Origin of the sequence: Streptomyces amritsarensis (genome assembly GCF_001953875.1) — a bacterium.
Taxonomy (GTDB): domain Bacteria; phylum Actinomycetota; class Actinomycetes; order Streptomycetales; family Streptomycetaceae; genus Streptomyces; species Streptomyces amritsarensis.
On record NZ_MQUR01000001.1, the window covers coordinates 56,662 to 114,332 of the forward strand.

Sequence of the window (57,671 nt, forward strand, 5' to 3'; positions counted from 1 at the left end):
CGACGCGCTGACGCGAAGAGCGGCCCGGTCCCCTGATCTTTCAGGGGACCGGGCCGCGCGTGTATGGGGGCGGGGGAGAACGCCGGGAGATGCGCACAGCACTTCCCGGCGACTCCCTACCGCTCGGATCAACCGGTCAGTCGAACTCGTTGAGGTGCTTGGAGGTAGCCACCCACCTGAACTGCTCGTCGTCGTCGCGCGACTCCAGCAGTCCGCCCTCTACGAGGGCCAGGAGCGCCGCGTGGAGCCCGCGCCCCGCCGGGTTGTCCTCCCAGAAGATCCGCTTGCTCCTCGAGAAGGGGACCTCAGGAGTGATGGCTCCGAGACTCAGCCCGAGCAGGTAGGCCGCCTGATCCCAGTCGACCCAGTCCGCCATCGATTCGGAAAGCACCATTCAGCCCTCACATCCTTCTCTTCACGAGGGCTCGATCCGGCGCCACAGGTGCCGCGTCGAGGCCAACAGATCCTCGAATTCTTCCAGAGGCATGTCATAGGCCGGCCCGATGGTCACGTGGGTCTTGCCGTCCTTGACTGCCTTGAGGCCCTTCGGCAGGTCTCGGGAGTCGATGGACCACATGTGCAGGGTCTGTCTCCGTCGACACGGATGCCGAGCTTCTTCGGCGAGCGCCCCAGAACGGGGAGTCCGTCCTCGTCCATCTCCATGCCACGGTAGGTTGTCCGGTCTCCGCCGCCGGAACCGCCGCCACCGCCACCGGGGCTGTCGCCGCTACCTCCGCTGTCGGCCTGTTTCGCCGCCGGAGCCTCGACGTCGTCGGCCTTCTTCGGCGCCTTCGCCGCATCGGCCTGTTTCTGCCACGCACGCATGTCCTCCTCGTACTTGGCGAAGGCCTTGGCGTCGTTGTCCGAGCGCTTGAGGGGTCCGGTGGCCCAAACGACCTCGTCCTCCCACTTGTTGTACATGGTCCAGGCGCGGTCGAGCGCCTTGACGACGCGCTTGCCCTTCCCGAGGACACCCAGGAACTGCTCACCGATCAGCATGGCGCAGGTCGTCTGTTCCCGCCCAGGCAGTCGGCGACGTCCTCCCAGCCGATGAGGCCCGATCTTGGTGGCCTTCTCGACATCACGCGCCGAAACCGTCGGTGTCGGCCTCGCCGGCGCCCGAGGGGTCGGAGAAGGGCGACCAGCAGCGGTACCCCGGTCTCCGGGGACACCGACGGCGACGGCCGGGCCGACATCGTCATGATGTACAACTACGCGGCCGGCGACAGCAGGGCCTTCACCCTGACCAGCCGCCCCGACGGCGGCTTCGACGGCGTCCGCGCGTCCTGGTACGCCGCACCCGGCATGTGGTAGCCGACAGCGGCTGCTGAGAGAAGGAGGGCCCCGGCCCCGTCCTGGGCGCGGGGCGGAACCGGGGGGTCCGGCATGGCGTCCTAGCAGGTGCCATCAGTCCCCGTCTCTCGAGAATCGAGGGGACATCATGATCCACACACGTCTCCGGCGGTTCGTGGCTCTGGCCTCCGGCGCACTGCTCGTCGCCGGACTCGCGTTCGCCTCACCCGCCTCCGCCTCCTCCCTCGCCTCCACCCAGGCGCCGACCCCGCTCGTCGTGAACGCCCGCTGGGGCGGGCACGCCACGTTCGACCGGATCGTCATCGACCTCCAGGGGTACGCCCCCACCGTGACCGTCACGCCTGTCGCACAGCTCAGGTACGACGGGTCCGGGCAGCCCGTGCCGCTGGCCGGGAAGCACTTCCTGGAGATCCGCCTCAACCCCGCCGCCGCGCACGACGACGCGGGCGAGAGCGTCTACCGCGGCCCGAGGCTCCGGAAGATCTACCTCGGCAAGCTCAAGGGCCTCGCCATGACCGGCGACTACGAGGGGTACGTGACCTTCGGCGCCGCCTTCGACACCCTTCCCTACTACCGCGCCTACAGCCTGCACTCGCCGGAGCGGTTCGTCGTGGACATCGCGCACTGAACCACCGGCATCTGCGGTCATCCGCGGTCATCTGCGCCAGAACAGGTGGTGCGTGACGCCGCTCGGGCTGGGCACGACGTCCAGGTGGAAGCGGTCGAGCAGTTCCTCGGGCGATTCCCACAGCCGTACCCCGGAGCCGATCTCCACGGGCGCGACCGCCACGTGCAGGGTGTCGACGAGGCCGGCGTCGAGGAACTCGCGGATGGTCGTGGCACCGCCGCCGAGCCGGACGTCCTTGCCCGGCGCCGCTTCCCTGGCCGCGGCGAGGACGGCGGCCGGCTCACCGTCGACGAAGTGGAAGGTGGTGTCGGAGAGCGTGAACGAGGGGCGTGGGTGGTGGGTCAGGACGAAGACCGGCGTGTGGAACGGCGGCTCGTCCCCCCACCAGCCGCGCCACTCGTGGTCGGCCCAGGGCCCCCGCTGGGGTCCGAACTTGTTGCGGCCCATGATCTCCGCACCGATGTTGTGCGTGAAGTCCCGGGTGAAGTAGTCGTCCAGGCCCCGGGTGCCGCCCGGCTCGGTGCGGTTCGGCCAGCTCGCGGTGGCCCCGGCCCACGCGAACAGGGCACCGGGATCGGCGTGCCCGAAGGGCCGCTCCAGGCTCTGGTGCTCACCGGTGCCGAATCCGTCGCGCGAGACGCAGAAGTTCTGGACTCTCAGCAGTTGCTCCACGGGCTTCCTCTTCCTCCGGTCGTGTCGTCCACCGTTGGACCGCCCCGGAGCGCGGAACTCATCGGTGCTCGGGGTTGGGGAAGTCGAAGCGGCAGCCGGCGTCCCACTCCGAGCGCTGGTTGCCGTGGGCCGGGATGCCGCCGGAGCGCTTGAGCAGGGCGGCCAGGTGCATGAGGTTCCAGGACATGAAGGCGGTGTTGCGGTTGGTGAAGTCGTTCTCGGGGCCGCCCGAGCCGGGGTCCAGGTAGGACGGGCCCGGGCCGGCCTCGCCGATCCAGCCCGCGTCGGCCTGCGGCGGGATCGCGTAGCCGAGGTGTTGGAGGCTGTAGAGGACGTTCATGGCGCAGTGCTTGACGCCGTCCTCGTTGCCGGTGATCAGCGCGCCGCCGACCCGGCCGTAGTAGGCGTACTGGCCGTGCTCGTTGAGCAGCGAGGAGCAGGCGTAGAGCCGCTCGATCACCTTCTTCATCACGGAGCTGTTGTCGCCGAGCCAGATGGGGCCGCACAGGACGAGGATGTCGGCGTCCATGATCTGGCTGTAAAGGACCGGCCACTGGTCGCTCTCCCAGCCGTGGTCGGTCATGTCCGGCCACACGCCCGTCGCGATGTCGTGGTCGACGGCGCGGATGAGCGAGGTGCGGGCGCCTGCGGACTCCATGACCGCCCGGCTCTTGTCGATCAGGCCCTCGGTGTTGCTGGTCTCGGGCGAGCGCTTGAGCGTGCAGTTCACGTACAGCGCGGTGAGGTCGGCGTAGTTCGCATGGTGCGCGGTGTTGTCGTCGGCTGCCACGCATCCCAGCCTGCGCAGCGTGCGGGGTGGCCGCCACCGGGCCTGGCCCGTACGGGGGCAGCGGGCGGGGACGGCGGCCAAGGGGCGGGGGCCGGGGCCGGGAGCCGGGGGCCGGGGCCGGGGGCCGGGCGCGGGGGCCGGGGGCGGCGGGCGGGGGGCAAGGGCCGCGCGGCGGTGAGCGGACGGCGGTGAGGGCGGTGGCCGGACCGCCGCGTACCTAGGATGGCCGCATGTCCCTGCCGCACGCCATCCTCACCGCCCTGCTCGAGAAGCCCTCGTCCGGGCTGGAGCTGACCCGGCGGTTCGACAAGTCGATCGGGTACTTCTGGTCGGCGACCCACCAGCAGATCTACCGCGAGCTCGGGCGGCTGGAGGAGGCCGGGCTGATCCGGGCGCTGCCCAGCGAGGTGCCCGTGCGGGGCCAGAAGAAGGAGTACGAGGTGCTGCCCGCGGGCGGCACGGAGCTGGCCCGGTGGGTCGCGGAGAGCCAGGACCCCAAGCCGATGCGCGATCCGCTGCTGCTGCGGATCCGGGCGGCGGGCGTGGTGGGGCCGCAGGGCCTCGGACCCGAGCTGCGTCGCCATCTGGAGCTGCACCGGCGCCAGCTGGCGCAGTACGAGGCCATCGAGGAGAAGGACTTCCCGCCGGGGCGCGACGCCGTGGAGGACCGGCTGCGCCGGCTCGTCCTGCACGGCGGGATCGCCCTGGAGACGTTCTGGCTGACCTGGCTGGAGGAGGCCCTCGCCGAGGTCGGTGACATGGCGGACGGGTCCGGGCCGGCGGCCTGACGCAAGCTGCCGCCCGGGCCCGCGGGCCCGGGCGGCAGACGCGGGGGCTACTTGTTCAGGGAGGCCCAGAACTCGTCGAAGCTGAGCAGCTTGTCGCCGTTGGCGTCCTTGGAGGCGACGACGGAGTCCGCGACGGCCGGGGTCACGTGGGCGTCGCCCATGGCGCGCATCGCGGCGCTGTACTCGTCGGCCGTGATGAAGCCGTCACCGTTCACGTCGAACCTGTCGAACGTAGCCCGTGCGCTCTCGATGTCCGCCACTGGGTCCACCCCTTCTTGGTGCTTGTTGACCGGCTCAGGGTAGCGGCACCCTCGGCGGGCGGGACCCCCGGGTCCCGGGGGTTCCCTAGCGGAAGATGCCGGTGTGCCCGAGCGAGTAGCGGCCGGGCTGCGGGTAGACGGCGAGGCCGTGGGGGCCGCCGCCCACCGGGATCCGGGCGAGCTGCTTGCCGGTCGTGGTGTCGATCGCGTACACCTCGGAGTTGTAGCGGCCGGACAGCCACAGCACCTTGCCGTCGGCCGACACGCCGCCCATGTCGGGGCTGCCGCCGTCCGGCAGGGTCCACTTCTTGGTGAGCTTCCTCTGCGCGAAGTCGTAGACGGAGACGCTGCCCTCGCCGCGGTTGGAGACGTACATCTCCTTGGAGTCGCGGCTCACGTAGAGGCCGTGGCAGCCCTTGCCGGTGGGCAGCAGCTTGGGGGTCTCGAAGGTGTCGCCGCTGAGCACCCACATGCCGTGCGCCATCATGTCCGCGACGTAGAAGGTCTTGCCGTCCGGGGAGACCTTGACGTCCTGCGGCATGGCGCCCTCGAACGGGAGCTTCTGCTGGCCGACGACCTCCATCCTCTCGGTGTCGACCTTGAGGAGTTCGCCGGAGAACTCGCAGCTGACGATGAAGTAGCGGCCGTCGGCGGAGAAGTCGGCGTGGTTGACGCCGTAGCAGGTCACCGGGACGGTCTTCACGCGGTCCATGGTGTGCGGGTCGCGGAAGACAAGCTCCTTGTCCATGGAGGCCATCACGATGGCGTACCTGCCGTTGGGCGTGAAGTACAGGTTGTAGGGGTCGTGCACCTCGACGGGCTTTCCGGCCTCGCCGGTCGCGGGGTTGATCGGGGTGAGCGTGTGGCCCCGGTTGTTGTTGACCCACAGGGTCTTCAGGTCCCAGGAGGGGACGACGTGCTGGGGCTGGACCCCGACCGGGATGGTGTCGATGACCCGGTAGGTCTCCGGGTCGATGACGGAGACGGTGTTGGAGTTGGTGTTCGGTACGTAGACGCGGGACGGGAAGTCCTTGACCACCGGGGAGAGTTTGCCCGGCCGGTCCGCCGCGTAGACGTCGTTCGGATCCAGCAGCGGCGGCATGCCGGGCAGTCCGGGCGGGGCGGCCGGTACGGCCTTGACGGGCTTGGCCGGGCCCTTGGTGCCGAGCGCCTCGGCGCGCTCCTTTCCGGCTGTTCCGCAGCCGGCCAGGGCGGCGAGGACCAGACCGGCCAGCAGCACGCCGGCATTCCGGGGAAGGCGGGTGGTCTTCATGGCGTCAGCAGCTCCGTGGTGGTCACCGCGCGCAGCTTGCGGCGCGCGAGTTCTTCGAGGAGGGGAGGCATCGCGTCGACCGTGTCCGCGTAGCCGAAGTGCAGGCTCACCACGGATCCGGGCCGGATCGTCCCGGTGACGTTGCGGATGACGGCCGCGGCGCCGGGCGAGGTGAAGTCGAGGGAGTCGACGTCGTACGAGAGGACGTGCGGGTAGCCGGCCCGCTGGGCCAGCTTCTGGACGAGCGGGGTGGCGTACTGCGTCCGGGAGGGCCGGAACCAGGTGCCGATGGAGCCGGTGAGCCGCTTGAGGCGCTGGGCGCAGCCGGTGATCTCGGCGTAGGCCTCCGCCTCTCCCATGTCGTTGATCGCGAGGTGGCGCTGGGTGTGGTTGCCGAGTTCGTGACCGCCGTCGAGGATCCGGCGGGCCAGGTCCGGGTGGGCGTCGAGCCAGGAGCCGATCGCCAGTACGGTGACCCGCGCGCCCCCCTTCTCGGCCGCGGCCAGCGCCGCGCGCGCGAGGGCGGGCTCCCCGTTGCCGTGGAAGGTGAGGGCGACCCGGCCGCGGTCGCGCGGGCCGTGGCCGATCTCCACGGGCTGCCCGGCGAACCGGCGGGGGGCGGCCGGGGCCGCGGCCTGTGCGGGCCTCGCCGGACGGGCCGGGCCGGGGGGCGGGGAGGAGGGCGGGCCGGGCGGCGGGGAGGAGAGGTCGGCGGCCGGGCGGCCGGGGCCGCAGCCGGCGGTGAGAGCGGCCGCGGCGGCGCCGGCCCCGCCGATACCGGCCGCGCGCAGAGCCGCACGCAGGGCCGCGCGGCGGCCTGGATGTGAGAGCACTTGCCCATTTAAGAGGCGGATAGCCCGGAAGGTAATGATTGACCCATTTCGGGACGTCCACCAAAGGGGCGGATCGGGCACCCCATCCGCCATGTGATCAACGATTTACTCAGAGCAGTCGATAGTTATTCATCGAATGTGAGGTGCGTGGCCCACCTCACCTAGGATTTAGCTAGAAAGTCTTGCGATTTGCACACTTATGTCCAAGTAGGGACTTTTGGCGTTCGAGCCCTCGTCTGCCATAGTCGAAACCACGACTTCCCCATTGACCCGAGCGAAGTCGCCACGCCGAGGATCACACCCCTTCGATCCTCGGCGCACCCATGAAGCCCCCACAGCGCCCACACGGCGAGCCGGGGGCTTCAGGCGTTCTGGCGGTCGGCGACCCGCATCTCGAACCAGGTGATCTTGCCGCGGGGCAGCAGGTCGGCGCCCCAGCGGTCGGACAGCTTGTCGACGAGGAAGAGGCCGCGACCGGTGGTGTCCAGTTCGTGGACCGGCATCAGGCAGGGCAGCCCGCGCGAGGGGTCGCGCACCTCCATCCGGATCCAGCCGCGCCGCCGCAGCATGCGTAAGCCGAAGGAGCGGGCTCCGGTGTGGCGGACCGCGTTGCCGACGAGTTCCGAGACCAGCAGGACGGCGTGCTCGGAGATCTGCGGCGAGAGGCCCCAGAGGCGGATCACCACGCACTGCGTGAGCCGGCGCGCGGTACTGGCCGACTCGGGCATGGACGGCAGCGTCACTTCCGCCTCGGCCGGGTTCCCGTACAACTCCAGCGCCCTGAGGCCCTGTTCCTCCTCGACGGCCGCCGTGAGCCGTACCGCCGAAGCACCGCCGCGCTGCCGCGGCTGTTCCACACTCTCCAGGCCCGCCATGGACCCATCATGGACGGCCGGCCTGCCGCTCCGGGCCGTTCCACCGGAAACACCCCCCGGATTCAACAAATCCAAGGGGGTGTCCTGTCATATGCGGGAGGCAAACAGGTGGCCCGAGAACCGGCCCGACCTGGCATGACGCACCGCACGGAAGCGATCACAGCGAGTGGATCACCGATTCGGCTTAAGGCTGCCTTAAGGCCTGGCTAATCCACCCACAGGGAGGACCGGCCGGCCGGGCTCAGACGAACTTCGCCTTGCCCGGGCCCTCTTCGACGAAGCTGCGCATGCCGCGTTCGCGGTCCTCGGTGGCGAACAGGCCCGCGAACCAGTTGCGTTCGATGGTGAGACCGGTGTCGATGTCGGCCTCCAGGCCCGCGTCCACGCACTCCTTCGCGGCGCGCAGCGCGATCGCCGGCCCCTGCGCGAGCTTGGCGGCCCAGGCGTGCGCCTGCTCGTACACCTCGCCGGCGGGCACCACCCGGTCGACCAGGCCCAGGGTGAACGCCTCGTCGGCCTTGACCATGCGGCCCGTGAAGATCAGGTCCTTGGCCCGGGAGGGGCCGACCAGCCGGGAGAGCCGCTGGGTGCCGCCCGCGCCCGGGATCAGGCCGAGCAGGATCTCGGGCTGGCCGAGCTTGGCGTTGTCGGCGGCGATCCGGTAGTCGGCGCACAGCGCGAGCTCGCAACCGCCGCCCAGCGCATAGCCGGTGATCGCCGCGACGACGGGCTTGGGGATGCGGGCGACGGCGGTGAAGGCGTCCTGCAGCGCACGGGACCGGACGACCATCGCCGCGTGGTCCATCGTCTGCATCTCCTTGATGTCCGCGCCGGCCGCGAACACCTTCTCGCCGCCGTAGATGACGACCGCGCGGACGTCGGCCCGGTCGGTCGCCTCCACCGCGAGCTCGCGCAGCCGGTCCTGGGTGGCGATGTCCAGGGCGTTCATGGGCGGCCGGTCCAGGCGGATGGTGCCGACGCCTTCGGAGACTTCGAGAGAGATGGTCATACGGGCCAGGTTAGCGTCGGTTAACGTGAAGTGGCCCGGTGCTGTGGGTCACAGCACCGGGCCACCCGGATCACGTGCGCGGCGTGCGCGCGGCGGTTACTTGATCCACTCCGCCCACGGCATGTTCCAGCCGTTGAGGCCGTTGTCGGGGGCGATCTGCTTGTCCTTCGAGTTCTTCACCACGATCACGTCACCGATCAGGGACTCCTCGAAGAACCAGGCCGCGGGCTGCTTGGAGTCACCCGCGCCGCGGACGTCCTTGAGTCCGATGCAGCCGTGGCTGACGTTCGCCGAGCCGAAGGTGCTGGAGGGGGCCCAGTAGTTGCCGTGCACGAACGTGCCCGACTGCGACAGGCGCATGGCGTGCGGGACGTCGGAGATGTCGTACTCGCCGCCGAAGCCGACGGTCGCGCCGTTCATCCGCGTGACCTTGTACTTCTCGCTGATGACCATCTGGCCGTTGTAGGTCGTGGTCGACGGGGCGCCCGCGGTGATCGGGACGTCCTTGAGGACCTGGCCGTCACGGACGACCTGCATCGTGTGCGCGGCCGCGTCGACCGTCGAGACCTGGGAGCGGCCGATGGTGAAGGTGACCGTGCGGGTCTGCTTGCCGTAGACCCCCGGGCGGCCCTCGACGCCGTCGAGGGCGAGCTTGACGGTGACCTTGGTGCCCGCGGCCCAGTAGTTCTCGGGGCGGAAGTCGAGGCGGTCGTTGCCGAACCAGTGGCCCTCGATCGGCACGGCCGGCTCGGACGTCACGGTGATGGCCTTCTCGACGGCCTCGGGGTTGGTGATGCCACGGGTGAAGTTGATCGAGACCGGCATGCCCACGCCGACGGTCGAGCCGTCCTCGGGGGTGTAGTGGCCCACGAAGGTGTTGGTCGGGGTCAGGGTCGTGAAGGTGGTGTCCTTGGCGGACTCCCGGCCGGCCTCGTCCTTGGCGACCGCGTGCACCTTGTACTCGGTGGCCGAGGCCAGGTGGCGGGCCGGCTCCCAGCTCGCGCCGTCGGCGGAGAGCTTGCCCTCGACCGCGTTGCCCTTGGTGTCGGCGACGGTCACCGTGCTGAGCTTGCCGCCGGTGCTCGTGATCTTCAGGACGCCGCTCGTCGCGACCTCCTTGGCCCCGTCGTCGGGCTTGACGTTGACGACGGCCTTCGAAGCCTCGGTACCGGTCTTGGCGCCGCCCCCGGCGTTGTCGCCGCCGCTGCCGCTGCTGTCGCCACCGCCCCCGCCGCTGCAGGCGGTGGTGAACAGCAGGGCCGCTCCCAGCAGCAGGGCCGGCAGGCGCGTCCGGGCGCGGCCGCGTATCGGCTGCAGGTTCACTCGTGTTCTCCCCATGTCCCCCGCGCGCGGACTGTCGCGCGCATGTCGAAAGGAAAGCACACGGGAGGATCACGATGAGCCACGGTCTTGTCACTGTTCCGTCCCAAGTGCCGCGAAACGGCGGGAACGGCTTGCGGTCAGTCCTCGGTGCCCGGCTTGACGCCCCAGACGTAGACGGCGTCGCCCTCGGCGAGCAGGCCCCAGAGGCGCTCCGCGTCCGGTTCGGTGAGGTTGACGCAGCCTGCGGAACCACCGGTTCCGTAGAGGGAGCCGGGGGACCCGTGCAACGCCTGGCCCCCGTCGAAGAACTGGGCGTGCGGCATGGGCGTGCCGTAGAGCGTGGAGACGTGGTTCTTGTTGCGCCAGTACACCTCGTGCCAGCCGGTCCGGGTCTCCTGGTAGTCGCGCCCGGTCCGGATGGGCACGGGCGGGAAGACGACCCTGGACCCCCTCTGCACCCACAGCAGCTGGCGCTCCAGGTCCACGCAGGTGACGCGGTGGTCGCGTACGGGGCAGTCTCCCGCGGCGTTGGGGTCGGGACGGGCCGTCACGACGAGCATCGTGCGGTAGGTGGCCACACCCGGGTAGCCGTCGGCGGGACTGACGCCGTTCGTGCGCTGGAAGGCGCGGACCGCCTGGCAGTCCGCGGTGGACTGCACCCCGTCGACCGGCCGCCCCAAGTGCTTCTCCAGCTCCCGCTGATAGGGCCCGGTGCCCGCCGCGCAGGCGCTCTCCGGTTCGGCCGTGGCGGCCGCCGCCGGGGACGTGAGCGGGCCGGCCAGTGCGAGCAGGGCGCCGAGTACGGCCACCCGCACCATGGGTCCGGTCCCCTGGCGTACGGCCATCCGGGCCTCCTCCGGTCTGTGGACGCGACGGTCACGGACCAGCCAACCCGTGGGCCGGGGTCACGGCTCGCGCTGCTGCGCCGACGGAGTGAGGAGGTCACTCCGGCGGCGCACCGGCGCGTGCGGTCCGGGCCCGGCGGCCGTCGTCCCCGCCCACGGTGGGGATCGGCTCGGCACGCTTGTTGTAGACCGTGAGGACGAGTCGGCGGCCGGATGGGCCGTCCAGCCGCCAGGGGCCGGCCACCGGGTTCTTCGGCATCACATAGCCCTCGGGGACGTCCTTCTCGACCAGGAAGTACGCCCCGTCCGCGAGCCCCGCGAAGTCGCACGTGCCGTCGGCGTCGGTGGCACAGCCGCGCCGCGGGCGCTGGTCCGCGTCGACCCCCGCGGTCTGCAGGCCGGTGCTGCCGTTGGTCTCCTTCCAGACCTCGAACACCGCGCCGGGCAAGGGCGCGCCGGTCTTCCCGTCCCTCTTGCGGACCCGGATCCCACCGCCGTACGCCGCCTCCCGGCTGCGGTTGGGGACGTTGACGACGAGCCCCTCCCCGGCGGCGGCACCGCCCACGTCGAAGCCGGTGAACGGCTCGTCGGGCCGCTCGTAGCCGGCGGGGGCGGCGACCTGCACCGCGTAGTACGTCTCGCCGGTCGTCAGCTCCACCGTGCAGACGCCCTCCGCGGCGGTCGCACAGCCGGCGGTCTGCCTTTCGTCGGCGGCCCGGCCGGTGCTCTGGAGCCCGGCCAGGTCGTTGGTCTCGCGCCACAGTTCGAACCGGGCGCCGGGCAGGCGCGCCCCGGTGTCCACGTCCGTGCTGCGCAGCACCACCCGGGCGGTGCCGGGCGGCGGCGCGGACGGAGCGGCAAGGGCCGGGCCCGCCGCGGCGAGCACCACCGCCGCGGCGAGGCCGATGGGCCGTACCGTCGTCGTCATGGCTGTCATGTCGCTCCGTCCGTCGTACGGGGCCGCGGGTCAGACCCGGGGACCCTTGGCGTCCTTCGGGTGCTTCGGGTGCTTCGGGTGGTCGTGGTGCCCGCCCTTGCCCTTGCCGTGGTCTCCCTTGCCCTTGCCGTGACCGTCACGCTGGTTGCGGAGCGTGACGACCAGCCGCCGGTCCGGGGTGGCGGCGTCCAGCCTCAGCGGCCCGGTCACCCGGTCCGCGGGCAGCGCGTAGCCCTCGGGCACGGCCGTCTCGACGAGGTAGTACCAGCCCTCGGGCAGCGGGCCGAAGTCACAGACGCCGCCCCGGTCCGTGGCGCAGCCCTCCGCCGCCCTGCGGTCGGGGTTGATGCCGCGCGTCTGCAGGCCGGCCGTGCCGTTGGTCTCCTGCCACACCTCGAACACCGCGCCGCGCAGCGGCCGCCGCGTCTTGGCGTCCTGCTTCAGGACCCGGATGGAGCCCTCGTACCGCTGGCTCCTGGTGTTCGCGACGGTGACGACGATGCCGTCCGCCACGTCGCCCGCGGTCAGGTCGAAGCGCGTGACCGGGTCCGCCGGCGGCTCGTATCCGGCCGGGACCGCGGTCTCCCGCCAGTAGTACGTCTGGCCGACGGGGAGTTCCACCGTGCAGGTGCCCAGGGCGTCGGTGACGCAGGCGCCGTCCAGCCGGGTGTCACCGCCCGGGGCGGCGGTCTGGAGGCCGGGGGTGCCGTTGCTCTCCCGCCACAGTTCGAACTCCGCGCCGGGCAGTGCCGCGCCCGTCCCCGCGTCCGTCTTGCGCAGCACCACCCGGGCGCCGTCCGGCGGCTGCGGGCTGCGCCGGTTGTCCGCCTCGTACCGGACGCCGGCCTGCGCGTTCTCGGTGGTCAGGGTCACCTCGCGGACCGGCTGGGCGGGCGGCTCGTACCCGGGGGGCGCCTGGGTCTCGCGCCAGTAGTAGGTGCCGGGCGTCACGGTCTGCTCGCACAGGCCGCTCGCCGGGGTGGTGCACCCGGTGACGAGGGTGTCGGCGCCCGGGCCGGCGGGCTGGAGGCCCGCCGTGCCGTTGGTCTCCCGCCACAGTTCGAACTGCGCGCCCGCCAGCGCCTCGCCCGTCGCCGCGTCCCGCTTGAGGACGGAGAGCGAACCGGTCACCGGGGCCGGGCCGCCGCAGTCGGGCAGGTCCCCGTCGAACGGGTAGGCGTGGAACTCCTGGCCTCCGCCCCCGACGGTCTCGCTGCCGTGGGTGACGGAGCCGGTGGTGAAGAAGCGGCCGTTGATGCCGGGCAGGGTGATCGTGGTCTCGGAGCGCTGCTGCCCCATCAGGAAGCTGCCCTGGAACTGGCCGCCGCCGGTCAGGTTCACGGTGGTGGCGTCCGGGAAGTTCCACAGCAGCCGTTCGCGGTAGGCGTTGAGCGGGTCGGTGTCCGCGATGCCGCCGCTGTAGGTGTTGATCGTGCGGGTGGTGCCCAGCACGTTCACCAGGACGGTGGCCGTGGCCGGGATGCGGGCGAACCGGATGCCCTGCTGGCCGCCCCCGGTGCCGACGAGGTCCGCGTCGACGTTGAAGACCTGGAGGGCGGAGGTGCCGTCGCCGGTGAACACGGTCTCGAAGCCGCTGTTGACGACGGTGCCGGTGGCCGGGCGGAGCTGCCCGCCGACCCGGGCGTAGCACTGGCTGGCGGCGCTGAGCCGGTCGCGCAGTCCGGCGTACGGGGTGGCGGCGGCCGGGTCGGGGGCCAGGCGGCCGGTCACCGTGCCGGTGAGGGCCCCCGCGTAGCGGACCGTGCCGCCGTCGGCGAGGAGGCTTTCGCCCGGGGCGACGGTGACGTCCGCGCCGGTGGTGAGGAAGTCCGCCCCGTCGGGCGGCGGGACGAGCGATCCGGCGCCGACGATCCCGATGTTGTAGCGGCTGTCGCCGCCCGCCTGCTTGTCCTGGTCGAAGTCGCCGAGGACGACGAGGCGGCCCTCCGCCTCGGAGGCCCGTCCCCGGACCCGGAAGTCGCCGCCGGCGAAGATGTTGATGCCGTTGTCCCGGCCGCGCAGGACACCGTCGCTGTTGATCGGCGGGTACGGGTCCGGGCAGCGGCCTGGGACGCACGGACCCAGCCCGTCGGGCAACGGCGCCCGGGCCGCCGCCACCGGCCGGCCGGCGTCGGCGCCGGGTCCGGCGGCGACGGCCGCCGGGGCGGCGGCGGCCAGCACGGCGCCGATCGCGAGCCCGAGGGTCCACTTCCTTGCTTGCATGGTGCTCCGTCCGTTCCCTGCTGCCCTGATGTGCCCTGGACAGGCTGGGGGCAGGGAGCGGCGGTGCGGCGCGCGGACACTCTGCGCTACGGCATTCCGATCACACAAGTCACTCTTGCGGGGTGGCCCTGCGCCGTTCAGGCGAGGGCGGAGCCGGCCACCCAGTCCGCCCAGGACATGTTCCAGCCGCCCAGCCCGTTGTCGGCGGCGACCGTCTTGTCCTGCGAGTTGACGACCTCGACCACGTCGCCGATCAGGGTCCGGTCGAAGAACCAGCCCGCGGGGGTGTCGGAGCCGCCGCCCTTGTCGTCGCGCAGGCCCACGCAGCCGTGGCTGACGTTGGTGGTGCCGAAGGTGTCGGGGCTGGACCAGTAGTTCCCGTGCAGGAAGGTCCCGGAGTGGGTCAGCCGCATGGCGTGCGGGACGTCGGGGATGTCGTACTCGCCGCCGAACCCGACGGTCTGGCCGTTCATCCGGGTGACGTCGAAGAGCTCCATCACCACCATCTTGCCGTTGTAGGTGGTGGTCTTGGGCGCTCCGGCGCTGATCGGCACGGTGGACAGCAGCTCTCCGTCCCGGCGGACCTCCATGGTGTGGGCGGCGGCGTCCACGGTGGAGATCTGGGAGCGCCCGACGGTGAAGGTGACGGTCTTGGACTGGATCCCGTACGAGCCGGGGGCCCCCTCGACGTCGCGCAGGGCCATCTGCACGGTGACCTTGGTCCCGGGCTTCCAGTACTGCTTGGGCCGGAAGTCGAGGCGCTCCTTGCCGAACCAGTGGGCGGCGACCTCCACGGCCGGCTCCGCGGTGATCCGGATGGCGCGCTCCACCTCGGCGCGCCGTTCGATGGCGCGGCTGAACTTGAAGGAGACGATCATGCCGGTGCCGACGGTGGAGCGGTTCTCCGGCTTGAAGTAGCCGATGAACCGCTCCTCGGGGACGTAGGTGGTGAAGGTGGTGTGGCGGGCCTGGCGGCGGTTGTGCCCGTCGAGGGCGACGGCGTCGACGGTGTACTTGGCGGCGAGGGCGAGCCGGCCGGCCTGCGGGGCGGGGCTCCAGCTGAGCCCGTCGGCGGCGATGGCGCCGGGGACCTCCTGCGCCTGCGCGTCCTCCACCTTGGTCACCTTGACCCGCTCCAGCCGGCCCTCGGGCACGGTGACCGTCAGCCGCCCGTCGGCCGGCACGTCCTTGGCGTTGTCGTCGGGGGTGATGCGGATGGCCTCCTCCGGCGAGCGGACCGTGCCGGGGAGCTGGATCTCGACGGGCGGCTTGCCGTCCTGGGTGCAGCCGGCCAACCCGCCCAGCAGGCCCGCCCACGCCGCCACGGCGGCCAAGCCCGCCCCTGCGCGCCTCGTCAGAAGTGTCACGTTCCCTCCAACGACCGGGCCCTCCGGGGGAAACGTGAGCGCGGGCGACGTTCCGGGCAGAACAGTCCGGGCAGAACAGTGGGAAGGACCAGACGGGGGCGGGCCCGGGCCGGGACGCCGGGGCCACACACTCCCCTGCCCCCGCCGGTACCGAAGAGCCGTGGAGGCGGGCAGTGTCGAGCGCAGCCGAGCAGGAGGCGGTGGAAGCCGTCAGCAACGCCGTCGGAGCGGTACGGAGCGGCCAGGCCGCGCCCGCACCGCACATCGACGGCGGGCCGGGCGGCCCACTGGGCCAGCAGTCGGACGGACGACCGGACGGACGACCGGACGGCCGGACGAACGGCCAGGTCAAGGGGCAGGTTCCACGGGTGCGGGCACGCCCGGCCCCGGCGGTGTGGCCGGGGTCCTCGCATCCCCTGGGGGCCCGCTTCCACCACGGTCCGGACGGGACCGCGGGCACCAACTTCGCCGTGTGGGCGCAGGGCGCGGAGGCGGTGGAGGTGTGCCTCTTCGACGAGGGCGGGGCCGAGACCCGCTGCCTGCTGACGGAGCTCACGCACGAGATCTGGCACGGTTTCGTGCCGGGCGTACGCCCGGGGCAGCGGTACGGCTTCCGGGTGCACGGCCGCTGGGATCCCTGGACGGGGGTCCGGCACAATCCGGCGAAGCTGCTCCTGGACCCGTACGCGCGGGCCGTCGACGGGGACTTCACGCTGCCGCCCGAGGTGTACGGGCACGTCCGGGACTGGCCGCAGCAGTACATCGCGGACACCGTGCGCGACGACCGGGACTCCGCACCATATCTCCCCAAGGGCGTGGTCGTGCACGATGACGACGACTGGGCGGACGACGTCCGGCCGAAGACGCCCTGGGCCGATTCGGTGATCTACGAGCTGCACGTGCGCGGCTTCACGATGCGCCATCCGGGTGTTCCCGAGGAGCTGCGCGGCACCTACGCGGGCCTCGCGCACCCGGCGGCGGTCGAGCACCTGGTGAAGCTGGGCGTGACGGCGGTCGAGCTGATGCCGGTGCACCAGTTCGCGCACGAGGACCACCTGCTGCGGCGGGGGCTGCGCAACTACTGGGGCTACAACTCGGTCGGATACTTCGCCCCGCACGCGGGGTACTCCTCGAGCGGCACGGCCGGGCAGCAGGTCGGGGAGTTCAAGCGGATGGTCCGGGCGCTGCACGCGGCCGGGATCGAGGTCATCCTCGACGTGGTCTACAACCACACGGCGGAGGCCGGCGAGCTGGGGCCCACGCTGTCGCTGCGCGGGTTCGACAACCGGGGCTACTACCGGCTCCAGTCCGACCAGCGCCGGTACGCCGACTACACCGGCTGCGGGAACACCCTGCACGCCGGACGGCCGCACGTGCTGCGGCTGATCACGGACTCGCTGCGCTACTGGGTCACGGAGATGGGGGTGGACGGCTTCCGCTTCGACCTGGCGGCGGCGCTGGCCCGCTCGATGCACGACGTCGACATGCTGTCCCCGTTCCTGGCGGTGATCGCCCAGGACCCGGTGCTGCGGCGGGTGAAGCTGATCGCCGAGCCGTGGGACGTGGGTTCGGGCGGCTACCAGGTGGGGGCGTTCCCGCCGCTGTGGACGGAGTGGAACGACCGCTACCGCGATGCCGTGCGGGACTTCTGGCGGGGCGCGCTGCCCGACGTGCGGGACCTCGGTTACCGGCTGTCGGGGTCGAGCGACCTGTACGCGTGGGGCGGGCGGCGGCCGTACGCCTCGGTGAACTTCGTGACCGCGCACGACGGTTTCACGCTGCGGGACCTGGTGTCCTACGAACGCAAGCACAACGACGCCAACGGGGAGGCGGGGCGGGACGGGACCAACGACAACCGGTCGTGGAACTGCGGGGCGGAGGGCGAGACGGACGACGCCCGCATCGGTGTGCTCCGCCGCCGCCAGCTGCGCAACCTGCTGACCACCCTGCTGCTGTCGACCGGGGTGCCGATGCTGGTGGCGGGCGACGAGTTCGGGCGCACCCAGGGCGGCAACAACAACGCCTACTGCCAGGACAACGAGACGGGGTGGGTGGACTGGTCGCTGCTGGAGGATCCGGCGTGGCAGTCGCTGTTCGCCCTGACGGCCCGGCTGGTCTCGCTGCGCCACGCCCATCCGGTGCTGCGGCGGCGGGCGTTCTTCTCCGGCCGGCCGCAGGGGGCGGACGGGCTGCGGGACCTGGCCTGGTTCACGCCGGGGGGCGTGGAGATGACGGAGCGGGACTGGTACGCGCCGGCGGCCGCGCTGGGGATGTACCTGTCGGGCCGGGACATCCCCGGCCGTGACGAGCGGGGCCGGCAGGTGACGGACGACAGCTTCCTCGTCCTGCTCCACGCCGGTGACCGGCCGGTGGCGTGGGTGCTGCCGGGGGCGCCGTGGGCCGAGGAGTACGAGCTGGTCCTGGACACCTCCCTGGAGGAGCAGGCTGCCGTTCCCGGCACCCTGCACCGGGCCGGGGAGAGCCTGACCGTGCCGGCCCGGTCGGTGCTCCTGCTGAAGGTCAGCCGGTCTCGGCCGGCGGGAGCATCCGCTTGAGGAGGGCGGCCGCCGCTGCGCCGACCGCTGTCCGGGGCGGCTTTCGGGGCCGCGGCCCCGGGCGCGGGCCGTCCTCGGCGCCGCCGCGAACCCGGCCGTACTGCTTCTTCCGGACGTCCGCAGACATCCGGAACCGACCCGATCATCTGTCCTGCGATGATGTGTTCGACATCGTCGCTGAGGGGAGCCCCTGCATGGGCAGAGTCGGGACCGCGCTGCGGGAGCTGCGCGGGGCGCAGAAGTCTGCGAAGGGGGTGTCGCTCTACTCGCGGTTCGTCAACCGGCCCGCCGGGCGCTACCTGGCCGCCGGTTCGTACGCGCTCGGGCTCACACCGAACCAGGTGACGCTGATCAGCGCCGCCTTCAGCTTCGCCGCGGTGGCGGCGGTCGCGCTGACCGGGCCCTCCTGGGCGCTGGGGGTCGCCGTATGGGCCGCGCTCGCGGTCGGCTTCGCCTTCGACTCGGCCGACGGACAGCTGGCCCGGCTGCGGGGCGGCGGCAGCGCGGCCGGCGAGTGGCTGGACCACGTCGTCGACGCCGCGAAGCTCACGGCGCTGCACTCGTGCGTGCTGATCGCCTTCCACCGCTTCCCCGAGGAGTACGGCACCACGGCCGACGGCTGGCTGCTGGTGCCGCTCGGCTTCCAGTTCGCCGCCGTCGTGACCTTCTTCGGCGGGCTGCTGACCGAGAAGCTCAAGCCCAGGCCGGCGCCGGGAAGCCCCGCCGCCGCGCCGTCGACCCTGCGCGCGGTGGCGCTGCTTCCCGTGGACTACGGGGTGTTCTGCCTGGTGTTCCTGCTGCTCGGCGGCGGAGAGCTGTTCGCCTGGGCGTACGCCGGACTGGGCGCGGTCGCCGCGCTGTTCCTGCTGGCCTTCCTCGCCAAGTGGTTCCGGGAGCTCAGCGCCGTTCGCCGGTGACCTGCCCGGGCGCGGCGGCCGGCTCCGCGAGCGCGTCCAGCGCCCGGCGCAGCTGGGTGCTGGAGGTGTGGACGGTGTAGGGGAAGTAGACGACGTCGACGCCGTGGGCGGCGAAGTCCTTCTCCAGCTTGTCGCCCTTGGGAGTGCCCCGCCAGTCGTCGCCCTTGAAGATCACGTCGAAGCGGACCTGCTTCCAGGTCTCGACCTTGTCCGGGACCGTCTCGACGAAGGCGGCGTCGACGTACTTGACGCTGCGCACGATCTCCAGGCGCTCGACGAGCGGGATCATCGGGCGGCGGCCCTTGGCGAGTTCGGCCATCTCGTCGGAGACCACTCCGGCGACCAGGTAGTCACACTGACTCCGGGCGTGCCGAAGGATGTTCAGATGCCCGATATGGAACAGATCGTAGGCACCCGGCGCGTAACCGACTCGATACGGTCGACGCGCAGGCGCTCCAATGTCGGACATGTACCGCTCCGTCATCTCTTCATCCCCAGCGGCCACACCCCCCGGTGCAGCGGATTAGCAGACAATAGCGTGCACGTTCCGCAGCATGCGGGTGAACGAATAGGGTGACGTGCGCATCATCCAGGGGAAGAGGGGACGCACGGTGTCCAGATCCGGTCAGCGGCGCATGCTGCTGGTTTCCACCAATTACGCTCCGGAGCACGCGGGCATCGGCCCGTACGCGACGCAGATCGCGGAGCACTGGGCGGATCTCGGCCACGAGACGCACGTCCTCGCCGGCATGCCGCACTACCCGGCGTGGTCGCTCGAGCCGGAGTACAAGGGGGCGCTCCAGCGCACGGAACAGCGCGCGGGGGTCACCGTGCACCGGCGTGCGCACACCGTGCCGCCGCGCCAGACCGCCGTCAAGCGGGCCCTGTTCGAAGGATCGATCCTGCTGCACGGCTCCGTCGCCCCGCCGCGCATGCCCAGGCCCGACGCGGTACTGGCCCAAATGCCCAGCCTGGCCGGCGGGGTGCTCGCCGCCCGGCTCGCGGCGCGGTGGAAGGTCCCCTACGTCCCGGTCGTCCAGGACCTGATGGGCGCCGCCGCGGCGCAGAGCGGGATCAGCGGCGGCGACAAGGCTGCCGCCATCGCCGGCCGCGCCGAGGCGTACGCGCTCAAGCGGGCCACCCTCGTCGGCGTCATCCACGAGACCTTCGTGGAGCGGGTCGTCGGCATGGGCGTGGACCCCGGCCGGATCCGCCTCGTGCCCAACTGGTCCCACGTGCCCAAGCCCTCCAAGCCGCGCGGGGAGACCCGCCGCCACCTGGGCTGGGGCCCCGGCGAGACCGTCGTCCTGCACTCCGGGAACATGGGGCTCAAGCAGGGGCTCGAAGTCCTCGTGGGCGCGGCCCGACTGGACCCGAAGGTCCGTTTCGTCCTGATGGGCGACGGCAGTCAGCGCGCCGCCCTGGCGGACCTCTCCGCCGACGTGCCGAATCTGGACATCATCCCCCCTGCCGCTGACGGCGACTTCCCGGATATCCTCGCGGCGGCGGACGTTCTCGCGGTCACACAGCACGCCGCCGTGCTGGACATGAGCGTCCCGTCGAAGCTCACCTCCTACTTCCAGACCGGCCGGCCCGTCGTCGCCTCCGTGGCGGCGGAGGGCGGGACCGCCCAGGAGGTGGAGCGCTCGGGCGCAGGGGTGCTCGTCCCGCCGGAGGACCCCGAGGCCCTGCTGAAGGCCGTACGGGCCCTGGCGGAGGACCCCGAGGGCGCGGACGCACTGGGAGCGGCCGGACCCCGCCACGTGGCGGCACACCTGAGCCGTGAAGCGGGCCTGGCCCGCATCGACGCACTGATGGACGAAGCACTTGGGGGAACCCGGCCGTGATCGAGACGAACCGCCCGGCAGCGGCAGCGGCACCGGCCGACGACGAACCCGACCTCCTCCGGGACCAGTTCCGCCAGCTCCTGCGCTACCGCAGGCTGATCGGCGCGGGCATCGCCGTCGGCCTGCTGGGCGGCGTCTACCTCGGCATATCCACCGCCGACACCTACGTCGCCACCTCCGACGTCGTGCTGCGCGCGCCCACCGACGACCCGTTCAACCCGAGCCTCGCCCCCGACAAGGCGATCAACATCGGCTCCGAGCGCCAGGTCGCGCTCAGCTCCTCCATCGCCAACGAGGCGGCGAAGAAGCTCGGGGTGTCCGCCAAGGACTTCGCCGCCCTGCGCTCCGGCCTCCAGGTGACCAACCCGCCGCAGACCATGGTGCTGCGCTTCACCTACACCGCGGACTCCCCCAAGGAGGCCGCCAAGCGCGCCAACGCGATGGCCGATGCCTACCTGCTCAAGCGGCAGGAGTCCCTCGACGCGACCCGCGACAAGATGGTCAAGGGCTACAAGGAGCAGCGCGACCCGATCGCCAAGCAGCTCGACGAGCTCTCCAAGGAGATCGCCCGGATGCCCGCCGGCGCCGGGCGCGACGCGGCCAGCTCCTCCAAGACCGACCTGCAGAGCGAGGTCGGCGGCTACAACAGCAAGATCACCAAGCTTGAGGCCCTCGACATGACCCCGGGCCGGGTCACCAGCGCCGCGACCGCGCCCACCGCGACCGACGGCCCCGGCATCCTCATGTCCCTCGCGCTCGGCGCGGCCGTGGGCCTCGCGCTCGGCCTGCTGGCCGCCTGGGTCCGGCTGGTCTTCGACCCGGCGCCACGCTCCGAGGGCGACGTGGCCCGGGCCCTGCGCGCGCCCGTCCTGGGCTACCTGCCCAGGGACCGGACGGGCGGCGGGCCGCTTCTCGCCGCCGGCGAGGCCGACCCCCGGCTCGCCGAGGAGTACCGCTCGGTGGCCTTCCGCCTCGCCTACGACTCCCGCTTCGCCGACCGGCGCCGGCTCCTCGTGGTCGCGCCCCGCGGCAGCAGCGAGACCGCGGCCGCGGTGGCCGTGAACCTCGCGGCCTCCTTCGCCGAGACCGGCAAGGACGTGCTGCTCATCGAGGCCGACCTGCGCACCCCCGTACTGGCCAGCCAGCTGCCGACCGACGCCGGCGGCCGGCCCCGCTGGAGCCAGGGCCAGGGCGGCGCGCCCGCGCCCGGGCGCCACTCCGACTCCGAGTGGCCCGACGGGCGCCAGCTCGTCGTGGACGCCGGGGAGTCCGGCTCCTTCGACCTCATCCCCGGCGACCGGGCGCGCAACGTCCCGCGCGCGCTGACCTCCGCCCGCGCCACCCGGCTGATCTCCGAGGCCGACGCCCCCAACTCCACCGTCGTCGTGCTGGCACCGCCGGTGCTGTCGTACGCCGACGCCCTCGCCCTCGTCGACCGCGTCGACGGCGTCCTGGTCGTCACCGACCCGCGCGCCATCCACCGCACCGACCTCATCCGGATCCGCGAACTCATCAGCGGAGCCGGCGGCACGGTCCTCGGCGCGGTGCTGCACGCGCCGCTGCCCGGCGAGAAGCGCGGCAAGGGCAAGGGCGGGGCGCCCGCCGACGGCCCGGCGACGGCCGCGAAGCCCGGGAACAGCGCGCCGCAGCCCCCGCCGATCCCGTACGAGGTGGCCGAGGCCGAGCAGCACATCCCCGGTGACGGCACCGACACCGTCGCGCTGCGCACCGTGCGCACGGGCCGCAGGTGAGCCGACGCGGCCTCGCCGCCGTCGCCTCGGTCCTGGACCAGGCGGCCTCCAGCGCCACGAACATCCTGGTGCTGGTGCTGGCCGCCCGCCTGTCGTCGGCCTCCGCCTTCGCCGACTTCTCGATGGTCTACGTGGCCTTCAGCGTGCTCCTCGGGCTGAACATGGCCTACGTCGGGCAGAGCCTGGTCCTGGAGAAGGGCGACGGGCTCGGCGCGGCCTGCCGGTCGGCCGCCGGTTTCACCGGGGCCGCGTCGGCCGCCGTGGGCGTCCTGCTCGCGACGGTGGGCCTGGCGCTGCCCGGGGCCACCGGGCGGGCCTTCCTCGCGCTGGGCCTCGTCCTGCCGCTGGTGCTCCTCCAGGACGGGCTGCGCTACTGCTTCTCCGCGCTGCGCGCCCCCGAACGGGCACTGGCGGCCGACGCGCTGCGGCTGGTGTGCGTGGTCGCCGCGCTGGCCGTGCAGCCCGAAGGGGCCTCGGCGGGGCGGCTGGTGCTGGTGTGGGGCCTCTCGGCGCTGCCGGCGCTGGCGGTGGGCCTGTGGCTGCTGCGGCCGTACGTACGCGGCTCCCGCGCGGACCTGCGGCCGTACCTGCGGCGGGGCCACCTGGGGCAGCGGTTCGTGGTGGAGTTCGCGGTGGGCAACGGCTCCAGCCAGCTCGCCGTGCTGGGCCTCGGCGTCTTCGCCACGCCGCTGGCCGTCGGTGCGCTGCGGGGTGCGACCACCCTCTTCGGGCCGCTGAACGTGCTGTTCAACTCGGCGAACGCGTTCGGGCCGCCGGTCCTCGGCCGCCTCGGCGGCAGGCGCGCCACGGTCCGGGCCACGGCCGCGCTGGGCCTGGTGCTGGCCGCGGTCGGCGCGGGCTGGGCCACCGCCCTGTACCTGCTGCCGGACCGGCTGGGCCGAGAACTCCTCGGCGACACCTGGGCGTCGGCGTCCGCGCTGCTGCCCGCCACGGGGGCGCAGTACGCGGTGATGGGCCTGGGGACGTGTGCGCTGCTGACCCTGCGGGTGCTCGCCCCGAAGGCCACCCTCTCGCTCCAGGTGGTCTTCTCGCTGCTGTCCGTGGGTCTGCTGCTGGGCGGGTACGCGGTGTGGGGTGTGGCGGGTGCCGCCTGGGGCCTGGCGGCCGGCTCGGCCCTGAAGGCCCTGGCCGCCTGGTGGCGGGTGGCCCGGCTGCCGGTTGCCGTGCCGGCGGCTGCGGACCCGGCTGCGGCGCCCGCGGCCTGAACCGCCGCGCGGAGCCTGTCCGCGCCCCGCCCTTCCCCGTTTTACGGGCTCCGCCCGGGGTCAGCGCAGGGTGGTGGACTTGTCCGTGCGGTGGGTCGCGACCAGCGCGAGGCAGAGGGCCGCGATCGCGACGCGCCCCGACGCCTGGAGCAGCGGTCCGCGCAACAGGATGAAGGAGTAGCCCGCGACCAGCGGGACGACCACCGAGATCAGGCTGCCCGGCGGAGCCCGCCGCGTGGCGCGCTTGGCGTAGCGGCGGTCGACGCGGGCGGCGGCGTAGCCCAGGCCCAGCAGCCCCGCACCCATCCCCAGCGGCCCGAAGTCGAGCCACAGCTCCGCCCAGATCGGGGAGGAGAGGTTGGTGTTGACCGTGCCCATCCACTGGCCGACCATCACGCCCGTGTCCCGCGGCTTGCCCTCCCAGACCGAGCGGGGCACCGCGAAGAAGATCGACCCGGCCAGCTGGCGGCCGTAGAAGTGCCCGGGGCCCGACTCCGAGAAGGTGATGGTGTTCGCGAACATGCCGATCTGGTCGTAGTCCTTCAGGGCCATCGGCTCCAGGAAGGACGTGGTCTCGACCGGCCGGTAGTTCTTCTCGTCGTAGCGGAAGCGGTCCGCGAACGGGAAGATCAGGAGGGCGACGACCACCGCCATCGACAGGGCCACCCGGTACATCGCCGCGCTCACCGGGAAGACCGTGAACAGCAGCGCGAACATGACCGTCAGGAACCAGTACCGCGGGTTCGAGATCGGGTTGTTGACGATGAGGTTGAGGCCGGCGAGCGCCGCCCACGTGACGATGATCGACACCTTGCGGCGGGCGAACTTCGAGGTGATCAGCCAGCGTGTGTACAGCAGCAGCGAGAGCAGGGCCGGCACGGTGCCGAAGCCGCGTAGCAGGGCCTGGCCGGCCTGGCCGTCGCCGTTGGAGACGCCCGCCTCCTCGATGCCGGCGATGATCTCCTGGCGGCTGGAGAAGAACACCGCCGGGCCGCCCAGCTTCATGATGAAGGCGGCGCTGCACAGGAACGACAGGGCCGTCAGAAGCTGGAGCCGGCGCCGGTGCGCCATGACGGGCCTGGACTCCTTCTGGGAGCCGCCCGCGCGCCCGGCGGGCCGGTGGCGGGCCAGCAGCACGCCGACGTCGAAGGCCGTGCAGCCCAGCAGCACCAGCCCGATGGCGACGGTCAGATCCGAGCGGGGGCCGACGACCGGCGTCGGGACCTGGCCCAGGACGGCCTGCGCGAGCGGGGCCACGCCCATGGCCATGTAGACGAAGAGCCAGAAGGAGCCCTGGAGCAGTTTGCGGCGGCTGGTGAGGACCATCGCGGAGAGCCGTGCGCCCGCGTACATGGTGAGCAGCAGTTGGAGCCAGAAGGCCGCGTCGCGGACGCCGGCGCCCGTCTGGACGGCGACGAACAGCGGCAGGAAGACGGTGAATCCGAGGGCGAGCGGTACGGACAGCGCCCGGGAGAGGAGGGTGCGCGGGAGGGTCTCGCGGCCCCACATGCTCTCGTCCTCGAAGGGGGACGGGACGGCCGGCCCGGCGGGCGCTGCGGAGGGCTTGCGTATGTCCGTCGTCACTGCCGCCCCCACCCGATGTGCCTGGTCCGCGCGCAGTCTAGTCTGAGCGGGCCGCGCCCGGGGAGGCCGTGGCCGAGAGCACGATGGGGGCTTCTGTTGCGTGATCTTCCTTCCTTCACGCTGGCCGGGTACGACAAGGGGCGCGGGCTGCTGACGCAGGTGCTCTGGTTCGCCGTGATGAACACGCTCTTCATGGCGTGGTTCTGTCCGGCCCGGCTGCGGGTCGCGCTGCTGCGGGCCTTCGGGGCGGAGATAGGCGAGGGCGTCCTGATCCGGCACAGGGTCCGCGTGCTGTGGCCGTGGAAGCTGACCGTCGGGGACCACGCCTGGATCGGCGAGGGTGTCTGGGTGCTGAACCTGGAGCCGGTGGCCATCGGTTCGCACGTGTGCCTCTCGCAGGAGGCGATGCTGTGCACCGGCTCGCACGACCACCGGGCGGCCGACTTCCGCTACCGCAACGCGCCGATCACCGTCGAGGACGGCGCCTGGGTGGCGGTACGGGCGACCGTGCTGGCCGGGGTGACCGTCGGCCGGTGCGCCGTCGCGGGCGCCGGGGCCGTCGTGCACAAGGACCTGCCGGAACTGACCCTGCAGACGCAGGACGGGCGGCGCCGCCCGGTGGAGGAGCCCAAGTGAGTGCCCCGATGAGAGTGCTGCACGCCGTCACCCTGCACTCCCCCTCGCACGCCTTCGGCGGGCCGGTACGGGTCGCGCTGAACCTGGCGAAGGGGCTGCGGGCCCGCGGCCACGAGGCGCGGCTGCTCGCCCTGGGCGAGGGCTTCGAGGAGTGGCCCACCTCCGTGGAGGGTGTGCCGGCGAAGCTGTTCCCGGCCCGCCGGCTGCTCCCCCTCGGCTTCAGCGGGATGACCTCGCCGGCGCTGCTGGCCTCGGCCGGTCGCCTGGTGCGGGACGCCGACGTGGTGCACGTCCACCTGGCGCGCGACCTGGTGACCCTGCCGGTGGCGCTGGCCGCGCTGCGCGCCGGCAGGCCGCTGGTGCTCCAGACCCACGGGATGGTGGACCCGAGCGGGAAGATCCTGGCGAAGGTGCTGGACGCGGTGGCGGTGCGCCGGCTGCTGCGCGGCGCGGACGCGGTGCTGTACCTGACCCCGCACGAGCGGGAGAGCCTCGACGCGGTGGTCGGCACGCCGCTGGCGAACACGGTCCGGCTGATCAACGGGACCCCGGCGCAGGAGGAACGGCCCGCGCCCCTGGGGGCGCCGCGCGTGCTGTACTCCGCGCGCCTGCAGGCCCGTAAGCGGCCGGTGGACTTCGTGGACGCGGCCCCGGCGGTCCTCGCCGAGCACCCCGGCGCGCACTTCGTGGTCGCGGGTCCGGACGAGGGCGAACTGGCGGCCGTACGCGCCCGGATCGGGGCGCTGGGCCTGACGGACCGGTTCACGGTGCCCGGGGCGCTGTCCGGTGAGCAGGTTCTGGCGGAGTTGCGCCGGGCCCACGTCTACGTGCTGCCCTCGGTGGACGAGCCGTTCCCCATGTCCGTCCTGGAGGCCCTCGCGGTGGGCGTCCCCTCGGTGGTGACGCACTCCAACGGCCTGGCGCGGGACATCGCGAGGGCGGGTGCGGGCCGCGCGGTCGAGCCGGGTCCGGCGGGTGTGGCCGCGGCGGTCCTGGAACTGCTGGACCCGCGGGCGGGCCGCGCGGCCTCCCTCGCCGCGCGCGAGCTGGCCGACGGGTCCTTCTCCATGGACGCGGTCCTCGACACGCTGCTGCCGGTGTACGAGGCCGCCCGGCGCCGATGAGGCGGGACCGGGCGGGTCAGAGGACGTCCCGGCGGTGTTCCTCCACCACCGGGATCGCGCCCGCGGTCCGGCGCCGCTTGTAGATGCTGGTGTAGACGGCGAGGCCGATCCCGCCCACCGCCATCATGATCAGACCGACCAGGTCGAGGTTGACGCTCTCCATCTCCCAGTCGCTGGCGAAGGTGAGGATGGCGCCCACCACGATCAGGCCTATGCATCCGCCGATGCCCATGGGTCCGCCTTCCGGTGTGGTGACTGTGACCGCGCGGGTACCCGGGTATCGGGCGTGGAAACGCCCTCCGGGGCCGGATGTACCGGCCCCGGAGGGCGTTTTCACGACTGCGGTGGTGTTACGCGGGGATCCAGGCGTAGCAACCGGAGGAGTTGAACTCCGCGGTGCCCGCCGGGATCGCGGCCGTGATCCTGTCACCGGCCTTGGGCGGGGTCTCGGGGCCCGAGGCGAGGACGGTGCCGTCCTTGCCCTTGGCCTCCCACGTGCAGTTCACGGCCTGGGTCAGCGCCCGGTAGCTGCCGGCGGCGGGCGAGGTGCGGGGACCCTCGGGGAAGCCCTTCTCCGCCGCGGCGAGGATCGGCTTCTGGTCCGGGCACAGGTGCGTGATCGCGTCCTTGGCGCCCGGGATCTCCCCGGTGATGATCGCGCCGGTCGCCGCGTCCTTGTCGCGCTTGGCCGTGCGCGCCACCCGCTGGCAGGCCTCCTGGCCGCTCTGCAGGACGGCCGCCGGGTCCATCTTCTCCGGGACGCGCCCGCTGAGGTACTTCTTCTCCTCCGCCGTGAAGCTGCCCGTCTTCGGGGTGAGCTTGGCGTCGGGGAGGACCGGGCCGGTCGGCTTCGCGTCGGCGGCGGGCGACGCCGCCGGGTCCGGGGTGTCCGCCGGGTCGGGGGCCGCCGACGAGGCCGGGGGCTTCGCCTTCGCCTGGGCGTCGGAGTCGTCCCCGCCCGAACTGCAGGCGGTCAGCGTCAGTGCGGCGGCGAGCAGGACAGCGGCCGCTGCGGAGCGTCGGTACATCGGGTGGCTCCCGTACTCAAGGGGGTGTGCGGTGGATCAGGGCCGGCCGTGATCCTGCGTGCACCCCCGAGGGGGTGTACGCAGGAATGCGGGGCCCGGCCACGCAGCCGGGCCCCGCATTCCGTCAGGCGGTTGGTGGTGCTACGGCGCGCCGAAGGTGAGGACGAGCTGCGGAGTGCCCTCCGCGGCCGTGGCCTCCGAGGACCACAGCCACAGCGGGTCGCTGCCGTTGCTCGTCAGGCCCAGGCTGTAGCTGCTGCCCAGCACCGCGGTGACCGCGGCGGTGTCCAGCTGGACGTTGTGCACGGCCGAGCCGTCCGCCACGCCCGCGATGGTGCCGAGCGGGGTGGCGCCGAGGGCCGGCTTGGTGTTGAACGTCGTGCTCGCGCCGCTCCAGGTACCGGTGACCGGGACCACGGAGACGGTGTCGGCGGTGCCGGCACCCGTCTGCGTGGTGGTCTTGAACTGCAGCGAGGCGGACTTCAGGACCTGGCCGGCCGGGGCGGCCGGCAGGTCGAAGCGCATGTACGCCTGGTACAGCGAGCCGCTGCCGCGCACGGCGAGCGAGCTGGACGTGCCGTAGGCGGTGCTCGGGGCGCCCTGGTTGATGTAGGTGTCCTCGGTCGTCTTGACCGTGGAGACCGTGTCGGTGGGAGCCTTGGCCAGGTCGAAGTGGTTCTTGACCTGGGCCTGGGTGAGCGCCGTCGGGTACACGGCGGTCTCGTCGAGCTGGCCGGCGAAGAAGTTGCTCGTCGGACGGGTCGGCCAGCCGGAGAGGTTGTCGCCGCCCGCGTGCCAGTAGCCCGCGTAGGTGCCGTTGCTGGTGGCGTTCAGCGTGCCCTTGTTCTGGCCGTCGACGTACAGCGTGATGCCGCCGGGGCCCTGGGTGCCGACCACGTGGTGCCACTTGTTGTCGTTGTACGTGTCGAACAGGCCGGTGGAGACCGTCCGGACCGAGCCGTTGTAGACGCCGAACACCAGACGGCCGGTGTTGGTCATGTAGATGTGGCGGTCGTTGGAACCGCTGTTGCGCGTGGTGTTGTTGCCGAAGCCGATCAGCTTGCCGCCGCGCGTGGTGTTCGTCTTGAACCAGGTCTCGATGGTGAAGGTGCTGCCGACCGACTGGCGCCGGTCGCTGTGCACCTTCTGGCTGGTGCCGTTGAAGCCCATGGCGTTGCTGCCGGGGACCGCGCCGGGAGACTGCTTCAGGGCGGGGGCGTTGACCTGGATGCCGCTGCGGTTGCCGGACACCGAGGAGTCGGCGACGTACGGGCTGACCACGTCGTCGTAGCGCCAGTACAGCTCCGCGCCGTCGGTGCGGACCTGGTTCGGGTAGGACTGGACCGCGGTCGGGACGGTCACCGAGGCGGTGGCCGACAGGGCGCTGGTGTTGCCCGCTGCGTCGGTCGCGGTCACCCGGTAGGTGTACGACTGGCCGGCCTTGACCGTGGTGTCGTTCCAGGAGGCCTGCGGGCGCTCCCACTCCAGCGAGGCGGCGGTGACGGTGGCGGCCGGGGTGGCCGAGCCGTTGCGGTAGATGCGGTACGTCAGCTTGCTGTCGTCCGCGTCGTAGCTGGTGCGCCAGCGGACCTGGACCTCGCCCGGCTTGACGCTGGAGGCGCTGGCCACCGGGGTGGTCGGGGCGCCGACGTCGCCGGTGGAGGCGAAGCGGGTCAGGGCCTGCTGGGCCTTGCCGTTGATGAGGGTGAACTCACCGCCGACCCACATGTACTTCACGTCGTTCTTCTCGGCCACGGCCATCACGCGCGGGCCGATGCCCTCGCCGAGGCCGTCGTTGGCCGTGGGGTGCCAGCCGAGCTTGCCCGGGCCGCGCACGAAGCCGTCCACGGGCGCGGGGGCGGCGCCTTCGTGGTTGGTCGGCTGGGCGAGCAGGAAGTGCCGCTTGCCGTCGGGGAACTCCTGCTCGGTGGAGCAGTCGTGCGCGTGCGAGGAGCTGTAGAGGACGCCCTGGTACGGCAGGACGAACTGCGTCGCGCCGAGGCAGCGGTCACGCCACTTCTCGGTGAAGTCGCTCAGGCGCAGGCCGATGCGGCCGTCGAAGACACCGCCGCCGGAGCCCTCGTTGCCCGTGTAGAAGCCGGTGTCGTCGGTGGAGATGTCCTTGACGACCGAGTTCGACGGGATGTTGGTGTAGGTCTTCTTCACGGCGCCGGACGTGGCGTCGACGACGGCCAGCGCGTGGCTGTTGGCGTTGTTGACCGTGAAGAAGTCGCCGCCGAGCAGCACGCTCTTGCCGTCGGGGGTGACCTCGACCGCGCGGCCCGGCTCGTCGACGTTGGCGACGAAGGGCTTGAGCGCGCCGGAGGAGGCGTCCACCGCGGCGAACCGCTCGCGGGTCTGGCCCTCGACGGTGGTGAAGTCGCCGGCCGCGTACAGGGTGTCGTCCGTGACCGCGAGTCCGCGCACGGTGGCGGGGAAGCCCGGGTGGAACGCTGCCTTGGGGGTGCAGCTCGCGATGTCGATGGCCGCGACGCTGGAGACCGGGGTGCCGTTGACGGCGCCGAAGTAGCCGCCCGCGTAGAGGGTCTTGTTGTCCTTCGAGACGACCAGCGTGCGCACCGTCGCGGTGCCGTCGCCGATGGTGAAGGCCAGCTTGCAGGAGGTCGGCTTGCCCGTCGCGGCGTCGAGCGCGACGAAGTTCACGGCCTCCTGCTCGGCACCTGCCACGCCCTCGGGCGGGCGGACGGCCGAGAAGGTACCGCCGGCGAAGACGGTGCCCTCCGCCTGGGCCATCGCCCAGACGATGCCGTTCGGCTGCCACGTCGGCAGCTCGTCGGCGGTGAATGCCACCGGCGCCGTGATGGCGGACGCCTGGGGCATCAGCACCAGGCCTATTCCGGTGCCCGCCCCGGCCAGTGACAGTACGAGGGCGGCAGTCAGCCCTCTGGATCTACGCATGAGCCCCCCAGGGCAATCGCCCGGTTTGATGGCTGGAACTATCCGAACAGCCATATGTATCTGGCGCAGACTAGGGCTCACGCGAGGGCCTGGTCACCTCCCTTGACCCGTTGCATACCAACTTGGAATCAAAGGTTCAGCATGGAGGGTGCACTAGGGACATACGGCACGTTTACCCCGGCCACACTGGCGCAGAACCGCCTGCATGACCGGAACACGGCAAATCGTAGGGGAAATATAAGCCCTCAGCGATCGATACGGACCGTCGCGCCCGCCAGTTGGTCCTCGACCTGGCGGATGTCGGCGTCGACCATGATCTGCGCCAATTCGGCCACCAGGACCGACGGCTTCCAGCCGAGCAGGTCATGGGCCTTGGAGGCGTCGCCGATGAGGGCGTCGACCTCGCTGGGGCGCTCGTACTTGGCGTCGTAGCGCACGTGCTCGGTCCAGTCGAGGCCGGCGTGCGAGAAGGACGACTCGACGAACTCGCGGACGGTCGCGGCCACTCCGGTGGCGACGACGTAGTCGGTGGGCTCGTCCTGCTGGAGCATCCGCCACATGGCGTCCACGTACTCGGGGGCGTAGCCCCAGTCGCGCACCGCGTCGAGGTTGCCGAGGTAGAGGTGGTCCTGCAGCCCGGCCTTGATACGGGCGACCGCGCGGGTGATCTTGCGCGTCACGAAGGTCTCGCCGCGGCGCGGGGACTCGTGGTTGAAGAGGATCCCGTTGACGGCGAACATGTCGTACGCCTCGCGGTAGTTCACCGTGGTCCAGTACGCGAAGACCTTCGCGGCGCCGTACGGGCTGCGCGGGTGGAACGGGGTCTGCTCGTTCTGCGGCGGCGGGGTGGACCCGAACATCTCCGAGGACGAGGCCTGGTAGATACGGGTGTCGACGCCGCTGGCCCGGATGGCCTCCAGCAGCCGCAGCGCGCCCAGGCCCGTCACGTCGCCCGTGTAGAGCGGGGCGTCGAAGGAGACGCGGACGTGGGACTGCGCGCCGAGGTTGTAGACCTCGTCGGGGCGTATGTCGCGGAGCAGGTTCACCAGGGCGACGCCGTCGGAGAGGTCGGCGTGGTGCAGGACGAAGGACCGGTTGGCCGTCTGCGGGTCCTGGTAGATGTGGTCGACCCGCTCCGTGTTGAAGCTGGAGGACCGCCGCACGAGACCGTGCACCGTGTAGCCCTTGGAGAGCAGGAGCTCGGCGAGGTACGAGCCGTCCTGTCCGGTGACTCCGGTGATCAGTGCGGTCTTGCCCATGGGGTCCCCTTGCTGGTGGTTGCTGTGTGTCGTGGTGAGGCGTTGCCTCGGTGCAGGTGTGGAGCGCGCCCCGCGGGGCGGCGCACCGAGCGGTCGGGCCGCGGCCGGGCGGCTGGATGCGTACCGTACACGCCGGTCGGCGAGCGCCCCCCGCGGGGCGTGCGCCGCTCTGTGCTGCGGACGCCGCCCGGTACGCCTGCGGTTCCGAAGCCGGCCTGCCGGCCGGGCCGGCCGCCGGCAGGCGGGGCCGGGGCGCGGGCCGTGGACCACTGCCGCTGCGGCGGGAGCGGACTGGCATCATCGGCGGTATGACAAGTTCGCTGCCGCTCCTGCCCCCGAACGCCCGCGTCTTCGTCGCGGGCCACCGCGGCCTCGTGGGGTCCGCGGTCGCCCGCCGGCTCACCGCGGACGGCCACGAGGTGCTCACCCGGGGCCGTGCCGACCTCGACCTGCGCGACGCCGCCGCCACCGGGGCGTACCTGAAGGACGTCCGCCCGGACGCCGTCGTGCTGGCCGCCGCCAAGGTCGGCGGGATCATGGCCAACAGCACGTACCCGGTGCAGTTCCTCGAGGAGAACCTGCAGATCCAGCTCAGCGTGATCGGCGGCGCCCACGCCGCCGGCGTGGGCCGGCTGCTGTTCCTCGGGTCGTCCTGCATCTACCCGAAGCTGGCGCCGCAGCCGATCCGCGAGGACGCCCTGCTGACCGGCCCGTTGGAGCCGACCAACGAGGCCTACGCCCTCGCGAAGATCGCCGGCATCGTCCAGGTCCAGTCGTACCGCAAGCAGTACGGGGCCTCGTACATCTCGGCCATGCCGACGAACCTCTACGGGCCCGGCGACAACTTCGACCTGGAGACCTCGCACGTCCTGCCCGCCCTCATCCGGCGCTTCCACGAGGCCGCCGCCGAGGGCCGCGAGGAGGTCACCCTGTGGGGCTCCGGCACCCCGCGGCGGGAGTTCCTGCACGTGGACGACCTGGCCGCCGCCTGTGCCGTACTGCTGGAGAGCTACGACGGCGACGAGCCGGTCAACATCGGCTGCGGTGAGGACCTGACCATCCGCGAGCTGGCCGAGACGGTCGCCGAGGTGACCGGCTTCCGGGGCCGGCTCGCCTGGGACACCTCCAAGCCCGACGGGACGCCGCGCAAGCTGCTGGACGTCGGCCGCCTGACCTCTCTCGGCTGGAAGCCCGGCATCCCGCTGCGGGACGGCATCGCCTCCACGTACAAGTGGTGGCGCGAGCAGAGCTGATCGCACAGGCGGCCTCGGCCCCTCAGTAGGCTCCGCGACCGTCGACGACGGCGCGGAGCGTACGGCCCATCACGTCGACGTCACTGGTGAAGGACCAGTTGTCGACGTACTGCAGGTCCAGCTGGATCGTCTCGTCCCAGGACAGGTCCGACCTGCCGCTGATCTGCCACAGCCCCGTCATCCCGGGCCGCACGGTGAGCCGGCGCAGCTCGACCTCGTCGTACTGGGCCACCTCCTCCGGCAGCGGCGGGCGCGGGCCGACGAGCGACATGTCGCCCATGAGCACGTTGATGAGCTGGGGCAGCTCGTCCAGGGACGTGCGGCGCAGGAGCCGGCCCACCCGGGTGACCCGGGGGTCGCGGCGCATCTTGAACATCAGGCCGTCGTTCTCGTTGGCTCCGGCCAGCTCCGCCTTGCGCGCGTCGGCGTCCACCACCATCGTGCGGAACTTCCACATGACGAAGGGGACCCCGTCGCGGCCGATACGGCGCTGGCGGTAGAAGGCCGGGCCGCGCGAGCCGAAGCGGATCGCGAGGACGATCCCGAGGAGGAACGGGGAGAGCAGCAGCAGGCCGGCCGCGGCGCCCACCCGGTCGAGAACCGACTTGAGCAGGGTCTGCACACCGCGGCTGACCGGCGGTGCGACGCGCAGCACGGCGAGTCCGCCCGCGGAGAGGGTCTCCAGCCGCTTGACGGAGACCTCCACCAGTCCGGGGAAGACCGCGAGTTCGAGGCCGGCGTCGTGCAGGGCCCAGGCGATGCGGCGCAGCCGCTCCCCGGTGATGCGCACGCCGGGAGCCACCAGGACCAGGTCGGCGTGGTGGCTGAGGACCGCGCCGAGCACGGCCGCGGAGTCGACGCCGGGGGCCTCGGGGGCGTCGGCGTCGAGCCGTGCCGCCACGGGGACGCCGCTGGCGAGCCGGCCGGTGCCGACCGGGACGACGCCGACGACGACGTAGGGGTGGTCGGTGCGGGCGGCGAGGTGCGCGATGACGTCCTCGGCCGCGTCGGGCTCCCCTATCACCAGCACGCGGCTCACGGCCTGGGCCTCGCGGCGGGCGGCGGAGAGGTGGCGATAGGTCAGTTTGTGACAGGCCACGGTGATGAGCAGGGCGGGCAGCAGGGCGCCGAGGGCGGACAGCCGGGGCGTGTCCTCCTCGGTCACCACACGCGCCACGGCCAGCACGCCGATCAGAATCAGCCAGTCGTGGAGCACCGGCAGCACACCGCGGGACTCCCCGAGCGCCCGGGTGGCGTACCGGCGGCGCAGCGCCTGGATGCCGGTCCACGCCACGGCGGCGGCCAGGGCGCAGTAGACGGGCCGGACCTGCTGGGCGGCGTCGAAGACGAGCCCCACGGGGACGGCTGCGCCGACGAAGTCGGCGGCTATCGCGGCCGGACGGTACCAACGGGCCTTGTCCCCGAGGCGCCGCACGGGCGCCAGGGACTCATGGGCCGCCCTGGCCACTCTTTGCGCAGGAAAATGGACATGCCTCATGGGCCCCCCTGGCACGTGGTCTATGACAGTGGCAGGTGTCCATGGCTTCCCCTGGCGATGAACATCTGCCGCACCGGCAAACAGTACGACAAACACCCGTACGGCAAACGCCGTTTCGGTCAAACCAGCCTCTTGTTGCGCAAGTGTTAGCAACCGGTAGTTGACGTTCCGGATCGTGGACACCGTGGGACGCACACGAAGGTGAATGGTCCGGATACCGGATACGTATCTTCGAACAACGAACCGTTTCCGGCCAACCTTTTGACGCGGCCCTGACATCCGACGCGCCAGGTGGCAATCTTCGACCGTTCATCGCACCGCACCTGCTCTGCCCGGAGGCCCACCCAGCCGTCCGGAACCCCCCTTGCAGAAGGAGTCTGCGTTGAGGTCCACCCCCCAGAGGCGTGCCACCGCGGCGGGCGCGCTCGTTGCCGCGGCAGCCCTGCTCGCCGTAGGTATACAGACCGGAACCGCCACCGCCGACGCCACCGCGTCACAGGCACCCAAGGCCGCCCAGTCCAACCCGGGCGCGGCCAACCGCGTACTCAGCGCATCGGAGCGTGCGACGCTCCTCGCAGAAGCCAACTCGACCACCGCGCAGGCCGCCAAGGCGCTCGGCCTCGGCAGTGGCGAGAAGCTCGTCGTCCGCGACGTCGTCCAGGATGCGGACGGTACGACGCACACCACCTACGAGCGGACCTACGACGGTCTGCCCGTGCTCGGCGGCGACCTCACCGTCCACGCCAAGAACGGCGTCACCAAGAGTGTGACGAAGGCGACCCACCACGAGATCAAGGTGGCCACCACCGAGGCCTCGGTCACACCGGCCGCCGCCGAGAGCCAGGCGGTCTCCGCCGCCAACGCCGAGGGGTCGAAGGAGGCCAAGCCCTCCAAGAACGCCCGCAAGGTGATCTGGGCGGCCGAGGGCGCCCCGAGGCTCGCGTTCGAGACGGTCGTCGGCGGACTCCAGCACGACGGCACGCCGAACGAGCTGCACGTGGTGACCGACGCCAGGACCGGCGCCAGGATCACCGAGTGGCAGGCGGTCGAGACCGGCACCGGCAACACGATGTACAGCGGCCAGGTGACCCTCGGCACCACGCAGTCGGGCAGCTCCTGGAACCTGACCGACGCCGCGCGCGGCAGCCACAAGACGTACAACCTCAACCGCGGTACGTCCGGCACCGGCACGCTCTTCTCCGGCCCCGACGACGTCTGGGGCAACGGCCTGCCGTCCAACCTGGAGACCGCCGGCGCCGACGCGCACTACGGCGCCGCGGTCACGTGGGACTACTTCAAGAACGTGCACGGCCGCAACGGCCTGCGCAACGACGGCGTCGCCCCGTACAGCCGGGTCCACTACGGCAACAACTACGTGAACGCGTTCTGGCAGGACTCCTGCTTCTGCATGACGTACGGCGACGGTGACGGCAACGCCAAGCCGCTCACCTCCACCGACGTGGCCGCGCACGAGATGACCCACGGCCTGACCTCGGTCACCGGCAACATGACCTACAGCGGTGAGCCCGGCGGTCTGAACGAGGCCACCTCCGACATCATGGCGGCGGCGGTCGAGTTCTACGCCAACAACCCGCAGGACGTCGGCGACTACCTGGTCGGCGAGAAGATCGACATCCGCGGCAACGGCACCCCGCTGCGCTACATGGACAAGCCCAGCAAGGACGGCTCGTCCAAGGACGCCTGGTACTCGGGCATCGGCTCGATCGACGTCCACTACTCCTCGGGCCCGGCCAACCACTGGTACTACCTGGCCTCCGAGGGCTCCGGCGCCAAGGTCGTCAACGGCGTGAGCTACGACTCGCCGACCTCCGACGGCCTGCCCGTCACCGCGATCGGCCGCGACGCCGCCTCGAAGATCTGGTTCCGCGCGCTGACCACCGGCCTGTTCAAGTCGAACACCAACTACGCGGCCGCCCGTACGGCGACCCTGCAGGCGGCGGCCGACCTGTACGGCGCCGGCTCGACCACGTACAACAACGCGGCGAACGCCTGGGCGGCCGTCAACGTCGGCCCGCGCATCGTGAACGGCGTCTCGGTCACCCCGATCGCCAACCAGAACACCCAGGTCAACACCGCGGTGAGCCTTCAGGTCCAGGCCACCAGCACCAACCCGGGGGCGCTGAGCTACGCGGCGACCGGCCTGCCGGCCGGCCTGTCGATCAACTCCTCCACCGGCCTGATCTCGGGGACGGCCACCACCGCGGGCACGTCCAACGTGACCGTCACCGTGACCGACTCGCAGAACAGCACCGGCACGGCGTCCTTCACCTGGACCGTCGGCACCGGTGAGCAGAACGTCTTCGAGAACACGAACGACTACCAGATCAGGGACAACTCCACGGTCGAGTCCCCGATCAACGTGACCCGGTCGGGCAACGCCCCGAGCACGCTGAAGGTGGACGTGAACATCGTCCACACCTACGTCGGTGACCTGGTGGTCGACCTGGTCGCCCCCGACGGCAGCGTCTACAACCTGCGCAACCGCAGCGGCGGCAGCGCGGACAACATCGTCCAGACCTTCACCGTGAACGCCTCCTCCGAGGTGGCGAACGGCACCTGGAAGCTCCGCGTCCGCGACGCTGCCAGCCTGGACACCGGCTACATCAACAGCTGGAAGCTCACCTTCTGACCCTTCGCCGCAGCGTGAGCCACGGCTGAACGGACAGACAGACAGACACGGGGCCGCCCGGGAGAAGACCTCCCCGGGCGGCCCTGTCCCATGCGGCCCTCCCGCGTACGGGACGCCCGCCCCGACGCACCGGGCGGCGGGAGGCGGGAGGCGGGAGGCGGGAGGACCCGCCGCCCGCCCCCTCGCGGGCAGCCCCGCCGCCCCTAGCGCAGCAGTACCCCGCCGCCGGAGTCCGTGCCCGCCGGGGCCGCGACCAGGCCCAGCTCGGCCGGGGTCGCCAGCAGCGGATGCGTCGGCAGGATGCGGACCGTGTAGCCGAAGGGCCCGGTGCGGTCGAGTGCGAGCGGGCCCTCGTACACCCAGCGGCCGTCCATGTCGGGGCCGGCGGCCGGCTTGAGCGGGAAGGTCCGCCCGTCCCGGATCACGTCCTGCGGGTCCACCCGGCCCGCGACCGCCTGCACCTCCACGTCCTCGGGCGCGAGCGTGTCCAGCGACACCTGCACCCGCAGCGTGAGGGTGGCCCCCAGCTCGGCGGTGCCGTTCACGGGAGCCGCGGCCAGCGCCTCCACGTGCTCGACGCCGACGCGCGGCCACGCCGCCCGGACCCGGCCCTTCCACCAGGCGAGGTCCCGTGCGGCGTCGGCGGTCAGGGAGCGGTGGGCGAGCGCGGCCGGCGCGTACAGCCGCTCCACGTACTCGCGCACCATCCGCCCGGCGAGGACCTTCGGTCCCAGCGACACGAGCGTGCGCCGGACCATCTCGATCCACCGCACCGGGAGCCCGGTGCGCCCGGCCCGGTCGTAGAACCGCGGCGCGACCCGGCCCTCGATCAGCTCGTAGAGGGCGCTCGCCTCCAGGTGGTCCCGGCGGTCCTCGTCGGCGCCGAGCCCGTCGGCCGTCGGGATGGCCCAGCCGAAGTCCGGCTCGAACCACTCGTCCCACCACCCGTCCAGCACGGACAGGTTGAGACAGCCGTTCAGCGCGGCCTTCATGCCGCTGGTGCCGCAGGCCTCCAGCGGGCGCAGCGGGTTGTTCAGCCAGACGTCGCAGCCCGGGTAGAGCTTCTGCGCCATGGCCATGCCGTAGTCGGGCAGGAAGACGATCCGGTGGCGCACCCGCGGGTCGTCCGCGAAGCGCACCAGCTCCTGCACGAGGCGCTTCCCGCCGTCGTCGGCCGGGTGGGCCTTGCCCGCGACGACGATCTGCACCGGCCGCTCCGGGTCCAGCAGCAGCCTGCGCAGCCGGTCCGGGTCGCGCAGCATCAGCGTCAGCCGCTTGTACGAGGGCACGCGCCGGGCGAAGCCGATGGTCAGCACGTCGGGGTCGAGGACGGTGTCCACCCAGCCCAGTTCGGCCGCGGCGGCCCCGCGCTGGAGCCAGGAGGCCCGCAGCCGGTCGCGTACCTCCTGCACCAGCTGTTCGCGCAGCACCCGGCGCAGGTCCCACACGTCCTGATCGGGGATGTCGGCGACGGCGTCCCAGCGCCGGGAGCCGCCGACCGACAGGGCGTCCTCGGTGCGGCCGGCGCCGATCTGGCGGGCGCCGAGCCGGACCACCTCGGGAGCCACCCAGGTGGGGGCGTGGACCCCGTTGGTCACGGAGGTGATGGGCACGTCGGCGGGGTCGAAGCCGGGCCACAGGCCGGCGAACATCTCCCGGCTGACCGCTCCGTGCAGGGTGGACACGCCGTTGGCCCGCTGGGCCAGCCGCAGCCCCATGACCGCCATGTTGAACACGCCGGGGTCGCCCCCGGGGAAGGACTCGGCGCCCAGTTCCAGGATCCGGTCGACCGGTACGCCGGCCAGCTCGCCCCCGTCGCCGAAGTGCCGGGCGACCAGGCTCCGCTCGAAGCGGTCGATCCCGGCCGGGACGGGGGTGTGCGTGGTGAACACCGTCCCGGCGCGCACCGCCTCGACGGCCGCGTCGAAGCCGAGGCCCCGCTCCCGCTCCAGTTCCCTTATGCGCTCCAGTCCCAGGAACCCCGCGTGGCCCTCGTTGGTGTGGAAGACCTCGGGCGCGGGATGGCCGCTGATCGCGCAGTACGCGCGCACCGCGCGCACCCCGCCGATGCCCAGCAGCATCTCCTGGAGCAGCCGGTGGTCGCTGCCGCCGCCGTAGAGCCGGTCGGTCACCTCGCGGGCCGCGGCGTCGTTGTCCTCGACGTCGGAGTCCAGGAGCAGCAGCGGTACGCGTCCGACGCGCGCCTGCCAGATGTGTGCGTGCAGGGCGCGTCCGCCGGGGAGGGTCAGCGAGACGCGGGCGGGTGTGCCGTCGTCCTGGCGGAGCAGGCCGAGCGGCAGTTCGTTGGGGTCGAGGACGGGATAGTGCTCCTGCTGCCAGCCGTCGCGCGAGAGCGACTGGCGGAAGTAGCCGTGCCGGTAGAGGAGTCCCACGCCGATGAGCGGGACTCCGAGGTCGCTGGCGGCCTTCAGGTGGTCCCCGGCGAGGATGCCGAGACCGCCGGAGTACTGGGGCAGGGCGGCGGTGATGCCGAATTCGGGGGAGAAGTAGGCGACGGCGGCGGGCAGTTCCGCACCGTTCTCGCGGCTCTGGTACCACCTCCCGCCGTTGACGTAGTCATCGAGGTCGGCGGCGGCGACGGCCAGGCGTCGCAGGAACCGGCGGTCTGCGGCCAGTTCCTCGAGCCTGGCGGCGGAGACGGTGCCGAGCAGCCGGACGGGATCTCCGCCGGCGGCCTGCCAGCCCTCGGGGTCGACGGATTGGAAGAGTTCGCGGGTCTCGGCATGCCACGACCAGCGCAGATTGCGCGCGAGATCGGTGAGCGGCAGCAGGGACTCCGGGAGGACGGGACGCACGGTGAATCGACGGATAGCCTTCACACGTTCCACCTTCGCAGGGGATTGCGGATCGGAGCGGCCGCACCACGCTGTGCACCCGCGCATCACCCCGGGAAGGCTAGCGACGCCCCCGCGTTCCGGCCATGCCGCCTGCGGCGGGCACCACGGTCGAGGGGGCGGCGGTGTTCCGCGGGGCGGCGCCCGACGGGGCCCTGCTCCGGCGGCTCGCGCCCGCCCTCGGGCTGCACGGCGGACCTGTTCGCGGCGGCCGGGGTGGCCGTCCCCGACGACCTGGCGCCACTGGACCCCGGCGCCGGATCGGGCGTTCCCACCCTCGTGCGGCACGCGCCGGCGCTGGCGCCCGAGCAGCGTGAGGCCCTGCGAGCGTTCGCGGAGTCCCTGCCCCGGGAGGCGGGCGCGCGGCCCGCTCCCCCGCCGCCGGCGTACGAGGACTACCCCGCCGGCGTCGCGCCGCTGCCCGCCGCCGGGGGGCCGGAGCCTGCCGTCCACGGTGTGGCCGAGCTCGTCCGGGACGTACGCCGGCTGACGGCCGACCGGTTGCGGCAGGTCCTCGACCTCGCGGAGGCGACGCGGGGCGGGGCCGGTCCCGGTGGGGAACCCCCGCCCGGGTCCCGCGGAGAGGTCGGCCCGGCCACCGACCACGGCCAGGGCCAGGGCCCCGAACCCGGTCAAGGCGGGCGTTTTTCGGCCAGATCTCTCAAATCCTGTGAAACAGGGGTCACTCCCACCCCGCGGGGACGACGACCCTCCGTCTCCCGTACCCCCGCGCGGGTGGTTCCCGAGGGGCCTTGGAGACGGGTGGGACCGGTGTTCCGACCCCCTACGTCACGTAGTCCCGGCCGACTTGACGGAGCCCCGCCGGATGTCGAGCCGAGCCTTGGTATTGCCCGTTCCACTACGTACGAGTAGTTAACCAAGTGCGCGGATTGGGCGGGGTGAGAGTGGGAAGGGCTCCCCGGGTACACGTCGTACACGCACGGCGCACCCGCCCACAAACCCTCTCCCCGCCACCCGAGTGAACGCGGACAGGAGCGGCCATGCCCGCAGCCCAGCCGTCTCTTGAGCGGCTAGAAACAGAGCGAACAGAGCGTGCACTACCAGTCGTGATACCGGCTGGCCTGTTGTCACCGAGCCCTGCGAACTGCCCCCAGGTGATCCCATCATGATCGGTCGCATTCCCGTGCTGGACGTCCGCCCCGCCGTCGACTGCGGCGCCAGACCCGCCAAGGCGGTCGTGGACGAGGTCTTCGAGATCTCAGCCACCGTGTTCCGCGAAGGACACGACGCCGTAGCCGCCCACCTCGTCCTGCGTGATCCGAAGGGGAAGCTGCGGCCCCCCGTGCCGCTGAGCGAGCTCGCCCCCGGCACCGACCGGTGGGGGGCGCGGGTCTCCGCCGACGTCGAGGGGAGGTGGACGTACACCGTCGAGGCGTGGAGCGACCCGGTGGGCACCTGGCGGGCCCATGCCGCGATCAAGATCCCCGCCGGGATCGACACCGGGCTGGTGCTGCTGGAGGGCGCGGAGCTCTACGAGCGGGCCGCGGCCCGGATCCCCAAGCGCGACGGCCGCGACGCCGTCCTGGCCGCCGCCGGGATCATGCGGGACGAGGACCTCCCGGCCGCCGAGCGGTACGCGGCCGCACTCGCCCCCGCCGTGGGCGCCGCACTCGCCAGGCGCCCCTACCGGGAGCTGGTCACCGCCTCCAAGCCGCTGCCGCTGCTCGTGGAGCGCAAGCGGGCCCTGTTCGGCTCCTGGTACGAGATGTTCCCGCGCTCCGAGGGGGCGGTGCTGGAGCCCGGCGAGGCTCCGGTCAGCGGCACCTTCCGCACCGCGGCGGAGCGGCTGCCCGCGATCGCCGCGATGGGCTTCGACGTGGTCTACCTTCCGCCCATCCACCCGATCGGCAGCACCTACCGCAAGGGCCCCAACAACACGCTCTCCGCGGGGAGTTGGGACCCGGGCGTGCCGTGGGCCATCGGCTCCACCGAGGGCGGGCACGAGGCGGTCCACCCGGAACTGGGCACCATCGAGGACTTCGACGCCTTCGTCGCGCGCGCCCGCGAGCTGGGCATGGAGATCGCGCTGGACTTCGCCCTCCAGTGCTCCCCCGACCACCCGTGGGTGGAGAAGCACCCGGAGTGGTTCCGCCACCGGGCCGACGGGACGATCGCGTACGCCGAGAACCCGCCGAAGAAGTACCAGGACATCTACCCGGTGCACTTCGACACCGACATGGCCGGCATCGTCGAGGAGACCTGCCGGATCCTTCGGCACTGGATGGACCACGGCGTCCGCATCTTCCGGGTCGACAACCCGCACACCAAGCCGGTCGTCTTCTGGCAGAAGGTGATCGCGGACATCAACAAGTCCGACCCCGACGTGATCTTCCTGGCGGAGGCCTTCACCCGGCCCGCGATGATGCGCGCGCTCGCCGCCGTCGGCTTCCAGCAGTCGTACACCTACTTCACCTGGCGCAACACCAAGGCCGAGCTGACCGAGTACCTGACCGAGCTCTCCGCCACCCCGTCCGCCTCGGTGATGCGGCCGAACTTCTTCGTCAACACGCCCGACATCCTCCACGAGTACCTCCAGAAGGGCGGCCGTCCGGCCTTCGAGGTGCGCGCGGTCCTCGCCGCCACCCTGTCCCCCGCCTGGGGGATCTACTCCGGCTACGAGCTCTGCGAGAACACCCCGGTGCGCGAGGGCAGCGAGGAGTACCTGAACTCCGAGAAGTACGAGTTCCGGCCACGCGACTGGGCGGCCGCGGACCGCGAGGGCCGCACCATCGCCCCGCTGATCACCACCCTGAACCGGCTGCGCCGGCGCAACCCCGCCCTCCAGCAGCTGCGCGACATCCACTTCCACTCGACCGACAACGAACAGGTGATCGCCTATTCGAAGCACGCGGGCGCCAATTCCGTACTGGTGGTCGTCAACCTCGATCCGCACCACACCCAGGAGGCGACGGTGTCGTTGGACATGCCGGTACTCGGCCTCGACTGGCACGGGTCCCTCGCGGTGCGCGACGAGCTCACCGGCGAGACCTATCACTGGGGCAGGGCGAACTACGTGCGCCTAGAGCCGGGCCGCACGCCCGCGCACGTACTGGCCGCTCTGCGACCGTCCCCGCCCACCGGAGGGTCACCCACCACATGATGATCAACGATCCCGTCCACGACACCTTCGAGGACACCCCCGCCAAGGACCGCGATCCCGACTGGTTCAAGCGGGCCGTCTTCTACGAGGTCCTCGTCCGCTCCTTCCACGACAGCAACGGCGACGGCGTCGGGGACCTCAAGGGCCTCACCGCCAAACTGGACTACCTCCAGTGGCTCGGCGTCGACTGCCTGTGGCTGCCGCCGTTCTTCGCCTCGCCCCTGCGCGACGGGGGCTACGACGTCTCCGACTACACCTCCGTGCTGCCCGAGTTCGGCGACCTCGCCGACTTCGTGGAGTTCGTGGACGCGGCGCACACCCGCGGCATGCGGGTGATCATCGACTTCGTCATGAACCACACCAGCGACCAGCACGAGTGGTTCCAGCAGTCGCGCAAGGACCCCGACGGCCCCTACGGCGACTACTACATGTGGGCCGACAACGACAAGCAGTACCAGGACGCCCGGATCATCTTCGTCGACACCGAGACCTCGAACTGGACGTACGACCCGGTCCGCAAGCAGTACTACTGGCACCGCTTCTTCTCCCACCAGCCGGATCTGAACTTCGAGAACCCGGCCGTCCAGGAGGAGATCATCTCCGCCCTCCGCTTCTGGCTGGACCTCGGCATCGACGGCTTCCGCCTCGACGCCGTGCCCTACCTGTACGCCGAGGAGGGCACCAACTGCGAGAACCTCCCGCGCACCCACCAGCTGCTCAAGAGAGTCCGGGCCGAGATCGACGCGCACTACCCGGACACGGTGCTGCTCGCCGAGGCCAACCAGTGGCCCGAAGACGTCGTCGACTACTTCGGGGACTTCGCCAAGGGCGGGGACGAGTGCCACATGGCCTTCCACTTCCCCGTCATGCCGCGCATCTTCATGGCGGTGCGAAGAGAGTCCCGCTACCCGGTCTCCGAGATCCTGGCCAAGACCCCGGCCATCCCGAAGAACTGCCAGTGGGGCATCTTCCTGCGCAACCACGACGAGCTCACCCTCGAGATGGTCACGGACGAAGAGCGCGACTACATGTACGCCGAGTACGCCAAGGACCCGCGGATGCGGGCCAACATCGGCATCCGGCGCCGGCTCGCCCCGCTCCTGGACAACGACCGCAACCAGATGGAGCTGTTCACCGCCCTGCTGCTGTCGCTGCCCGGCTCGCCGGTGCTCTACTACGGCGACGAGATCGGCATGGGCGACAACATCTGGCTGGGCGACCGCGACGGCGTCCGCACCCCCATGCAGTGGACCCCGGACCGCAACGCCGGTTTCTCCTCGTGCGATCCGGGCAGGCTGAACCTGCCGGTCATCATGGACCCGGTCCACGGGTACCAGGTCACCAATGTCGAGGCGGCCATGGCGTCGCCCTCCTCACTGCTGCACTGGACCCGCCGGCTCATCGAGATCCGCAAGGCCAACCTGGCCTTCGGCCTCGGCTCGTACACCGAACTGCAGTCGTCCAACCCGGCGGTGCTCGCGTTCCTGCGCGAGCACGGGGACGACCTGGTGCTGTGCGTGCACAACTTCTCGCGCTTCGCGCAGCCCACCGAGCTGGACCTGCAGTCGTTCAACGGGCGGGTACCGGTGGAGCTCACGGGCGACGTGCGCTTCCCGCCGATCGGCGAGTGGCCCTACCTGCTGACCCTGGCGGGACACGGCTTCTACTGGTTCCGGCTGCGTGCCGAACAGCGCGGTGCCCGCCGCGCCGAATAGCCGGCACGGCCACAGGCGGACCACGCCTGGGCCAGGGGGCGGGCAGCTCGAACGGGTCAATCGCCCGCCCCTGTACGGATCATCCTGACCCGACACTCGCACATGCCGGAGAAGCAACAGCCGCGCATCCGGGACACTCTGCGCATTCTGTGACGGCCCGGGGAAAGGACGCGACGCCATGTCGGAGGCTGCATCCGCCCGGAGCCGGCTGACTGCCGACCGGGCCGCCGGGATCGCCCCGTTGGAACCGATGCTGCGGGCCTGGCTGCCCGCGCAGCGGTGGTTCGCGGGCAAGGGCCGGGCCATCAGCAGGCTCACGACCGTCTCGGCGGCCGACCTGCTGCCCCCCGGCTCCACTCCCGGACTGCTGCACGTGCTCCTCGACGTGGACGGGGACTGCTACCAGCTGCTGCTGGGCATCCGCCCGTCCCTGCCCCCCGCCCTCGCGCCCGCCCTGATCGGCCACGCCGAGGACGGGCCGTACGCGGGCCGCGCGGTCTACGAGGCCCTGGGCGACCCCCGGCTCGCCGCGATGCTGCTGGAGCGGCTGCGCTCGCCCGGCGTGCTCGGCCCGCTGCGCTTCGACCGGGATCCCGCCACACCGGTCCCGGCCGGGCTGACGCCCCGGCCGCTGTCCGGTGAGCAGACGAACTCCTCCCTCATCTACGGAGATTCGTTCATCCTGAAGGTGTTCCGCCGCGTCGGCCCCGGCGTCAACCCGGACCTGGAGCTGCCCAGGGCGCTGGCCGCCGCGGGCTGCGCGCGGGTGCCCGCGCCCGTCGCCTGGTACGAGGCCGAGCCGCCCGGCGGGGACACGCTGACCCTGGGCGTGCTCCAGCCGTACCTGCGCGGCTCCGACGACGGCTGGCAGCTGGCGCTGCGCCGGCTCGGCTCCGGGGAGGACTTCACCGCCGAGGCGCACGCGCTCGGCAGGGCGACCGCCGAGGTGCACAGCGCGCTCGCCGCGGCCCTGCCCACCGTCGCGCTCGGTCCGGAGCAGACCGCCCGGCTGGCCGCCGGGATGACGGCGCGGCTGGCCGCCACCGCCCGGGAGGTGCCGGCGCTGCGGCCCTACGAGGTCGGGCTGCGGGGTGCCTTCGACGCGCTGGCCGCGTCCCGCGGGACGGGGGTGGCCGCCCAGCGGATCCACGGGGACCTCCATCTGGGTCAGACCCTGCGCACCCTCGACGGCAGCTGGTCGTTGATCGACTTCGAGGGCGAGCCGGCCCGGCCCCTGGCCGACCGGCGCCGTCCCGAACCGGCGGTGCGCGACATCGCCGGGATACTGCGTTCCTTCGACTACGCCGCCCGCTCGCACCGGCCGTTCGCACCCGCCTGGGCGGACGACTGCCGGGCCGCGTTCTGCGAGGGCTACGCCCGCACCACCGGCCGGGACCCGCGCGAGGATCCCGTACTGCTGCGGGCGTACGAGACCGACAAGGCGGTGTACGAGGCCCGCTACGAGTCCCGGCACCGCCCCGACTGGCTCCACGTCCCGATGGCCGCGATCCGGCGGCTCTCGGAGCCCGCGCGGCCCGCCCACCGCGTGCCGCCGACCCCGCCCGCCCTCTCCCCGCACCCGCACCCGCACCCCCATCCGAAGCCCCCGAGGAGGCCGCTCGCGTGAGCGCCGCACGACAGCCGTCACCGACCGTCCGCGACGAAGCCGCAACCGCCCCGGCGGCGGCGAAGAAGCCACGCACTCCCCGGGCCCGCCGCGCCGCCCCTGCGCACGGGGTCCGGCCGGCGCCGGCGCTCCCCGCCGGGGAACGGGCCCGGCTGCTGGAAGGCCGCCACCACGACCCGCACGCGCTGCTGGGGGCGCGCACCCAGCGCGGCGGGGTGGCCTTCCGGGTGCTGCGCCCGCACGCCAAGGCGGTCACGGTCATCGCCAAGGGGCTGCGGGCCGAGCTCCACGACGACGGCGACGGGCTGTTCTCCGGGCTGCTGCCGCTGACCGCGGTGCCGGACTACCGGCTGCTGGTGGCGTACGAGAGCGACGAGATCGAGGTCCACGACCCCTACCGGTTCCTGCCCGCCCTGGGCGAGCTGGACCTGCACCTGATCGGCGAGGGCCGCCACGAGCGGCTGTGGACGGCGCTGGGCGCCCAGCCCATGGAGCACCAGGGTGTGGCCGGGACCCGGTTCACGGTGTGGGCGCCGAACGCGCAGGGGGTCCGGGTCTGCGGGGACTTCGCGTACTGGGACTCCGTCGCCTACCCGATGCGCTCGCTCGGGTCGAGCGGCGTGTGGGAGCTCTTCCTGCCGGGCGTGGGTGCCGGAACGCTCTACAAGTACGACATCACGCGCCCGGACGGCAGCCACACCCTGCGCGCCGACCCGATGGCCCGGTCCGCGGAGGTCCCTCCGGCGAACGCCTCCGTGGTCACGGCCTCGGAGTACGAGTGGCAGGACGCGGAGTGGATGGCGCGGCGCGGCGCCCGCCCCCCGCACCAGGCCCCGTTCTCCGTGTACGAGCTGCACCTGGCGTCCTGGCGGCCCGGGCTCTCCTACCGCCAGCTCGCCGAGCAGCTCCCCTCGTACGTCAAGGAGCTGGGCTTCACCCACGTGGAGATGATGCCGGTCGCCGAGCATCCCTTCGGCGGCTCGTGGGGGTACCAGGTCACCGGCTTCTACGCGCCGACCTCGCGCATGGGCACCCCGGACGACTTCCGCTTCCTCGTGGACTCGCTGCACCGGGCCGGGCTCGGTGTGATCGTCGACTGGGTGCCCGCGCACTTCCCGCGGGACGACTGGGCGCTCGCGGAGTTCGACGGGCGGCCGCTGTACGAACACCACGACCCGCGGCGGGCCTCCCACCCGGACTGGGGGACCCTGGAGTTCGACTACGGGCGCAAGGAGGTCCGCAACTTCCTCGTCGCCAACGCCGTCTACTGGTGCGAGGAGTTCCACGTGGACGGGCTGCGCGTGGACGCGGTGGCCTCCATGCTCTACCTGGACTACTCGCGGGGCGAGGGCGAGTGGGCGCCCAACGAGCACGGCGGGCGGGAGAACCTGGACGCGGTGGCCTTCCTCCAGGAGATGAACGCCACGGTGTACCGGCGCTGCCCGGGGGTGGTCACCATCGCGGAGGAGTCCACGGCCTGGAACGGCGTGACCCGGCCGACGGACGGCGGCGGGCTGGGCTTCGGCCTGAAGTGGAACATGGGCTGGATGCACGACACCCTGCGCTACATGTCGAAGGAGTCGGTGCACCGCAAGTACCACCACCACGACATGACCTTCGGGATGATCTACGCCTTCAGCGAGAACTACGTGCTGCCGATCTCGCACGACGAGGTGGTCCACGGCAAGCGCGCGCTGGTGTCGAAGATGCCCGGGGGCGACTGGTGGCAGCAGCGGGCGGCGCACCGGGCGTACCTGGGCTTCATGTGGGCCCACCCCGGCAAGCAACTGCTCTTCATGGGGCAGGAGTTCGCGCAGGGGTCGGAGTGGTCGGAGGCCTCCGGGCCGGACTGGTGGCTGCTGGACTCCTCCTACGCGGCGGCCGGCGACCACCGGGGTGTGCGCGATCTCGTGCGGGACCTGAACCGGACGTACACGGCGACGCCGGCCCTGTGGGAGCGCGACACCGTGCCGGAGGGCTTCGCCTGGGTGGAGGCGGACGCGGCGGAGGACAACGTCTTCGCCTTCCTGCGGTACGCGCAGGACGGCTCGCAGCTGCTGGCGGTGTCCAACTTCTCGCCCGTGGTCCGGCACGGCTACCGGGTCGGGGTGCCGGAGGAGGTGCCGCTGTGGCACGAGGTCCTCAACACCGACCTGGAGGCCTACGGCGGCAGCGGGGTGCACCACGGGCAGCCGCTGCTTCCCGAGCCGGTGCCGGCCCAGGGCCGACCGGCGAGCCTGCGGATGACGCTGCCGCCGCTGGCGACGATCTGGCTCAGGCCCTAGCGAGCTCGTCCGGCGGACGGCTCGCCGTCGCGGAGAGCCGGGGCCCTCGCCACCCCCGTAGGCGAGGGCCCCATAGGAACCACGTACGGGAAGGGGTTCCGGTTCACATTCCGTGGAGGGCGTGTGAGGGGTATTGCGTCCCGGCGGGTTGGCTGGAACCGTACGCAGTACTGGATCTTCGAAGATCCCGGGGTGCACCGATTACCGGACAGTCGCCGGAAAACTCGCCAAAAGCCCCCTACTTCATAGGACGTTCCTACGAGGTATGGGCTTGTTTGTTTGGTCTGTAGGCGGCGCAGCCCGGCCACTTCTACGGTGTGCGGTGTGCACTCCAGCCCGCCCTTCAATGCCCCCGCCGCGCGGCGCCTGCGCGCGGCCCTGGGCATGGCTCCCGGACATGTCGCCTACGGCCTTCGCGCCCAGTACGGACTCGTCGTCGCGCCCGAGACGGTGATGGCCTGGGAGCGTGGCGAGATATCACCGTCGTCCGTCGAGCTCACCGCGCTCGCGGGCGTGCTGTGGTGTTCGCCGGGTGAACTGCTCGCCGAGCCGGTCACGTTGCGCGAGCACCGGATGGCCCGGGGGCTGGCCGCGGACGAACTGGCCCGGCGGATCGGCCTGGAGACGAGCTCCTACCAGAAGATGGAGGACACCGGGCGCTGGAAGGGCAACGAGCGGCAGTCCGCCGCCCTCGCCACCGTGCTCGGTCTCACCCTGGCCCAGTTCGTGACGGCGACCGGCAAGCACGAGGAGCTGGCCGAGCTGCTGCGCAGCGCGGTCACCACGCGCTGGCAGGCGTACGTGAAGCCGCTCGGCAAGCTGCTGCCGATCCCCAAGCCGCACCTGGAGCGGACGCTGGACCGCTTGCACGGCGAGTACCAGTCGCGGATGGTGGCGACGCTCAGCTGGGGCGGCGGCCAGGGCGAGGCCGGCAGCGGGGACGCGGGCCGGGAGTTCCTCACCGGGATCGTGGACCGCTTCTGGCAGCTCGCGGGCGGTGCGGCGTAGCGCCCGCGAGCACCTACGGCAGCGGCGCGTGGACCACGGAGGCCGGGGTGCCGGCGGCGGCCAGGTCCTGCCGGATCCGGTCGGCGGTCTTCCGGTCGGCCACCAGGACGGTCGGCGGGGCGGGGCACGAGGCGATCGCGGTCTTCAGGTGGCCCAGCGAGGCCTGGTACTCCTTCTCCTCGACCGGGGCCGCTCCGCCGGCCTTGACGTGGAACACCTCGTACAGCCCGACCATGCTGCCGCCCTGCTTGGTGAGGATCTGGGCGAGGAAGGTCGACCTGAGGTTGAGGTAGGCGTCGGCGCGACCCGTGCGGGCGGGGCGGCGGGGGCGGTTTGCGCCGCCCCGGAGCGGAGCGGCGCCTTCCGGTCGGTCCGGCGGAGAACGGGGGCCGGAGGGCCCGCATCGGCCGGGGCGCGGGTCCCGGCCGGGTGGGTCAGAAGACCGACTCGGCCTCGTACATGCGGTCCTCGGGGACCGTCTTCAGCTCGGTGACCGCGTCGGCGAGCGGGGCCATCACGATGTCGGTGCCGCGCAGGGCGGTCATGTTGCCGTACTCGCCGCGGTGGACCCCCTCCACGGCGTGCCAGCCGAAGCGGGTCGCGAGGACGCGGTCGTAGGCGGTGGGCGTGCCGCCGCGCTGGACGTGGCCGAGGATGACCGGGCGGGCCTCCTTGCCCAGGCGGTGCTCCAGCTCGATGGCGAGGCGGTTGCCGATGCCGGCGAAGCGCTCGTGGCCGTAGGCGTCGATCGCGCCCTTCTCGTACGGCATGGAGCCCTCGGCCGGGTGCGCGCCCTCGGCGACGCAGACGACGGCGAACTTCTTCCCGCGGGCGAAGCGTTCCTCGACCATCTTGACCAGCGCGTCCACCTCGAACGGGCGCTCCGGCAGGCAGATCCCGTGGGCGCCGCCGGCCATGCCGGACTCCAGGGCGATCCAGCCCGCGTGACGGCCCATGACCTCGACGACCATCACGCGCTGGTGCGACTCGGCGGTGGTCTTGAGCCGGTCGATGGCCTCGGTGGCGACCATGACGGCGGTGTCGAAGCCGAAGGTGCGGTCGGTGGAGGAGATGTCGTTGTCGATGGTCTTCGGCACGCCGACGACCGGCATCCCGGCGTCGGACAGCATCCGGGCCGCGGTCAGGGTGCCTTCGCCACCGATGGGGATCAGGGCGTCGATGCCGTAGCGGGTGGCGAGCTCCTGCGCGTTCTCGGCGGCCTCGTGGAGGCGGGCCCGCTCCATGCGCGCCGAGCCGAGGATGGTGCCGCCGCGGGCGAGGATGCCGCTGACCGCATTGATGTCGAGGGGGCGGAAGTGGCCGTCGAGGAGGCCCTTGAAGCCGTCCTCGAAGCCGATGACCTCGTCCCCGTGGCCGACCACGGCACGGTGTACGACCGACCGGATGACAGCGTTGAGGCCCGGGCAGTCTCCGCCTGCGGTGAGAACTCCGATACGCATCGTGCTGTGTCTCCTGCTCCTGGTCCTGCCGGGCCCTGCGGGTGGGTTGCGCGCGGCCCGCCCGCCGTCCATATGAAGGGCGTATTGGTGCCGCCTGTCCGATTGTTCCATGCCCGCCGGGCGGGGCGCGCGTTCCGAGCCACTCGCCCCGGAGGGCCTTCGGGCCCCGGGACCCGGCCTGACTTCCGGCGGGCGCCCTATCCATTGGCGGAGGTATTGTCAAGAGGGCAACCCAATCCCAAGCGGGTCGATCGACCACACGAAGAGACGGAGAGCACGCGTGACGCGCAGCGTGTACGTGACCGGCATCGAGCGGGGGGACGGCCGACAGGTCGTCGAACTCGGGATCATGGAACTCCTGACGCGGCAGACCGGCCGGGTGGGCGTCTACCGGCCGCTGCTCCACGACGCACCCGACCGCCTCTTCGACCTGCTGAAAGCCCGCTACCGGATCGACCAGGACGCCTCGACGGCCTATGGCATGGAGTACCGCGAGGCCTCGGCGATCCTGGCCGAGAAGGGCACCGACGAGCTGGTCTCGCAGCTCGTCGACCGCTACCACCGGCTGGCCCGCGACTACGAGGTCGTGCTCGTCCTCGGCACCGACTACGCGGAGACCAACCTCCCCGACGAGCTGGCGCTCAACGCCCGCCTCGCCAACGAGCTGGGCGCGGTCGTCGTCCCCGTCGTGGGCGGCACCAAGCGCCCCGCCGAGGCCGTGCGCGCCGAGGCCCGCAACGCCTACCGCGCGTACGAGAGCCTGGGCTGCCACGTCGTCGCGATGGTCGTCAACCGGGTGGCCGCGGAGGACCGCGACCTCATAGCCGAGCGGCTGGCGGCCCGCCTCCCCGTGCCCTGCTACGTCCTGCCGGACGACAAGTCGCTGTCCGCCCCCACCGTCGCCCAGATCACCCGGGCGCTGGGCGGCGAGGTGCTCCTCGGCGACGAGGCGGGCCTGGCCCGCGACGCCCTGGACTTCGTCTTCGGCGGTGCGATGCTGCCGAACTTCCTCAACGCCCTGACCCCCGGCTGCCTGGTCGTGACCCCCGGCGACCGCTCGGACCTCGTGGTCGGCGCGCTCGCCGCGCACGCCTCCGGCACCCCGCCGATCGCCGGGGTGCTGCTCACCCTGAACGAGCGGCCGACCGAGGACGTCCTGACGCTGGCCTCGAAGCTGGCGCCGGGCACGCCGGTGGTGTCGGTGGCCGGCAACAGCTTCCCGACGGCCGCCGAACTCTTCTCGCTGCAGAGCCGGTTGAACTCCGCGACCCCGCGCAAGCTGGAGACCGCGCTCGGCCTCTTCGAACGCCACGTGGACACCGGCGAGCTGCGCGGCCTGCTCTCGGTGGCCCGATCGGAGCGCGTCACTCCGATGATGTTCGAGCACGAGCTGCTGGAGCGGGCCCGCTCCGACCGGCGCCGCGTCGTGCTGCCGGAGGGCGCCGAGGAGCGCGTGCTGCGCGCCGCGGACGTGGTGCTGCGCCGGGGCGTCTGCGACCTGACCCTGCTGGGCGAGGAGCAGGCGATCCTGAAGAAGGCCGGCGACCTCGGCGTCGACATCTCGGGCGCACAGCTCATCGACCCGGCGACCTCCCCGCTGCGGGAGGGTTTCGCCGAGTACTACGCCGAGGTCCGCGCGCACAAGGGCATGACCGTCGAGCTGGCCCACGACGTCGTCACCGACGTCAACTACTTCGGCACGCTGATGGTCCAGCGGGGCCTGGCCGACGGCATGGTCTCCGGCTCGGTGCATTCCACCGCGGCCACCATCCGCCCGGCCTTCGAGATCATCAAGACCAAGCCGGAGGCGTCCATCGTCTCCTCGGTGTTCTTCATGTGCCTGGCCGACCGGGTCCTCGTGTACGGCGACTGCGCGGTCAACCCGGACCCGAACGCCGAGCAACTCGCCGACATCGCCGTCCAGTCGGCCACCACGGCCGCGGCGTTCGGCGTCGAGCCGCGGATCGCGATGCTCTCGTACTCGACCGGCACCTCCGGTTCGGGAGCGGACGTGGACAAGGTCCGCAAGGCCACGGAGACCGTCCGCGAGCAGCGACCCGACCTCGCGGTCGAGGGCCCGATCCAGTACGACGCGGCCGTGGAGCCCTCGGTGGCCGCGACGAAGCTGCCCGGGTCCGAGGTGGCCGGCCGCGCGACGGTGCTGATCTTCCCCGACCTCAACACGGGCAACAACACGTACAAGGCCGTGCAGCGTTCGGCCGGCGCGGTCGCGGTCGGCCCGGTGCTCCAGGGACTGCGCAAGCCCGTCAACGACCTCTCGCGCGGCGCCCTGGTCCAGGACATCGTCACCACCGTGGCCATCACGGCCATCCAGGCGCAGGGCGCGCCGGGCCCCGCCGCGACCACCTGAGCCCCGGCCCCTCCCCCTTCTCCCCTTCACCGCCCGCGACAAGGAAAGACCCCCATCGTGACCGCATCGCGCGTACTCGTCCTCAACTCCGGCTCCTCGTCGCTGAAGTACCAGCTCCTCGACATGGCGGACCGGTCGCGCCTGGCCGTCGGCCTCGTGGAGCGGATCGGCGAGGAGACCTCCCGGCTGGTGCACGAGCCGCTCAGGGGTCCGGGCGCGGCCGGCGGCAAGCGCGAGCAGCTCGGCCCGATCGCCGACCACGAGGCCGCGCTGAAGGCCGTGGCCGGCGAGCTCGCCGCCGACGGGACGGGCCTGGACTCCCCCGAGCTGGCCGCGGTGGGGCACCGGGTGGTCCACGGCGGGACGCGGTTCACCCGGCCGACGGTGATCGACGACGAGGTGCTGGCGGAGATCAGGAGCCTGATCCCCCTGGCGCCGCTGCACAACCCGGCGAACGTCACGGGCATCGAGGTGGCGCGCTCGCTGCGCGCGGACCTCCCCCAGGTCGCCGTCTTCGACACCGCCTTCCACGCGACGTTGCCGGAGTACGCCGCCCGGTACGCGATCGACGCCGAGGTCGCCGAGGCGTACTCCATCCGGCGGTACGGCTTCCACGGCACGTCCCACGCCTACGTCTCGCGGGCGACGGCCGCCCTGCTCGGCAGGCCGGTGGAAGACGTGAACGTGATCGTGCTGCACCTGGGCAACGGCGCCTCCGCCTCGGCCGTGCGGGGCGGGGTCTGCGTGGAGACGTCGATGGGCATGACCCCGCTGGAGGGCCTGGTCATGGGCACCCGCTCGGGCGACCTCGACCCGGCGGTCGTCTTCCACCTGGCGCGGGTGGGCGGCCTCTCGGTGGACGAGATCGATTCGCTCCTGAACAAGAAGAGCGGTCTGCTGGGCATGTGCGGCGACAACGACATGCGCGAGGTGCTGCGGCGCGCCGGCGAGGGCGACGAGGCGGCGCGCCTGGCCTTCGACGCGTACGTCCACCGGTTGAAGAAGTACATCGGGGCCTACTCGGCGGTCCTGGGGCGGGTGGACGCGGTGGCGTTCACGGCCGGGGTCGGCGAGAACGCCCACCAGGTCCGGGAGGCCGCGCTGGACGGCCTGGCCGAGCTGGGCCTGGTGCTGGATCTCGAAGCCAACGCGGCGCGTTCCCCGCAGCCGCGGCTGATTTCGGCGGATTATGCCCGTGTGGCCGTGGCGGTGGTCCCCACGGACGAGGAACTGGAGATCGCCACCCAGGCGTATGCGCTCGTTACCCGGTAGTCACTTGGACTTTCCACCAGCCGGAATATTCCGCTACGAAACAAACCGATAGGATCCAGTCATGCGCCGTTCCAAAATCGTCTGCACGCTGGGCCCCGCCGTCGACTCGTATGAGCAGCTGAAAGCGCTCATCGAGGCAGGTATGAACGTGGCCCGATTCAACTTCAGCCACGGGTCCCAGGCAGAACACCAGGAGCGGTACGACCGCGTCCGGCAGGTCTCCGAGGACACCGGGCGCGCCGTCGGCGTCCTCGCCGACCTCCAGGGTCCCAAGATCCGTCTGGAGACCTTCGCCGAGGGTCCCGTCGAGCTGGTGCGCGGTGACGAGTTCACCATCACCACCGAGGACGTCCCGGGCGACAAGTCCATCTGCGGCACCACCTACAAGGGTCTCCCGGGCGACGTCGCCAAGGGCGACCAGGTCCTGATCAACGACGGAAACGTCGAGCTCCGGGTGACGGAGGTCGACGGCCCCCGGGTCAGGACCATCGTCATCGAGGGCGGTGTCATCTCGGACCACAAGGGCATCAACCTGCCGGGTGCCGCCGTGAACGTCCCCGCCCTGTCGGAGAAGGACGTCGACGACCTCCGCTTCGCCCTGCGGATGGGCTGCGACATGGTCGCCCTGTCCTTCGTCCGCGACGCCAACGACGTCAAGGACGTCCACCGGGTCATGGACGAGGAGGGCCGCCGGGTCCCCGTCATCGCCAAGGTGGAGAAGCCGCAGGCCGTCGAGAACATGGAGGCCGTGGTCGCCGCCTTCGACGCGGTCATGGTGGCCCGCGGCGACCTCGCCGTCGAGTACCCGCTCGAGAAGGTCCCGATGGTCCAGAAGCGGCTCATCGAGATGTGCCGCCGCAACGCCAAGCCGGTGATCGTCGCGACCCAGATGATGGAGTCGATGATCACCAACTCCCGCCCGACGCGCGCGGAGGCGTCCGACGTCGCCAACGCGATCCTCGACGGCGCGGACGCGGTCATGCTGTCGGCCGAGTCCTCGGTCGGCGCCTACCCGATCGAGACCGTCAAGACGATGTCGAAGATCGTGGCGGCGGCCGAGGAGGAGCTCCTCTCCAAGGGCCTCCAGCCGCTGGTCCCGGGCAAGAAGCCGCGCACCCAGGGCGGCTCCGTGGCCCGCGCGGCGTGCGAGATCGCGGACTTCCTCGACGGCCAGGCGCTCATCGCCTTCACCCAGTCCGGGGACACCGCCCGCCGCCTGTCGCGCTACCGCGCCACGCAGCAGATCCTGGCCTTCACCACGGACGTCAATACCCGCAACCAGCTCACGCTGAGCTGGGGTGTCGACTCGTACATCGTTCCGCACGTGGACACCACGGACGCGATGGTCGACCTGGTGGACGGCGAGCTGCTCAAGCTGGGCCGCTACAACGAGGGCGACACCATGATCATCACTGCCGGCTCGCCCCCCGGCGTCCCGGGCACCACCAACATGGTCCGGGTGCACCACCTGGGCGGCGTCGACCGCGTCTGACGCGCCGCACCGCACCGGACTCTGCCGCACAGAGACCGAGGGCGGCACCCCGCAGTGGGGTGCCGCCCTCGGTGCGTGCGGACCGGCCGCGGCCTACTCGGGCGGGCCGATGTAGTTCTTCAGGCCCGGCACCGTCAGGGTGCCGCCGAACTGCGCCGCCTGGACGACCTTGACGTCCGTGAAGAACGCGAACGGGACGTTCAGGGGCGGCGGGCTGTTCGGCGTGAACTCGATCGGGATCAGGCCGAACAGGTTCCCCTTGAGGCTCTCGGTGTACATCGTCACCGTGCCGCCGCGGATCTTGGACGTCGAGCCCGGACGGGACTTCAGGTGGGCGACGTTCCCGCCCTTGCCGACCGTCTGGTACAGGTCCTTGATGTCCAGCGAGTCCGCCGTGAACTTCAGGACCTTCTTGACCTTGCCGCCGGCGGTCTTCACCTCGACGATGCCGTGGTAGTCGAGGCCGTAGAGGGTCAGCAGGGAGCTGTCGAGGTACCAGGGCTCGTTCGGCAGGAGCGGGATCCCCTGCTCCAGCTCGGCGTTGGCCAGGGCTTCGGCGTCGTAGGTCGGGCAGGGGAAGGGTTCCTTCCCGTCCGGGTCCTTCGTCGCCTCCGGCTTCGCCTCGTCCTTGTCCTCGTCCTTGTCCGCGTCGCCCTCTTCCTTGGGCGTCTCGTCCTTGGGCTTCTTGACGGTGTCCTTGACCTCGTCGGGCAGCTCCTCGACCGTGGCGCCCGCCTGCTTGGCGGCGTCCCGGATCGCGTCCGCGGCCGGGTCCGGGGTCGGCCCGGCGGTCGTGGAGGCCGTGGGAGCGGGCGTGGGGGTCGCCTTCGTGTCCGCCTTCGGCTGGCCCAGCCCGTCGATCAGGTCCTTGAGCTTGTCGCCGACGCCGAGGGGGTCCAGCGGGTTCGCGGACCCGGTCGGGGCCGGCGCCGGGGTGGTGGTGGCCGGGGCCGGGGCGTTCGCCGACGGGGAGCCGGTCGCCGACGGGGTGGCGCTCGGCTTCGGCTTCGCGGCCGTGGACGGTGCGGGCGACGCGCTGGGCGAGGCGCTCGGCGAGGCCGTCTTGGAGGGTGTCGGGGAC

At 72.0% G+C, this 57,671-nt stretch carries 45 protein-coding genes (1 of these 45 running past the window's edge); 19 read left to right on the plus strand and 26 right to left on the minus strand.

Annotation, left to right across the window (positions count from 1 at the left end; all coding sequences use genetic code 11):
• Window positions 1–136 precede the first annotated feature (136 nt).
• The 3 genes from AVW11_RS00245 to AVW11_RS00250 are packed head-to-tail and all read right to left on the minus strand — an operon-like array spanning window position 137 to window position 999.
• Entirely contained in the window at window positions 137–394 is a 258-nt protein-coding gene (locus AVW11_RS00245) for a hypothetical protein (protein WP_051700250.1), read from the minus strand.
• 21 nt (window positions 395–415) lie between these two features.
• A complete protein-coding gene (locus tag AVW11_RS39410; RefSeq protein WP_476755982.1) occupies window positions 416–577 on the minus strand; it encodes a Tse2 family ADP-ribosyltransferase toxin in 162 nt (53 codons plus the stop codon).
• Window positions 508–999 carry a hypothetical protein gene (locus AVW11_RS00250; protein WP_076042863.1) on the minus strand — a complete coding sequence of 164 codons (492 nt, stop codon included), beginning with the start codon at window positions 997–999 and terminating at the stop codon, window positions 508–510. The genes AVW11_RS39410 and AVW11_RS00250 overlap by 70 nt, the downstream gene beginning before the upstream one ends.
• A 445-nt stretch (window positions 1,000–1,444) precedes the next feature.
• Between AVW11_RS00250 and AVW11_RS00255 the strand changes: the two genes are divergently transcribed.
• Window positions 1,445–1,942 (plus strand): AMIN-like domain-containing (lipo)protein, encoded by a 498-nt coding sequence (locus AVW11_RS00255; RefSeq protein ID WP_420856355.1) that lies wholly within the window; start codon window positions 1,445–1,447, stop codon window positions 1,940–1,942.
• A 27-nt stretch (window positions 1,943–1,969) separates the two neighbouring features.
• On the opposite strand, the gene AVW11_RS00260 is transcribed toward AVW11_RS00255, so the two are convergent.
• Both AVW11_RS00260 and AVW11_RS00265 read right to left on the minus strand, forming a co-directional pair.
• Window positions 1,970–2,614 (minus strand): dihydrofolate reductase family protein, encoded by a 645-nt coding sequence (locus AVW11_RS00260; protein WP_060176827.1) that lies wholly within the window; start codon window positions 2,612–2,614, stop codon window positions 1,970–1,972.
• Window positions 2,615–2,672: 58 nt separating this feature from the next.
• Window positions 2,673–3,413, minus strand: a complete 741-nt coding sequence (locus AVW11_RS00265) for a flavodoxin family protein (RefSeq protein WP_173675356.1) — start codon at window positions 3,411–3,413, stop codon at window positions 2,673–2,675.
• Window positions 3,414–3,634: 221 nt separating this feature from the next.
• Between AVW11_RS00265 and AVW11_RS00270 the strand changes: the two genes are divergently transcribed.
• A complete protein-coding gene (locus AVW11_RS00270) occupies window positions 3,635–4,192 on the plus strand; it encodes a PadR family transcriptional regulator (RefSeq protein WP_030846755.1) in 558 nt (185 codons plus the stop codon).
• 47 nt (window positions 4,193–4,239) lie between these two features.
• On the opposite strand, the gene AVW11_RS00275 is transcribed toward AVW11_RS00270, so the two are convergent.
• The 10 genes from AVW11_RS00275 to AVW11_RS00320 all read right to left on the minus strand — a co-directional run bounded on the left by AVW11_RS00275 (window position 4,240) and on the right by AVW11_RS00320 (window position 15,128).
• Window positions 4,240–4,452, minus strand: coding sequence for an EF-hand domain-containing protein (locus tag AVW11_RS00275; protein ID WP_030846752.1), 213 nt, complete (start codon window positions 4,450–4,452; stop codon window positions 4,240–4,242).
• 85 nt (window positions 4,453–4,537) lie between these two features.
• On the minus strand, window positions 4,538–5,725 hold the full coding sequence (locus AVW11_RS00280; RefSeq protein ID WP_076042865.1) for a YncE family protein: 1,188 nt from the start codon (window positions 5,723–5,725) through the stop codon (window positions 4,538–4,540).
• On the minus strand, window positions 5,722–6,558 hold the full coding sequence (locus tag AVW11_RS00285) for a polysaccharide deacetylase family protein (RefSeq protein WP_234331019.1): 837 nt from the start codon (window positions 6,556–6,558) through the stop codon (window positions 5,722–5,724). The genes AVW11_RS00280 and AVW11_RS00285 overlap by 4 nt, the downstream gene beginning before the upstream one ends.
• A gap of 362 nt (window positions 6,559–6,920) precedes the next feature.
• A complete protein-coding gene (locus AVW11_RS00290; RefSeq protein WP_076042866.1) occupies window positions 6,921–7,433 on the minus strand; it encodes an ATP-binding protein in 513 nt (170 codons plus the stop codon).
• A 241-nt stretch (window positions 7,434–7,674) separates the two neighbouring features.
• Entirely contained in the window at window positions 7,675–8,442 is a 768-nt protein-coding gene (locus AVW11_RS00295) for an enoyl-CoA hydratase/isomerase family protein (RefSeq protein WP_030846741.1), read from the minus strand.
• A 96-nt stretch (window positions 8,443–8,538) separates the two neighbouring features.
• Window positions 8,539–9,780, minus strand: a complete 1,242-nt coding sequence (locus AVW11_RS00300; RefSeq protein WP_060176824.1) for a L,D-transpeptidase — start codon at window positions 9,778–9,780, stop codon at window positions 8,539–8,541.
• Between the two features lie 122 nt (window positions 9,781–9,902).
• Complete coding sequence (locus AVW11_RS00305) at window positions 9,903–10,610, minus strand: L,D-transpeptidase family protein (RefSeq protein ID WP_420856354.1); 708 nt, start codon at window positions 10,608–10,610, stop codon at window positions 9,903–9,905.
• Between the two features lie 97 nt (window positions 10,611–10,707).
• Window positions 10,708–11,547 carry an MSCRAMM family protein gene (locus AVW11_RS00310; RefSeq protein WP_143568779.1) on the minus strand — a complete coding sequence of 280 codons (840 nt, stop codon included), beginning with the start codon at window positions 11,545–11,547 and terminating at the stop codon, window positions 10,708–10,710.
• 30 nt (window positions 11,548–11,577) lie between these two features.
• Complete coding sequence (locus AVW11_RS37290) at window positions 11,578–13,770, minus strand: choice-of-anchor A family protein (protein WP_076042868.1); 2,193 nt, start codon at window positions 13,768–13,770, stop codon at window positions 11,578–11,580.
• Window positions 13,771–13,907: 137 nt separating this feature from the next.
• Window positions 13,908–15,128: a L,D-transpeptidase gene (locus AVW11_RS00320; protein ID WP_030846726.1), complete on the minus strand. Its 1,221-nt coding sequence runs from the start codon at window positions 15,126–15,128 to the stop codon at window positions 13,908–13,910.
• A gap of 377 nt (window positions 15,129–15,505) precedes the next feature.
• On the opposite strand from AVW11_RS00320, the gene glgX reads away from it, so the two are divergent.
• Together glgX and AVW11_RS00330 are read left to right on the plus strand one after the other, a co-directional pair.
• Complete coding sequence (glgX, locus tag AVW11_RS00325; RefSeq protein ID WP_240528092.1) at window positions 15,506–17,692, plus strand: glycogen debranching protein GlgX; 2,187 nt, start codon at window positions 15,506–15,508, stop codon at window positions 17,690–17,692.
• Window positions 17,693–17,886: 194 nt separating this feature from the next.
• Complete coding sequence (locus AVW11_RS00330) at window positions 17,887–18,609, plus strand: CDP-alcohol phosphatidyltransferase family protein (RefSeq protein ID WP_060176821.1); 723 nt, start codon at window positions 17,887–17,889, stop codon at window positions 18,607–18,609.
• Here the strand turns inward: AVW11_RS00330 and AVW11_RS00335 are convergent.
• A complete protein-coding gene (locus AVW11_RS00335; RefSeq protein ID WP_030846717.1) occupies window positions 18,590–19,078 on the minus strand; it encodes an FAD synthase family protein in 489 nt (162 codons plus the stop codon). The genes AVW11_RS00330 and AVW11_RS00335 overlap by 20 nt on opposite strands.
• Before the next feature lie 166 nt (window positions 19,079–19,244).
• On the opposite strand from AVW11_RS00335, the gene AVW11_RS00340 reads away from it, so the two are divergent.
• Genes AVW11_RS00340 through AVW11_RS00350 form a run of 3 tightly spaced genes read left to right on the plus strand, consistent with a single transcriptional unit; the run spans window position 19,245 to window position 23,433 of the window.
• Window positions 19,245–20,456, plus strand: a complete 1,212-nt coding sequence (locus tag AVW11_RS00340; protein ID WP_051700244.1) for a glycosyltransferase family 4 protein — start codon at window positions 19,245–19,247, stop codon at window positions 20,454–20,456.
• Window positions 20,453–22,207, plus strand: a complete 1,755-nt coding sequence (locus AVW11_RS00345; RefSeq protein ID WP_076042869.1) for a lipopolysaccharide biosynthesis protein — start codon at window positions 20,453–20,455, stop codon at window positions 22,205–22,207. Before AVW11_RS00340 ends, AVW11_RS00345 begins: the two co-directional genes overlap by 4 nt.
• Window positions 22,204–23,433 (plus strand): MATE family efflux transporter, encoded by a 1,230-nt coding sequence (locus AVW11_RS00350; RefSeq protein WP_076042870.1) that lies wholly within the window; start codon window positions 22,204–22,206, stop codon window positions 23,431–23,433. The genes AVW11_RS00345 and AVW11_RS00350 overlap by 4 nt, the downstream gene beginning before the upstream one ends.
• Before the next feature lie 60 nt (window positions 23,434–23,493).
• Here AVW11_RS00350 and AVW11_RS00355 read toward each other — a convergent pair whose 3' ends face one another.
• A complete protein-coding gene (locus AVW11_RS00355) occupies window positions 23,494–24,942 on the minus strand; it encodes a hypothetical protein (protein WP_107423217.1) in 1,449 nt (482 codons plus the stop codon).
• A gap of 171 nt (window positions 24,943–25,113) precedes the next feature.
• On the opposite strand from AVW11_RS00355, the gene AVW11_RS00360 reads away from it, so the two are divergent.
• Together AVW11_RS00360 and AVW11_RS00365 are read left to right on the plus strand one after the other, a co-directional pair.
• Window positions 25,114–25,653 carry a WcaF family extracellular polysaccharide biosynthesis acetyltransferase gene (locus AVW11_RS00360; protein WP_030846695.1) on the plus strand — a complete coding sequence of 180 codons (540 nt, stop codon included), beginning with the start codon at window positions 25,114–25,116 and terminating at the stop codon, window positions 25,651–25,653.
• A gap of 8 nt (window positions 25,654–25,661) precedes the next feature.
• Window positions 25,662–26,777, plus strand: coding sequence for a glycosyltransferase (locus AVW11_RS00365; protein ID WP_076042872.1), 1,116 nt, complete (start codon window positions 25,662–25,664; stop codon window positions 26,775–26,777).
• A 16-nt stretch (window positions 26,778–26,793) separates the two neighbouring features.
• Here AVW11_RS00365 and AVW11_RS00370 read toward each other — a convergent pair whose 3' ends face one another.
• The 4 genes from AVW11_RS00370 to gmd form a co-directional block, all read right to left on the minus strand.
• On the minus strand, window positions 26,794–27,009 hold the full coding sequence (locus AVW11_RS00370) for a DUF6458 family protein (protein WP_030846689.1): 216 nt from the start codon (window positions 27,007–27,009) through the stop codon (window positions 26,794–26,796).
• Window positions 27,010–27,127: 118 nt separating this feature from the next.
• Window positions 27,128–27,805, minus strand: coding sequence for a hypothetical protein (locus AVW11_RS00375; RefSeq protein ID WP_030846686.1), 678 nt, complete (start codon window positions 27,803–27,805; stop codon window positions 27,128–27,130).
• A 141-nt stretch (window positions 27,806–27,946) separates the two neighbouring features.
• The gene (locus AVW11_RS00380; protein ID WP_060176812.1) at window positions 27,947–30,724 is read right to left on the minus strand and encodes a CBM96 family carbohydrate-binding protein; all 2,778 of its coding nucleotides are present in this window, start codon (window positions 30,722–30,724) and stop codon (window positions 27,947–27,949) included.
• 245 nt (window positions 30,725–30,969) lie between these two features.
• Window positions 30,970–31,983, minus strand: a complete 1,014-nt coding sequence (gmd, locus tag AVW11_RS00385; RefSeq protein ID WP_030655773.1) for a GDP-mannose 4,6-dehydratase — start codon at window positions 31,981–31,983, stop codon at window positions 30,970–30,972.
• A 308-nt stretch (window positions 31,984–32,291) separates the two neighbouring features.
• Between gmd and AVW11_RS00390 the strand changes: the two genes are divergently transcribed.
• Window positions 32,292–33,236 carry a GDP-L-fucose synthase family protein gene (locus tag AVW11_RS00390; RefSeq protein WP_076042873.1) on the plus strand — a complete coding sequence of 315 codons (945 nt, stop codon included), beginning with the start codon at window positions 32,292–32,294 and terminating at the stop codon, window positions 33,234–33,236.
• Window positions 33,237–33,258: 22 nt separating this feature from the next.
• On the opposite strand, the gene AVW11_RS00395 is transcribed toward AVW11_RS00390, so the two are convergent.
• Window positions 33,259–34,734 carry a sugar transferase gene (locus tag AVW11_RS00395; RefSeq protein WP_030846675.1) on the minus strand — a complete coding sequence of 492 codons (1,476 nt, stop codon included), beginning with the start codon at window positions 34,732–34,734 and terminating at the stop codon, window positions 33,259–33,261.
• A gap of 382 nt (window positions 34,735–35,116) precedes the next feature.
• Between AVW11_RS00395 and AVW11_RS00400 the strand changes: the two genes are divergently transcribed.
• Entirely contained in the window at window positions 35,117–37,384 is a 2,268-nt protein-coding gene (locus tag AVW11_RS00400; protein WP_060176810.1) for a M4 family metallopeptidase, read from the plus strand.
• A gap of 203 nt (window positions 37,385–37,587) precedes the next feature.
• On the opposite strand, the gene glgP is transcribed toward AVW11_RS00400, so the two are convergent.
• A complete protein-coding gene (gene glgP / locus AVW11_RS00405) occupies window positions 37,588–40,224 on the minus strand; it encodes an alpha-glucan family phosphorylase (protein ID WP_060176809.1) in 2,637 nt (878 codons plus the stop codon).
• A gap of 1,141 nt (window positions 40,225–41,365) precedes the next feature.
• Here glgP and AVW11_RS00410 point away from each other — a divergent pair.
• From AVW11_RS00410 to AVW11_RS00425, 5 genes are all read left to right on the plus strand, one after another.
• Window positions 41,366–43,360 carry an alpha-1,4-glucan--maltose-1-phosphate maltosyltransferase gene (locus tag AVW11_RS00410; protein WP_030853751.1) on the plus strand — a complete coding sequence of 665 codons (1,995 nt, stop codon included), beginning with the start codon at window positions 41,366–41,368 and terminating at the stop codon, window positions 43,358–43,360.
• Complete coding sequence (gene treS, locus AVW11_RS00415) at window positions 43,357–45,075, plus strand: maltose alpha-D-glucosyltransferase (protein ID WP_030853749.1); 1,719 nt, start codon at window positions 43,357–43,359, stop codon at window positions 45,073–45,075. The genes AVW11_RS00410 and treS overlap by 4 nt, the downstream gene beginning before the upstream one ends.
• 178 nt (window positions 45,076–45,253) lie before the next feature.
• On the plus strand, window positions 45,254–46,702 hold the full coding sequence (locus tag AVW11_RS35565; RefSeq protein ID WP_079250458.1) for a maltokinase N-terminal cap-like domain-containing protein: 1,449 nt from the start codon (window positions 45,254–45,256) through the stop codon (window positions 46,700–46,702).
• A complete protein-coding gene (gene glgB, locus AVW11_RS00420; RefSeq protein WP_078095108.1) occupies window positions 46,699–48,987 on the plus strand; it encodes a 1,4-alpha-glucan branching enzyme in 2,289 nt (762 codons plus the stop codon). The genes AVW11_RS35565 and glgB overlap by 4 nt, the downstream gene beginning before the upstream one ends.
• A gap of 384 nt (window positions 48,988–49,371) precedes the next feature.
• On the plus strand, window positions 49,372–49,995 hold the full coding sequence (locus tag AVW11_RS00425; RefSeq protein WP_078096323.1) for a helix-turn-helix domain-containing protein: 624 nt from the start codon (window positions 49,372–49,374) through the stop codon (window positions 49,993–49,995).
• Between the two features lie 13 nt (window positions 49,996–50,008).
• Here the strand turns inward: AVW11_RS00425 and AVW11_RS00430 are convergent, their stop codons facing one another.
• Together AVW11_RS00430 and AVW11_RS00435 are read right to left on the minus strand one after the other, a co-directional pair.
• Window positions 50,009–50,230 (minus strand): hypothetical protein, encoded by a 222-nt coding sequence (locus AVW11_RS00430; protein ID WP_076042875.1) that lies wholly within the window; start codon window positions 50,228–50,230, stop codon window positions 50,009–50,011.
• Window positions 50,231–50,429: 199 nt separating this feature from the next.
• Entirely contained in the window at window positions 50,430–51,455 is a 1,026-nt protein-coding gene (locus AVW11_RS00435) for an ATP-dependent 6-phosphofructokinase (protein ID WP_030853728.1), read from the minus strand.
• A 280-nt stretch (window positions 51,456–51,735) separates the two neighbouring features.
• On the opposite strand from AVW11_RS00435, the gene pta reads away from it, so the two are divergent.
• The 3 genes from pta (at window position 51,736) to pyk (ending at window position 56,590) form a co-directional block, all read left to right on the plus strand.
• Window positions 51,736–53,826: a phosphate acetyltransferase gene (gene pta, locus AVW11_RS00440; RefSeq protein WP_030853725.1), complete on the plus strand. Its 2,091-nt coding sequence runs from the start codon at window positions 51,736–51,738 to the stop codon at window positions 53,824–53,826.
• Window positions 53,827–53,883: 57 nt separating this feature from the next.
• Window positions 53,884–55,098, plus strand: a complete 1,215-nt coding sequence (locus AVW11_RS00445) for an acetate kinase (RefSeq protein ID WP_076042876.1) — start codon at window positions 53,884–53,886, stop codon at window positions 55,096–55,098.
• A gap of 61 nt (window positions 55,099–55,159) precedes the next feature.
• Complete coding sequence (pyk, locus tag AVW11_RS00450; RefSeq protein WP_030853720.1) at window positions 55,160–56,590, plus strand: pyruvate kinase; 1,431 nt, start codon at window positions 55,160–55,162, stop codon at window positions 56,588–56,590.
• 93 nt (window positions 56,591–56,683) lie between these two features.
• Here pyk and AVW11_RS00455 read toward each other — a convergent pair whose 3' ends face one another.
• A protein-coding gene (locus tag AVW11_RS00455; RefSeq protein WP_076042877.1) for a hypothetical protein crosses the window boundary here: on the minus strand, window positions 56,684–57,671 show its 3' portion. Its footprint extends 275 nt past the window's final position; 988 of the gene's 1,263 nt are visible here — the last part of the coding sequence; the start codon falls outside the window, past its right edge; its stop codon occupies window positions 56,684–56,686.

What these genes read in the sequence shown, in the direction of transcription:
- AVW11_RS00245 (WP_051700250.1), bottom strand. Translation starts at nt 394, where the DNA reads ATGGTGCTTTCCGAATCGATGGCGGACTGGGTCGACTGGGATCAGGCG.
- AVW11_RS39410 (WP_476755982.1), bottom strand. Translation starts at nt 577, where the DNA reads ATGTGGTCCATCGACTCCCGAGACCTGCCGAAGGGCCTCAAGGCAGTC.
- AVW11_RS00250 (WP_076042863.1), bottom strand. Translation starts at nt 999, where the DNA reads ATGCTGATCGGTGAGCAGTTCCTGGGTGTCCTCGGGAAGGGCAAGCGC.
- AVW11_RS00270 (WP_030846755.1), top strand. Translation starts at nt 3,635, where the DNA reads ATGTCCCTGCCGCACGCCATCCTCACCGCCCTGCTCGAGAAGCCCTCG.
- AVW11_RS00280 (WP_076042865.1), bottom strand. Translation starts at nt 5,725, where the DNA reads ATGAAGACCACCCGCCTTCCCCGGAATGCCGGCGTGCTGCTGGCCGGT.
- AVW11_RS00290 (WP_076042866.1), bottom strand. Translation starts at nt 7,433, where the DNA reads ATGGCGGGCCTGGAGAGTGTGGAACAGCCGCGGCAGCGCGGCGGTGCT.
- AVW11_RS00295 (WP_030846741.1), bottom strand. Translation starts at nt 8,442, where the DNA reads ATGACCATCTCTCTCGAAGTCTCCGAAGGCGTCGGCACCATCCGCCTG.
- AVW11_RS00300 (WP_060176824.1), bottom strand. Translation starts at nt 9,780, where the DNA reads ATGGGGAGAACACGAGTGAACCTGCAGCCGATACGCGGCCGCGCCCGG.
- AVW11_RS00305 (WP_420856354.1), bottom strand. Translation starts at nt 10,610, where the DNA reads ATGGCCGTACGCCAGGGGACCGGACCCATGGTGCGGGTGGCCGTACTC.
- AVW11_RS00310 (WP_143568779.1), bottom strand. Translation starts at nt 11,547, where the DNA reads ATGACAGCCATGACGACGACGGTACGGCCCATCGGCCTCGCCGCGGCG.
- AVW11_RS37290 (WP_076042868.1), bottom strand. Translation starts at nt 13,770, where the DNA reads ATGCAAGCAAGGAAGTGGACCCTCGGGCTCGCGATCGGCGCCGTGCTG.
- AVW11_RS00330 (WP_060176821.1), top strand. Translation starts at nt 17,887, where the DNA reads ATGGGCAGAGTCGGGACCGCGCTGCGGGAGCTGCGCGGGGCGCAGAAG.
- AVW11_RS00335 (WP_030846717.1), bottom strand. Translation starts at nt 19,078, where the DNA reads ATGTCCGACATTGGAGCGCCTGCGCGTCGACCGTATCGAGTCGGTTAC.
- AVW11_RS00340 (WP_051700244.1), top strand. Translation starts at nt 19,245, where the DNA reads ATGCTGCTGGTTTCCACCAATTACGCTCCGGAGCACGCGGGCATCGGC.
- AVW11_RS00355 (WP_107423217.1), bottom strand. Translation starts at nt 24,942, where the DNA reads ATGTGGGGCCGCGAGACCCTCCCGCGCACCCTCCTCTCCCGGGCGCTG.
- AVW11_RS00365 (WP_076042872.1), top strand. Translation starts at nt 25,662, where the DNA reads ATGAGAGTGCTGCACGCCGTCACCCTGCACTCCCCCTCGCACGCCTTC.
- AVW11_RS00370 (WP_030846689.1), bottom strand. Translation starts at nt 27,009, where the DNA reads ATGGGCATCGGCGGATGCATAGGCCTGATCGTGGTGGGCGCCATCCTC.
- AVW11_RS00375 (WP_030846686.1), bottom strand. Translation starts at nt 27,805, where the DNA reads ATGTACCGACGCTCCGCAGCGGCCGCTGTCCTGCTCGCCGCCGCACTG.
- AVW11_RS00380 (WP_060176812.1), bottom strand. Translation starts at nt 30,724, where the DNA reads ATGCGTAGATCCAGAGGGCTGACTGCCGCCCTCGTACTGTCACTGGCC.
- gmd (WP_030655773.1), bottom strand. Translation starts at nt 31,983, where the DNA reads ATGGGCAAGACCGCACTGATCACCGGAGTCACCGGACAGGACGGCTCG.
- AVW11_RS00390 (WP_076042873.1), top strand. Translation starts at nt 32,292, where the DNA reads ATGACAAGTTCGCTGCCGCTCCTGCCCCCGAACGCCCGCGTCTTCGTC.
- AVW11_RS00395 (WP_030846675.1), bottom strand. Translation starts at nt 34,734, where the DNA reads ATGAGGCATGTCCATTTTCCTGCGCAAAGAGTGGCCAGGGCGGCCCAT.
- AVW11_RS00410 (WP_030853751.1), top strand. Translation starts at nt 41,366, where the DNA reads ATGATCGGTCGCATTCCCGTGCTGGACGTCCGCCCCGCCGTCGACTGC.
- treS (WP_030853749.1), top strand. Translation starts at nt 43,357, where the DNA reads ATGATGATCAACGATCCCGTCCACGACACCTTCGAGGACACCCCCGCC.
- AVW11_RS35565 (WP_079250458.1), top strand. Translation starts at nt 45,254, where the DNA reads ATGTCGGAGGCTGCATCCGCCCGGAGCCGGCTGACTGCCGACCGGGCC.
- AVW11_RS00425 (WP_078096323.1), top strand. Translation starts at nt 49,372, where the DNA reads ATGGCTCCCGGACATGTCGCCTACGGCCTTCGCGCCCAGTACGGACTC.
- AVW11_RS00430 (WP_076042875.1), bottom strand. Translation starts at nt 50,230, where the DNA reads ATGGTCGGGCTGTACGAGGTGTTCCACGTCAAGGCCGGCGGAGCGGCC.
- AVW11_RS00435 (WP_030853728.1), bottom strand. Translation starts at nt 51,455, where the DNA reads ATGCGTATCGGAGTTCTCACCGCAGGCGGAGACTGCCCGGGCCTCAAC.
- pyk (WP_030853720.1), top strand. Translation starts at nt 55,160, where the DNA reads ATGCGCCGTTCCAAAATCGTCTGCACGCTGGGCCCCGCCGTCGACTCG.